Origin of the sequence: Azotobacter beijerinckii, assembly GCF_900110885.1 — a bacterium.
GTDB lineage: Bacteria > Pseudomonadota > Gammaproteobacteria > Pseudomonadales > Pseudomonadaceae > Azotobacter > Azotobacter beijerinckii.
The window spans coordinates 1-43,230 of sequence record NZ_FOFJ01000030.1 but is presented as its reverse complement, the minus strand read 5'-3'; the positions used below and the strand labels follow the sequence as shown (position 1 = coordinate 43,230).

Here is a 43,230-nt window from a genome sequence, read left to right as displayed (position 1 = left end):
GTCTGCGGCAGCAGGCGGTTGTCGGTGTGCGCCAGGATCGGCAGGTTCGGCGTCTGCTCGCCGTACCTCAGCTCGGTGCTGGAAAAGCGGGCCTTCAGCGTCAGCCCCAGGCGGCCATACTCGCTGGCCGCCTTGCCGTCGTCGTGCACCGGCAGCAACCCGGTATTGGTGCGGTCGCTGTTGCTGTCGAGCTTGACGCCCATCAGGCCGAGCACATCGAGGCCGAAGCCGACGGGCCCCGGGGTATAACCGGACTTGAAGTTGAGAATGAAACCCTGGGCCCACTCTTCCGCCTTGGACTGTTGGTTTCGTCCCTGGATATCGGAGAAGTCGCGCATGAAGTAATAGTTGCGCAGTTGCAGGGTGGCCGTGGAATCTTCAATGAGTCCACCTCCGACAGCCAGTGCCGACGGCAAACCGCCCGCCATCGCAACCGATATAGCGAGTTGCAGTTTTCGCTTCATGATGTCTCTCTTGTTGTTATTGTGAGAGGCGCCCTGGAGTTTCAGACGCACTCACATACAGGCATTGGCGATATATTATTCGAATCAAGCAATGACGACTTCAGTTCGGCCGGATTAGTCGTGTTGCTTTATTTGTTTTCCGTTTCCGGGATAACTTCCCCGGGCGGCAGAAAGAGGAAACCGAGGACAGACTCGGCAGCCGACTACCTCCCCTTCCTCCATCCGCCGCCGCGGACGGCTACCCTCCCGTTACGCCAAGACCTCGCCGGCCGTGGCACCGCTCACCTGCTGGTGCACACAGAACAGGGTCATGGCAATGGCCGCGACCAGCCCCGGGACGGCGAAGACGACGAAGCTCACCTGCAGCGGCAGGCTCATGCCGACCAACGCCCCGCCAAGCAGCGGGCCGACGATGGCGCCGTTGCGACCGATCCCCGACGCCCAGCCCAGGCCGATGGAGCGGATGGCCAGGCCGTAGAACTGCGCGGTGCAGGCGTAGAGCAGGATCTGCGAGCCGATGGTGGTGGCGCCGGCGAGGGCGATCAGGCCGTAGAGCACCGGGGTCGGACTCTTGAAGCCGAGCAGGCCGATCGACAGGGCGGCGATAGCGAAGAACACCACCAGCACCCTGGGCAGGTTCAGCCGGTCGCCCAGCCAGCCGCCGCCAATCGCCCCGAAGATCGCCCCGAAGTTCAGCACCAGCAGGAACGACAGGCTGGAACCCAAGCCGTAGCCGGCGCTGGCCATCATCTTCGGCAGCCAGGAACTCAGCGCATAGACCATCAGCAGGCAGCAGAAGAACGCCACCCAGAGCGACAAGGTGCGCAGCGCGCGGCCCTCGCGAAACAGTTGCAGCACCGGGGCACCGGTCGCCTTGATGGCCGGCATCTGCAGCTCGATTTCGTCGTCCGGCTGCACTTGGAAGGCCGGCTCGACGCGCTTGAGAATCCGCACGGCCTCGGCGGTGCGTCCCTGGCGAATCATGAAGCCCACCGATTCGGGCAGGAAGAACATGATCAACGGCAGCAGCAGCGGAATGCCGGCGACGAAGAAAACCGCCTCCCAGCCGAAACGCGGGATCAGCAGCATGCCCAGGCCGGCGGAGAGCATGCCGCCCACCGAATAGCCGCTGAACATGATCGCCACCAGGGTGCTGCGGATCTTCTTCGGCGCGTATTCGTTCATCAGCGCCACCACGTTGGGCATCACCCCGCCGATCCCCAGCCCGGCGAGGAAGCGGCAGATGCCGAACTCGGTGGGATTGCGGGTGAAGCCGTTGAGCACGGTGAAACCGCTGAACAGGATGATGCAGAGAGTGATGGCCTTCTTGCGACCGATCCTGTCGGACAGCGGACCGAAGAACAGCGCGCCGAACATCATCCCGAACAGCGCATAGCTACCCATCGCGCCGGCCTGCAGCGGGGTCAGCCCCCACTGCTGCATGAGCACCGGCAACACCACGCCGTAGATCACCAGGTCGTAGCCGTCGAAGATGATGATCAGGGCGCACCAGAACAGCACCCGCCAGTGGAAGCGGTTGAAACGCGCCTCGTCGATGAGGCGATTGACATCGATGTTTCGCATGGCTTGGATCTCTGTTGTTGTTGTAATCGGAGAACCACGAGAGCGCTTCGCCTGCCGCGGGCAGCGGCGAAGCGCCGGCTTCACCCCAGATCGCCCCCCCCCACCGGCAGGGTCGTGCCGGTGATGTAGGAGGCCTCGTCGGAGGCCAGGAAGAGGATCGCCCCGACCTGTTCGTCGATGGTCCCGTAGCGTTTCATCAGGCTGCTGTCGACGGTCTGCTCGACGATCTGCTGGTACCAGGCCTTATCCTGCTCGCTCGGCTCGGCGGCGTTGCGCGGGATGCGCCGCGGCGGCGCCTCGGTGCCGCCGGGAGCGGTGGCGTTGACGCGGACACCGCGCTCGGCGGTCTCGAAGGCGAGGCAGGCGGTGAGCGCGTTGACACCGCCCTTGGCCGCGCCGTAGGGCGCGCGGTTGACCCCGCGGGTGGCGATCGAGGAGACGTTGACGATGGCCCCGCGGCCCTGTTCGAGCATCGCCGGCAGGGCGGCGCGGCAGCACCACAGGGTGGGGAACAGCGAGCGGCGCACCTCGGCCTCGATCTGTGCTTCGTCGTAATGCTCGAAGGGCTGGGCCCAGATGGTGCCGCCGACGTTGTTGATCAGGATGTCGAGCCGGCCGAAGCGCTCGAGCGCGGCGGTCATCACGCCCTGGCAGTCGGCGAAGCGTTCCAGGTCGGCGGTCAGGGTCAGCACCCGGCTGGCACCCAGCTCCTGCAGCTCGTGAACCAGTTCGGAGCGGTCCACGGCGACCAGCCGGGCGCCCTCGGCGACCAGCCGCTCGGCGACGCGCCGGCCGATGCCCTGGGCCGCGCCGGTGACCACCGCGACCCTGTCTTGAAAGCGTTTTTCATGCATGGCGTTTTGTCCTTGTAGCCGCCCGTGCGGGCAGAGGCCGGCGGCGCCGTTCAGACGCTGGCGGCGAACTTCTCGTAATGGAAATTGGCCGGCTGGATGCCCTGCTCGCGGAGGAACGTGTTGACCGCCTCGACCATCGGCGGCGGGCCGCACAGGTAGATGTCCACCTCGCCCTCGTTCAGATGCCCGGGTGCGATGTGCTGGGTGACATAGCCCTTGTGCGGATAGCTACTCTCCGGGCTGGCGACGCAGGCCGTGAAGCTGAAGTTGGGGAGGCGCGCGGCGAACTCCTCCAGCTTGTCCATTTCCACCAGGTCGGCATCGTGGGTGACGCCGTAGATCAGGTGGACCGGATGGTCGCTGCCGCTCGCGGCGATCTTTTCCAGCATCGCGGTGAAGGGCGCGAGGCCGGTGCCGCCGGCCAGCATCAGCAGCGGCCGACGGATCTCGCGCAGGTAGAAACTGCCCAGCGGGCCGGTCAGGGTCATGGCATCGCCGGCCTTGGCCTGCTGGCTGAGATAACCGCTCATCAGGCCGCCCGGCACGTTGCGGATCAGGAAGCTGACCTCGCCGTCGTGCGGCAGCGAGCTGAACGAGTAGGCGCGGGTCTGGTCGGTGCCCGGCACCTTGAGATTGACGTACTGGCCCGGCAGGAAGGACAGCTTGGTCAGGGACGCGCCCTTGATCGACAGGCCGATCACGCTGGGAGACAGCGCGCGCACGTCGCTGATGACCGCTTCGTAACTCGCCTGCTCGGTCTTGCAGACCTCGGAGGAGGCCGGAATGCGCAGCACGCAGTCGCTTTCCAGGCGCATCTGGCAGGTCAGCACCAGCCCCTGGGCCTTCTCCTCCTCGTTCAGCGCGTCCTCGATGTAGTTGTCGCCCAGGTCGTAGCGACCGGCCTCGGCGAAGCACTTGCAGGCGCCACAGGCTCCGTCGCGGCAGTCCAGCGGAATATTGATGCCCTGGCGGTAAGCGGCATCGGCGACGGTTTCGCCGTCGTCCACCTCGATGAAGCGGGTGACCCCGTCCTCGAAATTCAGCGCAACTTTGTATGACATATGGCACCCCGCTCAAATACGGTGATTGGAGCAACCGCCGGGCGGCGGGCGGGGACCCGAGGGTCCCGCGCGACGCCGGCGGAGCGCGGTCTTCGAGCCCTGTTCAGATGTGGTAGATGTCGAGGACGTGGCGCACGTAGTCGTTCTTCAGCACGACCTTCTTCTCCTTGATCAGCGGGTTCTCGCCGCGGATATCCAGGGTGTAGAAGCTGGTGCCGTAGAACGGGTCGACGGTCTTGTAGCGGAAGCTCAGGGTGTGCCAGTTGAAGCGCAGGCGGCACAGCTCGTCGGTCTTCTCGAGGATTTCCAGGTTGCTGATGTTGTGCGAGGTGCGGGTATCCGGAATGGTCGCACTGGAGCGCTCGGTGCGGATGCGGAACACCCGGTCCTCCAGACCGCGGCGGCTGCCGTACCAGATCAGCGAGATCTGGCTCTGCGGATCTTCGGTCAGCTGGTCGCGGTCGTCCCAGGACGGCATCCAGAAGGTGCAGTCGGGGGCGTACTGCTCCAGCCAGCTGTCCCAGTCCTTCTCGTCCAGGTAGCGGGCTTCGCGGTAGAGGAAGTCACGTACGGCTTCGTAGGATGCGTTCATGATCAGTTGCCCTCCACGTGAATCAGCTTGTCCTGTTCTTGCTGCAGTGCCGCGGTCATGCGCTCCTGCCAGTAGCGGTGCTGCATGATGTAAAGCCCTTCGTCCTCGGTGCGCACGCCGCTCATCTTCGGCGCCAGGCCGATTTCCCGGGCGGCCTCGTCGGCCCCGTCGATCCAGTGGGTGGCACCGCGGGACATGTCGTTCCAGACCGCGGCGCGGCCCTGGAAACCCTGCTGGCAGGCGCGGAACTCCTCGAGGTCGTCCGGGGTGGCCATGCCGGTCACGTTGAAGAAGTCTTCGTACTGGCGGATGCGGTGGGCGCGGGCCTCGGCGTTCTCGCCCTTGGGCGCGATGCAGTAGATGGTCACCTCGGTCTTGTCGACCGAGATCGGCCGGAGCACGCGCAGTTGCGAACCGAACTGGTCCATCAGGTAGAGGTTGGGGTACAGGCAGAGGTTGCGCGAATGGCCGATCATCCAGTCGGCGCGGGCCTGGCCGAACTCCTGGGCCAGCTCGTCGCGGCGCTGGTACAGCGGTCGGTCTTCCGGGTTGTCCCAGCGGGTCCAGAGCAGGATGTGGCCGTTCTCGAAGGCGTAGAAGCCGCCGCCCTTCTTGCCCCAGCCGCCGGCGCTCATGGCGCGGATGTCGTCGCCGGCCTCCTTGAGCTTGCGCTGGTTCTGGGTCGCGGCGTAGTTCCAGTGGGTGGCGGTCACGTGGTAGCCGTCGGCGCCGTTCTCGGCCTGCAGCTTCCAGTTGCCCTCGAACACGTAGGTGGAGGCGCCGCGCAGCACTTCCAGGCCTTCCGCCGACTGGTCGACCACCATGTCGATGATCTTCGCCGACTCGCCGAGGAACTCGGTCAGCGGCTGGACGTCGGCGCTCAGGCTGCCGAACAGGAAGCCCCGGTAGGATTCGAAGCGGGCGATCTTCTGCAGGTCGTGCGAGCCGTTGCAGTTGAAGCTGTCCGGGTAGCCCGCATCGGCCGGGTCCTTCACTTTCAACAGCTTGCCGGAGTTGCTGAAGGTCCAGCCGTGGAACGGACAGGTGTAGGTGGCCTTGTTGCCGCTCTTGAAGCGGCACAGCGCCGCGCCGCGGTGGCTGCAGGCGTTGATGAAGGCGTTCAGCTCACCGTCCTTGGTGCGGGCGATGATGATCGGCTGGCGGCCGATATAGGTGGTGTAGTAGTCGTTCTTTTCGGGGATCTGGCTTTCGTGGGCCAGATAGATCCAGTTCCCTTCGAAGATGTGCTTCATCTCCAGCTCGAAGAGCTCCGGGTCGATGAACATATCCCGCTTGCAGCGGTAGAGGCCCTTTTCGCGATCCTCTTCCAGCAAGCCATTGATCTTGTCGATTCCAAGAGTCATTGCCGTCGGCTCCGTTGTTTTTGTAGAGCCCCATCGTAAGAACCGGCAAGGATCGGCAATATCCGTTTCCTGCATGACCTTTATCCACTCCCTGCAAGGGGATGTTCCACGCCGGGCAGAAACGAGCGCGCCGCCGTGGCGCGAAGGCCAGGGCGGCGCGGGTGGATCAGGCGACAGGGCGGGAGAGGATCAGAGGCGACGCTTCAGGGTGTCGGAAGGCAGCTCGCCGAAGGCGTTGCGGTAGGACTCGGAAAAGCGTCCGAGGTGCAGGAAGCCGTAGTCGAGCGCCACTTCGGTGATGTTGCGCACCGGCACCGACGGGTCGCGCAGGCTGGCGTTGATGCGTTCGAGCTTCTTCTGCCGCACGTAGTGCTTGGGCGTGGTCCTGGCGTGCTTCTCGAACAGCGCGTACAGGGAGCGCGGACTGACGTTCGCCAGACCGGCCAGTTGCTCGAGGGTGATGTCCTGCTTGAGGTTTTCCTCGATGAAGTGCGCGATCCGGTCGAAGATGCCCGATGCGCCCCCCGGCAACTCGCGGCGGACGTTGCTCTGCAGGCAGAGCAGCTTGTTGGCGATGATCCGCCCGTAGTGCTCCTGGAGCCGGGGCGGCGCGCCGCCGGACTCCGCCTCCTCGCAGACCAGGCCGAGCAGATTGAGCAGGCCGCCGATTTCCTCCAGGCCATGGCGGTTGGCGGTGAAGCGGATGCCCTCGTCGGGCCGGTGCCAGTGGTTCTCGGCGCAGGCCGCCTCGAGCAGGGACTCGGGCATCTTGACGATGAACTTCTCGCAGTCCTGCGAATAGGTCAGATCCACCGGATCGTCCGGATTGATCAGCAGCAGCTCGCCGGGCGCGAAATGATGTTCCTGCCCGCGCGCGCCGCGCCACAGGCAATGGCCCTTGAGGAGGATCTGCAGGTGGTAGATGGTTTCCAGCGCCTCGGAGGTGACGCGCACGGTGCCGCCGTAGCTGATCCGGCACAGATCGAGATCGCCGAACTTGCGATGGCTGAGGTCGGCGGAGGGATGGCTGGTCTGCGACAGGCGGATGGAATGGGAGCCGACATGCTGGTTGACATAGCCGGAAACGGCGTAGGGGTCGGCACCCTTGAAGACCACGCTTTTTTCTTTCAGCAAAGAAAATTCCATCACTCAAGGCCTCTCGGTATTGTTTTTCTTATAAAACCCAAGCGGTGCTTTGCCGCTTTGGAGTCGCTCTTCACAACGTGCTCCCCGTTCCTGGCGGGGGATTCTACCGATTGTTCTCCTGATGCCGGCACGCCACCTAAGTTGAAGATAAACAGCCGCGGCGATGCCGTCCAATCGAATACAATCACCGGACGATAGCCAAACGGCATCGGTAGCCATCTCCCCTCGAGCGCCATGGTGATTCCTTGGAAATCCGGCAGTTGAAGTATTTCGTCGCGGTGGCCGAAGAGCTGAACTTCAATCGCGCCGCCGAACGGCTCTACATCACCCAGCCCGCCCTGAGCCGGCAGATCCAGCAGCTCGAGGACGCCATTCCCGCCGTGCTGCTGGAGCGCAACTCCAAGCGCGTCGCGCTGACCGACGCCGGCCGGGCCTTCTACCACCAGGCGCTGAACATCCTCGCCCAGCTGCAGCACGCGGCCGACGAGTCGCGCCTGCTCGCCGAGGGGCGCAAGGGCAGCCTGGTGATCGGGATCTTCGGCTCGTCGATCCTCGACTTCATTCCCCGGGTGCTGCAGGCGTTCGGCCACACGCACCCCGCCGTGGAAATCTCCCTGCATCCGATGGACAAGGACGCGCAGATCCAGGCGCTGCGCGAGCGCCGGCTGAACATCGGCTTCAACCGGCTGGTGCCCGGCGAGCCGGACATCGAGCAGGAGCTGGTGCGCAAGGAGGCGCTGATGCTGGCGCTGCCGACCACGCATCCGATGGCGGTGCGGGACAGCATCGAGCTGGGCGAGGTGCTGCAGGAACCCTTCATCCTCTACCCGCGCGGCGTGCGGCACGGCCTGACCACCCATGTGCGCCGGCTGTTCGCCGACTACGACGCCGTTCCCCAGGTGGTCCAGGAAGTCACCGACGTGACCACCAGCATCGCCCTGGTAGCCGGCGGCCTGGGGCTCTGTGTGGTGCCCCAGGCCACCGTCAACCTGCGCCTGCCGGGCGTGGAATACCGCGCCCTGCGCTGCCGCGGCAAGGCCGAGATCGAGCTGGCCTGCCTGTACCGCAAGGGCGACAGTTCACCCATCCTGCAGGCCTTCCTCGATACGGTCCGCCAGCTCGGCAGCCAGGAAGCGACGCCCGCGGCGGGCAGCCCGCAGGCGTCGTGAGGAGCGCGGCAGCCTGAGCGGGAAGGCGCTCAGGCCGTCGGCTCCTGCTCCGGACGGCCCGGCACCGCCGTCCGCTCTTCCGGCTGCGCCGCGCGCGCCCCCGCCTCCCGATGCAACCAGCGATACAGCGCCGGCAGCACCAGCAGGGTCAGCAGGGTCGAGGAAACGATCCCGCCGATGACCACCGTCGCCAGCGGGCGCTGGACCTCGGAACCGGCGCCGACGTTGAAGGCCATCGGCAGGAAGCCCAGCGAGGCCACCAGGGCGGTCATCAGCACCGGGCGCAGGCGACCGAGGGCACCCTCGACGATCGCCGCCTCGAGTCCGGCGCCGTGCTCGCGCAGCTTGCGCACGAAGGCGATCATCACCAGTCCGTTGAGCACCGCCACCCCGGACAGGGCGATGAAGCCGACCCCGGCGGAGATCGACAGCGGGATGCCGCGCAGCGCCAGGGCGATCACCCCGCCGGTCAGCGCCAGCGGCACGCCGCTGAACACGATCAGCGCGTCGCGAACCGAGCCGAAGGCCCAGAACAGCAGGGTGAAGATCAGCGCCAGGGTGACCGGCACCACGATCGCCAGGCGCTGGCTGGCCGAGATCAGTTGCTCGAAGGTGCCGCCGTAGTCGATCCAGTAGCCGGCCGGCACCGCGACCCCGGCAGCCACCCGCTGGCGCAGCTCGGCGACGAAGCCGCCGAGGTCGCGGCCGCGCACGTTGGCGGTCACCACCACGCGGCGCTTGCCGTTCTCCCGGTTGATCTGGTTGGGGCCCTGCTGGATCTCGATGCTCGCCACCTCGCGCAGCGGCACCGTCTGCGGCGCGCCGGCCAGCCAGGCCGCGGCGCGGCTCGACTCGTCGGCATTGGCGACTCCGCCGAGGGGAATCGGCAGATCCGCCAGGGCCGCCGGGTCCCGGCGCAGGCGCTCGGGCAGGCGCACCACGATGTCGAAGCGCCGGTCGCCCTCGAACAGCTGGCCGGCGACCTCGCCGCCGACCGCCGTGGCCAGGGCGTCCTGCACCGCGCCGGGGTTGAGGCCATAGCGCGCCAGCGCCTGGCGGTTCGGCACGACGCTCAGGAGCGGCAGCCCGGTGGCCTGTTCCAGCTTGACGTCGGCCGCGCCCGGCACCGCCCCGGCAACGCGTTCGATCTGCTTGCCGACCGCCACCAGGCGCTCCAGGTCGTCGCCGTAGAGCTTGATCGCCACGTCGGCGCGTACCCCCGAGATCAGCTCGTTCATGCGCATCTGGATCGGCTGGGTGAACTCGTAGTTGTTGCCCGGCAGGCGCTTGACCGCCGCCTCGATCTCGGCGACCAGTTGCGCCTTGGGCTTGTGCGGGTCGGGCCACTGCGCGCGCGGCTTGAGGATCAGGAAGGTGTCGGCCACCGAGGGCGGCATCGGGTCGGTGGCCACCTCGGCGGTGCCGAGCTTGCCGAACACCCGCTCGACCTCGGGGAACTGCTTGATCCGCGCCTCCAGGGTCGCCTGCATACTGATCGCCTGGTCGAGGCTGGTGCCGGGAATGCGTAGCGCGTGCAGGGCGATGTCGCCCTCGTCGAGGCTCGGGACGAACTCGCTGCCCAGCCGGGTGGCGAGCAGCGCACAGGCCGCGACCAGGCCCAGCGCCGCACCGATCACCCAGCCGCGCCGGCGCACCGACCAGGCCAGCACCGGCGCATAGCCGCGCCGGCTCCAGCGCATCAGCCGCGTGTCCTTCTCCTCCACGCGGCCGCGCAGGAACAGCGCGATCGCTGCCGGCACGAAGGTCAGCGAGAGCAGCATGGCGCCGCTCAGGGCCAGCACCACGGTGATCGCCATCGGCTGGAACATCCGCCCCTCGACCCCGGTGAGAGCGAAGATCGGCAGGTAGACGGCGGCGATGATGCCCAGCCCGAACAGGCTCGGGCGGATCACCTCGGCGGTAGCCGAGGCCGCGGCGTCCAGCCGCTCGCCCTCGTCCATCGGCCGGCCCAGCACGTGCTGCAGGTTGCCGAAGCGGAGCAGGCAGTTCTCGATGATGATCACCGCGCCGTCGACGATCAGCCCGAAGTCCAGCGCGCCCAAGCTCATCAGGTTGCCCGACACCCCGCCGCGCAGCATGCCGGTGACGGTGAGCAGCATCGACAGCGGAATCACCGCGGCGGTGATCAGCGCCGCGCGGAAGTTGCCGAGCAGCAGGAACAGCACCGCGATCACCAGCAGCGCGCCTTCGGCGAGGTTCCGCGCCACCGTCTCGATGGTCCGCTCGACCAGCACGGTGCGGTCGTAGACCGGGTGGGCGACGACGCCGGGCGGCAGGCTGCGGTTCGCCTCGGCGAGCCGGGCCGCCGAAGCCTGGGCGACCTCGCGGCTGTTCGAGCCGATCAACATGAACACCGTACCCAGCACCACCTCACGGCCGTTCTGGGTGGCCGCGCCGTTGCGCAGCTCCGGCCCCTCGCCCACCTCGGCCACGTCGCGCACGCGGATCGGCACGCCTTCGCGGCGGTCCAGCACGATCTCGCGGATCGCCTCGAGGTCGGCGACCTGCCCAGGGGCGCGGACCAGGAACTGCTGGCCGTTGCGCTCGATGTAGCCGGCGCCGACGTTGCGGTTGTTCGCCGCCACCGCGCCGACCACGTCGTGCAGGGTGAAGCCCAGGGCGACCAGCCGGGCCGGGTCGGGGGTGATGTGGATCTGCCGGGCGAAACCGCCGATGGTGTTGACCTCGGTGACCCCGGGGGTGTTGCGCAGCTGCGGACGCACCACCCAGTCCTGCAGGGTGCGCAGGTCGGTGGCATTCCACGGGCTGCCGTCGGCCTTGCGCGCCTGCGGGCCGGCCTCCACGGTGTACATGAAGATCTCGCCCATCCCGGTGGCGATCGGCCCCATGTCGGGATCGAGGCCCGGCGGCAATTGCGAGCGCACCTGCTGCAGCCGCTCGCCGACCTGCTGGCGGGCAAAGTACAGGTCGGTGCCGTCCGCGAACACCACGGTGACCTGCGACAGGCCGTAGCGCGAGATCGAGCGCGTGTAGTCCAGGCCGGGCAGGCCGGCCAGCGCGGTCTCGATCGGGAAGGTCACCCGCTGCTCGGCCTCGAGCGGCGAGTAGCCGGCAGCCTCGGTGTTGATCTGCACCTGGACGTTGGTGATGTCCGGGGTGACATCGATCGGCAGCTTGGTGAAGCTCCAGGCGCCCACGGCCGCCAGGGCCAGGGTGAAGACCAGCATCAGCCAGCGGCGAGCGATGGCGAAACGAATAAGGTTCTCGAGCATCGTGGCGTCCTCAATGATCGTGGGAAGCGCCGGACTTTTCGATGTCCGCCTTCACCAGATAGCTCTGCTCGACCACCACCTGGTCGCCCGGCTCGATCCCCGCCAGCACCTGCACCCGTTCGGCATCGCGCTTGCCCAGCTCGACCGGGCGTACCTCGTAGGTGTCGCCGACGCGGACGAACACCACCTCCCAGTCGCGGAAGCTCTGCAGCGCGGCCAGCGGCACGACCAGCGCGGCCGGCTGGCGGTCGACGACGATCCGCGCCTTGACCGCCGAGCCGGGACGCCACAGGCCGTCGGCGTTGGCCAGGGTGGCGCGAGCCACGGTGCTCTGGCTGGCCGTCGCGGTGCCGGGCAGCACGCGCTCCAGCACCGTCCTGGCGCTGGCGCCGTCGCTCAGGCGGGTCACCTCGACGGCGGCGCCGGGACGGATGTATTGAACGTCCGCGCCGAACACATGCAGATCGACCCACAGCGTCGACAGGTCGGCGACCTCGAACAGCGCCGCGCCCTCGCCGGCCTGGGCGCCGAGACTGGCGTTGCGCGCCAGCACCACGCCGGCGATCGGCGAGGTCAGCGAATAGTCGGTCAGGCTCAGGTTGCTCTCCACCGTGGCGAGGGTCTGTCCGGCGCGCACCCGGTCGCCGACGTTGGCGGCGAGGCGGCGGATCGGTCCGGGAAAGCGCGCGGTGACCCGCGCGACCTTGCCGTCCACCGGGGTCAGCAGGCCCTGCACCTCGTGGGCGTCGGCGATCTCGCCGGAACCGGCCGGGGCCACGCGGATACCGGCCTCCTCGGCGACGGCCCGCTCGATCTCGGTGCGCCCCTCGTAGCTCGGATAGGCCCAGCGCAGCGCCTTGCCCTCGATGCTGGCAAGCACCTCGACGTCGAAGGAGTGCGGCTCGCCGACCACGCTGGAGGCCATCAGGCTGCCATCGGTCTGGGCGTCGAGCCGGTGGTTCTCGGTACGCTCGCCGAGGCGTTGCAGATGCACCTCGACGCTGCCGGCCGAGGGCGGCAGCGGCTGGCCGTCGCGGTACAGCCAGGCCTGGTACTTGGGCGGCGTGCCCTTCTCGGCGATGGCCAGCTCGACGCCCAGCGCGCCCTCTTCGAGCAGGCGGCCGCCGTGTTCGCCCTTGGGCGGCTCGTCGTGCTCGTCGTGCTCTTCATGTTCGCCATGCCCGCCGTGTTCGCCGGCCGCTTCGGAGTGGGCGGACTCGGCCGCCGGACGGTCGTCGCAGGCGGCCAGCGCCAGAGTCAGAGCCAGCAGCAGGCCGGCCGGAAGAGATGTTTTCACGGGGTGTTTCCTTTATCGGTGGACGGACCGGCGACGAACGCCTGGCCGGTGAGTCGCTGGATTTCGATGAGGGTGCGCTGGGCATCGAGGGCGGCCTCGAGCTGCTGGCGGCGGGCCGCGGTCCGCTCGGACTGCAACTGGGCCCATTCCAGGTAGCTGACGGCACCCGCGCGGTAGGCGCGCTCGGCGGCACCCTCGGCGCGGGACAGCAGGGGGATCACCTCGTCCCGCAGACGGCGGACCTCAAGCTGCGCGGCGCGATAGCGGCCGTGGGCCTCGACCAGGGTGGAGTGGAGCGCTATCTCCCGGGCCTCGCGCTCGATCTCCAGCGCCCCCAACTCGGCCTCGGCGGCGCGGATCTCGGGTGCGGCACGGTGCTCCGCGCCCAGCGGCATCGACAGGGTGCCGACCATGCCGAAGTCGTTGCCCGCCTCGATGCGGCGGGCGCCGACCTGCCAGCTCAGATCGGCCGTCGCCTGGCTGCGGGCCAGTTGCAGGCGCGCCTCGCGGACGCGCCGCTGGCTGACGAACTGGACCAATTCCGGCGTGCCCTCCAGCAGCGCGGTCAGCGCGGCGAAGTCGGCGATCTCCGGCAGCCTCACGGGATCGGCGGCGACCGCCTCGAAGCGCGGATCGCGCTCGCTCCATAGCGCCGCCAGGTACTGGCGCGCCGCGTCGAAGCGCTGCTGCGCGCGGGCCTGCTCCAGCTCGGCGCGAGCCAGGGCCGCCTCGGCGGTGAAGACCACCGACTCCGGCGAGGCGCCGGCCTGCAGGCGCTGGCGCGCCGCGGCCACGGTACGCCGGCGCTGGGCGATGTCCTGCTCGGCGATCTCGCCCTGGCGGCGGGCCGCGACCATCGCCAGGTAGCGCCGGGCGACCTCGGCCAGCAGGTCCAGGCGACGCGCCTCACGCTCGGGCGCCAGGGCGTCGATGTGGCTGCGGGCCAGGGTCTTGCGCGCATCCAGCTTGCCGCCGCGCTCCAGCACCGAGGCCAGGGTCAAGGTGAGTTCGATGCCCTGCAGGCCGCTCGCCGAGCCGGTGCCGAAGGCATTCTCCACCGTGGCGCCGGCAACCAGCGCCGGACGCAGGGCGGCGCGGTCCCGCTCCGCGGCGAGCACTTCGCCACGGCTGTCGAACAGACGCAGCTCGGGATGGGTGGCGGCGACGCGGGCGAAGGCGTCGTCCAGGGAAAGGCGGTCGGCGGCAAGCGTGGGCCACGCCACGACGACTGCCGCGACCCACACGGCGCACGCCGCGAGTCGTGAACACATGAAGAAGCTCCGATCAAATCGAGTAAGGGAAGGCCGGCCAAGGGCCTGGCGAATGCTTACGCGAAGATCGGCGGTCGGTAGGGCACACGCGGGGGCGACACGGGGAGGCGTTGACTCTCGTCCGGCGGCTGGGCGTCGCACGTCGGGACAACCGCCAGACACGGGAAATCGGCCAGGGCGACCAACACGGAATGGCCGGCGCAATGGACGGAATGGAGCAGCGCATGGAGACCTCCGCCGCCCTCCTCGTCCGACTCGGCCAGTGCAATCAGATCGCCATCATGGCCGGACGCGTGCCCGAGACGGGCATGGCCACCGAGCGGCGCATGGGAGAGGTCGTGGAGTTCGCCGAGCGAATCCAGCACCGGCTTCATCGACATGGCCAGCAGCAGCGCCAGTGCGACAAGGCACGGGACAAGCGCGGGGCGATGGCGAGAAAAACCGGACATGGCGGCAAGGACCTGGGCAATCGGCGGTCGAGGGAGCGGAGACAATAAGCGCGGGCCACCCTACACGCGCCGGCAATGCGACGCAACCGCAGCGCGCGCCCGTCCGACGGCACGGGCGGACAAGCCTTTCCCCGACATGTTATGGTCGGCGCTTGATCGCAGCCTTTCGAGATGTACCGATGCTCAGCACCCCGGCCTTCGGCCAGATCCTCCGCCAGCTGATCGCCGGCAGCGCACTGGTCCTGCTGACCGCCTGTGTCGACACCCCCGCCGCCGACTCCGCCCCGGCCGTCGCCGCGCCGACCCCGAGCGCGCCCAGCGTGGCGACCGCGACGACGGGCAGCATGCCGCCCGCACTCCTGACCCCGACCGCGCCGCCCGCCGCCATCAGCTTCGAGGACTGGCGCGAGAACTTCCGCCGCGAGGCGCTGGCCGGCGGCATCCAACCGCAGGTCTTCGACCAGGCGTTCGCCGGCGTCGCCCCCGATCCCGCGGTGATCAACGCGGACCGCAGCCAGCCGGAGTTCACCCGGCCGGTCTGGGAATACCTGGAAGGCGCCCTGGCCGAACAGCGGGTGCGCAACGGCCAGGCCCTGTTGGGCCGGAATGCCGAACTGCTGGGGCGGATCGAGGCGCACTATGGCGTCGACCGCCAGGCATTGGTGGCGGTATGGGGGCTGGAAAGCAACTTCGGGCAGGTCATGGGCAGCAAGTCGGTGATCCGCTCGCTGGCCACCCTGGCCTTCGAGGGGCGTCGCCCGCAGTTCGCCCGCGACCAGCTGCTGGCGGCCCTGTCGATCCTGCAGAGCGGCGACGTGCGACCGGAGCGGATGATCGGCTCCTGGGCCGGCGCCATGGGCCAGACCCAGTTCATCCCGACCACCTACCACAGCCATGCGGTGGACTTCGACGGCGACGGACGCCGCGACATCTGGGACTCGACCGCCGACGCCCTGGCCTCCACCGCCCACTACCTGCAGGCTTCCGGCTGGCGCCGGGGCCAGCCCTGGGGGTTCGAAGTGCGGCTACCGGAGGGCTTCGACTACGCCCAGGCCGACATGGCCACGCGCAAGTCGCTGAGCGAATGGCGCCAGCTCGGCGTGACCCTGCCCGCCGCCAGCGCCGGCCAGGAGGGCGAGCAGGCCAGCCTGCTGCTGCCCGCCGGCCATCGCGGCCCGGCCTTCCTGGTGCTGGAGAACTTCCGCAGCGTCCTCAAGTACAACAACTCCACCTCCTACGCGCTGGCCATCGGCCTGCTCGCCGAGCGCTTCGAGGACGGCGGGCGGATCCTCGCCGCCTGGCCGCGCGGCGATACCCCGCTGAGCCGCAGCGAACGCATCGAGCTGCAGAACCTCCTGGCCGGTAACGGCTTCGACCCCGGCAGCGCCGACGGCATCATCGGCGCCAATACCCGCCAAGCGGTGCGCGGCTTCCAGCAGACCCTCGGCTGGCCGGCGGACGGCTATCCGACCCAGGACCTGCTCCAGCGCCTGCGCGCAACGCGTTAGCCGGTCGGCCGACTCAGGTTCGGCCGACTCGCCCGGCTCATCCCCAAGCTCTCCGGGGGATGAGCGCGCGACCACCTCGACCCGCGCTGGCCAGCCTCATTCGACCCTCTTCTCCCTGGCCGAACGGTTGACCAGGGAAAAGCCGAGCGCGAACAGCAGGATGCTCGCCACGATCACCGCAAAGACCCCCGACGAGAAATTCTCCGCCCCCGGCACCCCCATCTGCAGCGGCATGGCCGACAGCACGCCCGCCGCCAGACCGCGCGGCATGGCCACCGCAACCACGCCTTTGTCGCGACGGCTGAAATCGGCGCCCCATAGGGACAGCCAGGTGGCGGGGACGCGGAACACCAGCAGCACCAGTGCCCCGGCGATGCCCAGGACGACCAGCTTGAGGTTGAGCGGGAACATCAGGCCGATCAGGAAGAAGAAGAAGGACTTGACCAGGAAGATGACCTGGCCATGGAAGGCCATGGCGTTCTCGTCGACCTGCAGGCGCTCCGCCTGGCGGATCTGCACGTACCGCTCCAGGCGCCGAACCACCAGCCCGCTGTTGCCGATCAGCAGGGAGGCCGCCAGGATGCCCAGGGCGCCGTTGCCGCCGGCCAGGCCGATCAGGGCATAGATCAGCAACAGGGACGCCAGCAGCACCGGAAAGGCACTGGTCTTGCCATGGATCACATAGGCGATGGGGAGGAACAGGAGCCCGCCCAGCAGCCCCAGCCCCAAGCCGATGCCCACCGCCCGGAGCAGGGCCAGGATCGAGCCCCCCACCGACACGTCGCCGCTCAGCACCAGCTCGACGCACACCAGCGCCAGCACCACGCTGAGCGCGTCGGTGATGCTCGACTCGACGCTCAGCAGGTCGGCCACCCTGGCCTCGACCTTGCCGGCGGCCATGGTGGGAATGATCACCACCGAGCTGCTGCCGCCGAGGACGGCGCCCAGCATCAGCCAGATCATCCAGCCGTGCTGGCGGATGTAGCCGAGTTCGGCACAGCTCCACAGGAAGGCCGCCATGGCCAACATGGAGAAGAAAAAGCCGCTCAGCGCCAGCTCCAGGGCGCGCGGGGCGCTGTCGGCGACCTCGCTGATCTTCAAGTGCAGGCCGCCGCTGGAGAGGATGGTGACCAGCGCGAAAGCCCCGAAAAAGGGCAGGATAGGCCGCAGCATGTCGGCAGAAACCAAGTCGAGCACGGGGCCGGCCAGGATGCCCGCGGAGACCAGCCAAATGATGTCCGGTATGCCGGTGCGGGAAAAAACCACTTCGCCCAGCGTGCCGAGAATCAGCAGGCCGGTGATCAACAGGATCATCTGCGTGACGGGATCCATCGCCGCTCCTCGAGAGGCACTGTCGTGCCGGCCCCGGCACGCACTCGCTCCTGAGTATCGAGCGGCCTCCGGGTCTTTTCAAATCGGCGACAGCATCCCGGGAAAGGTCTTCCGCCAACGTCGACCGTGCAAGAAAAAGGGCGCCCCGCGGCGCCCTTTCTCATGGAGCGAAGAGGACTCAGTCGCCCTTCGCGCCATGGGCCTGCTGGTCGGCGTGGTAGGAGGAGCGCACCAGCGGACCGGAGGTGACGTTCTTGAAGCCCATCTTCTGCCCTTCCTCGGCGAACCAGGCGAAGGTGTCGGGATGGACGAAACGCTGCACCGCCAGGTGATTGCGCGAAGGCTGCAGGTACTGGCCGAGGGTGAGCATGTCGATCTCGTGCTCGCGCATGCGCTGCATCACCTCGATCACCTCCTCGTCGGTCTCGCCGAGGCCGAGCATCAGCCCGGACTTGGTCGGCACGCTGGGGACGCGTTGCTTGAACGCCTGCAGGAGGTCCAGCGACCACTCGAAGTCCGCCCCCGGCCGCACGGCCTTGTAGAGACGCGGCACGGTTTCCAGATTGTGGTTGAACACGTCCGGCGGCTCGGTGGCGGTGATCTCAAGGGCGATCTCCATGCGCCCGCGATAGTCCGGCACCAAGGTTTCCAGCTGGGTGCCGGGGCTCAGCCGGCGGATCTCGCGCAGGCAGTCGGCGAAGTGCTGGGCGCCGCCGTCGCGCAGGTCGTCGCGGTCCACCGAGGTGATCACCACGTACTTCAGGCGCAGGTCGGCGACGGCCACGGCGAGGTTGTTCGGCTCGTCGGGGTCGAGCGGGTTCGGCCGGCCGTGGCCGACGTCGCAGAACGGGCAGCGACGGGTGCAGATGTCGCCCATGATCATGAAGGTCGCGGTACCGCCGGAGAAGCACTCGCCGAGGTTCGGGCAGGAGGCTTCCTCGCAGACGCTGTGCAGCTTGTGCTTGCGCAGCAGCTGCTTGATCCGCTCGACCTCGGGGGAAGCCGGCATGCGCACGCGGATCCAGTCCGGCTTGTGGGGCAGCTCCTCGGTCGGAATGACCTTCACCGGAATGCGCGCGACCTTTTCCGCACCGCGCAGCTTGACGCCGGTTTCGACCTTGCTGGCCGGGCCCTTGCCCGTGGTTTCCGTCGTACTCATATGCTTTCGATCCCGCCCTTGAGGGTCTTTGTTTCAGCGTAACCGAGCTGGGCAGCGAGCCGCGCACGCAGGCGTTTGCTCACCTCGGCGAATTCGACCGGCCCGCGGGCCTGATCCTTGAGTTGTGTCATGGCCAGGCCGGCATAGCCGCAGGGATTGATGCGCTGAAAGGGCCCCAGATCCATGTCCACGTTCAACGCCAGGCCATGGAAGGAACAGCCGTTGCGGATGCGCAGGCCGAGGGAGGCGATCTTCATCCCGCCGACGTAGACCCCCGGCGCGTCCGGCTTGGCGTAGGCCTCGACCCCGTAGCCGGCGAGCAGCTCGATCAGGCTGCGCTCCATGCGGCTGACCAGCTCGCGCACGCCGATGCCCAGTCGGCGTACATCAAGCAAGAGATAGGCCACCAACTGGCCGGGGCCGTGGTAGGTCACCTGGCCGCCGCGGTCCACCTGCACCACCGGGATGTCGCCGGGGAACAGCAGATGCTCGGCCTTGCCGGCCTGGCCCTGGGTGAACACCGGGGCATGCTCGAGCAGCCAGAACTCGTCGCCGGTTTCCGGGCCGCGCCCATTGGTGAAGCGCTGCATAGCCTGCCAGGTCGGCAGGTAGTCGACCAGACCCGGCTCGCGAATGCCGATCGTGCCCGACATCAGAGCACCATGTGCACGCACCCGGTGGCGCGCAGGTCGAGGTGGATGGCCTGGAGCTGCTCGACGCCGGTGGCGGTGATCAGCACCTGCACGGCGAGATAGCGCCCGTTGCGGCTGTCGCGCACGGTCAGGGTCGAGCTGTCCAGCCCAGGTGCGTGGCGCTGGATCACCTCGACGACCAGGTCGGCGAAACCCTCGCCGGCATCGCCGATCACCTTGATCGGATAGCGCTCGCAGGGAAATTCGATTTTCGGAGCTTGTACGTCGGTATCGGTCATGGCGGTGGCGGGCCGCTCGGCCCGCGGGGACGGCCACCCACCGGAAACGGCGGGCGGCGGTCGGCAGAGGATCAGTTGAACAAGTCGTAGAAGAACAGTCGGATGCTATCCCATAGACGACGGAACAGGCCACCCTCCTCGACGGTTTCCAGGGCGACCAAGTCGGCGCTGCGCAGCACCTGCTCGCCCAGCTTGACCTCGACCTTGCCGACCACGGCGCCCTGCTCGATCGGCGCGATCAGCTGCGGCTCGAGGCTGCTGCTGGTGGTCAGCTGCTTGATCTGGCCGCGTGGCATGGTGAAGGTCAGGTCTTCGGCCAGGCCGACCTTGACCTCGCGGCTGGAACCTTTCCACACCGGTGCGCGGGCCAGCTCGGTGTTCTTCTGGAAGAAGGTCTGGGTCTCGAAGAAGCGGAAGCCGTAGGTCAGGAGTTTCTGGGTCTCGGCGGCGCGGGCCTGTTCGCTTTTGGTGCCGAACACCGCGGCGATCAGCCGCTGGCCGTCGCGCACCGCGGAAGCCACCAGGCAGTAGCCGGCCTCGTCGGTGTGGCCGGTCTTCAGGCCGTCGACGGTCTTGTCGCGCCACAGCAGCAGGTTGCGGTTGGGCTGCTTGATGTTGTTCCAGAAGAATTCCTTCTGCGCGTAGATCGCATAGTGGGCCGGGTCGTCGTAGATGATCGCACGGGCCAGCTTAGCCATGTCATGGGGCGAGGAGTAGTGGTCCGGATGCGGCAGACCGGTGGCGTTCATGAAGTGGCTGTTGGTCAGGCCGAGACGCTTGGCGGTGTTGTTCATCATGTCGGCGAAGGCGTCCTCGCTGCCGGCGATATGCTCGGCCAGGGCCACGCTGGAGTCGTTGCCGGACTGGATGATGATGCCGTGCAGCAGGTCGCCGACGGTCACCTGGGTGCCGACCTGGATGAACATCCGCGAGCCGCCGGTGCGCCAGGCGTGCTCGCTGACGGTGACCAGGTCGCTTTCCTTGATCTGCCCGCGCTTGATCTCCAGGGTGGCGATATAGGCGGTCATCAGCTTGGTCAGGCTGGCCGGCGGCAGGCGCTGGTCGCCATTACTCTCGATCAGCACCTGGCCGCTGGCGGCGTCCATCAGCAGGTAGGCGGAAGCGGCCAGCTGCGGCGGCGCCGGGAGAGCCTGGGGCTCGGCGGCACGTGCCGGTGCCGGCGTCGGTGTCGGCGTGGCTTGAGGCTCCGCGGCCCAGGCGCTCGGCACGCAGATCAGGAGGGCCAGGAAAAGGCGTTGCACACGTTGGGTGGTTTTCATCGTTTCTCGCGTCGTTGGCTAATCGGACACACCCTTGCGGGCTGTGGGGATGGGTCCCGGTCTCACTCGGGTTTGACCAGGGTCGGCTGGCCAAGTCTGGCCAGGCGCACGCTGTCCTGCAGTTGCCGGACCTCGTCCTGGCTGCCGATCGGCCCCAGGCGCACGCGGTGGAAGGTCTGCCGGTCGCGCACCACCGAGCTGACAAACGCCGGGGTGGCGCTGATCCGGCTCAGCTTGTCCTTGAGCAGCTCCGCCGCGTCCGGATTGGCGAAGGCGCCGACCTGCAGGTACAGGCCCTCGGCCTGGCTGGCAACGGCATTGTTGGCGGAGGCGACCTCCACGGGCAACACGGCCGCCGCATGCTGGCTGGGCGGCGGCGAGTATTCCTCGATCGGCTGTGCGGCCGGCCGGGTCGCCGGCTGCGCCTGGACCACCGGCGGTCGAGCCGACACCAGCGGCGGCTTGCGGCCCTGCTGGGCCCACCACTCCTCGGGATCGATGCCTTCCACGCTGACCCGCGCGGTACCGATTTCGGCATAGCCGAGCTTCTTCGCCGCGGCGAAGGACAGGTCGATGACCCGGTCGGAATAGAAGGGACCGCGGTCGTTGACCCGCAGGATCACGCTCTTGCGGTTGTCCAGGTTGGTCACCCGGACGTAGCAGGGCAGCGGCAGGGTCTTGTGCGCCGCGCTCATCCCGTAAAGGTCGTAGTGCTCGCCGTTGGCGGTGGCCTGGCCATGGAACTTGGTGCCGTACCAGGAGGCGGTGCCGGTCGCCTTGTAGCGGCGGCCGTCGTTCATCGGGTAGTAGGTCTTGCCCAGCACCGTGTAGGGGTTGGCCTTGACCGGACCCTCGTGGGGCGTGGGCACCGCGTCGGGAATCTGCGAGACATCGATGTCCCACCAGGGGGCGCCGTCCTTGAGCGGTCGCGGGTAGTGGACCGCGGCGGAGCCCGACGACGCGCCGCGCTCCGGCGGCGTGCTGGAGCAGCTGACCAGCAGCGCCAGGCCGCCGAACAGGGCCAGACGGATCGGCAGGGCGTGCCGCGTCATCGGCGCCCGCCCCGCGCCTGGAGCAGCAGATCGGAGAGCTGGTAGACCGCCATGGCATACATCGCGCTGCGGTTGTAGCGGGTGATGGTGTAGAAGTTCGGCAGTCCCATCCAGTATTCCGCACCCTCGGCGCCATCCAGCCGGAAGGCGGTGACCGGCAGGCCGTCGTCGAGGCGCTCGCGGGTCGCCCAGCCGAGGCTGCGCAGCTCGCCGACGCTTTTCACCGGGTCCAGTCCCTCGGTCAGGCCCTGTTCGGCCTCGGCGCCATCGATCTCGGCACGGCTGGCCACCGGCCCGCCGGCGACCCAACCATGGCGCTTGAAGTAGCTGGCGACGCTGCCGATGGCGTCGGTCGGATTCCTCCAAATGTCGATGTGGCCGTCGTTGTCGAAGTCCACCGCATAGGCGCGGAAGCTGCTCGGCATGAACTGCGGCAGGCCCATGGCGCCGGCGTAGGAGCCGGTCAGGGCGAGCGGGTCGACCTGTTCCTCGCGGGTCATCAGGAGGAACTCGCGCAGCTCCTTGCGAAAGAAGGGCGCGCGCGGCGGGTAGTCGAAGCCCAGGGTGGACAGCGCGTCGATCACCCGGTAGTTGCCGGTGTTGCGCCCGTAGAAGGTTTCCACGCCGATGATCGCGACGATCACCTGGGCCGGCACGCCGTACTCCTGCTCGGCGCGGGCCAGGGCCGCCTCGTGCTGGCGCCAGAAGTCCACGCCGCGGGCCACCCGGGCCTCGGTGATGAAGATCGGCCGGTATTCCTTCCACGGCTTGGCCCGCTCCGCCGGCCGCGAGATGGCGTCGAGGATCGGTTGCTTGCGCTCCACCTCGCGGAACAGGCCGAGCAGCTGCTCGCTGGCGAAGCCGTAGTCGCGGGACATCTCCGCGACGAACTCGTCGACCTGCGGCGAATCCGTGTAGTCGCCGGCCAGCGCCGCGCCGCCGCGCAGCGCGCAGGACAGCCCCAAGGTACCCGCCAGGCCGGCCCAAGACAGGGTTCTGGCCGCCCGGCCACGCCGTATGTGCATTGATCCGTCACTCTTCAAACCTGCGCGATCCACTTGCGATGGGTGTGGATCGACATCAAAACCCCGAACCCTGACAGCAGGGTCACCAGCGAAGTTCCGCCGTAGCTAATGAACGGCAGGGGTACCCCCACCACCGGCAACAGGCCGCTCACCATGCCGATGTTGACGAATACGTAGACGAAGAAGGTCATGGTCAGGCCGCCGGCCCACAGCTTGCCGAACAGGGTCTGCGCCTGCACGGTGATCACCATTCCGCGGGCGATCAGCAGCAGGTAGACCAGCAGCAGCAGGCAGACGCCGACCAGCCCGAACTCCTCGGCCAGCACCGCAATGATAAAGTCCGTATGGCTTTCCGGCAAAAAATCCAGGTGCGACTGGGTGCCGAGCAGCCAGCCCTTGCCGAACACCCCGCCCGAACCGATCGCCGCCTTCGACTGGATGATGTTCCAGCCGGTCCCCAACGGATCGCTTTCCGGATCGAGAAAGGTGTGGATGCGCTGCTTCTGGTAGTCGTGCAGGACGAAGTACCACATGCCCACCGCGACCGGCACCACGGCCGCCACCGCGCTGCCGATCCACAGCCAGGGCAGCCCGGCGACGAACAGCACGAAGGCTCCGGAGGCGAGGATCAACATCGCGGTGCCCAGATCCGGCTGGCGCAGGATCAGCACGAAGGGCACGCCGACCAGCGCCAGGCTGACGGCGGTGTGCTTGAGCCCCGGCGGCAGGTTGTTGCGGGCAAGATACCAGGCGATGGTCGCCGGCATGATGATCTTCAGGAACTCCGAGGGCTGGAAGCGGATCACCCCGGGGATGTTGATCCAGCGGGTGGCGCCCATCGCATTGTGGCCCATGACCTCCACCACCCCCAGCAGAATCACGCCCAGGACGTAGGCCAGCGGCACCCAGCGCGCGATGAAGCGCGCCTCCACCTGGGCGATGAGCAGCATGGCGAGCATGCCGAAACCGAACGAGCTGGCCTGCTTGATCACCAGCTCGAGGTTCCTGCCGCTCGCCGAATAAAGGACGAACAGGCTGCCGGCGGCGAGCAGCAACAGCAGCAGCAGCAGCGGGCCGTCGATGTGCAGGCGCTGCAGCAGGGTAGCACGGCGGCGCAGCACGTCCTCGTCGGACAGGGTGCGGTCGAAGTTATTGAAATTATTGTGCATTGGTGGGCTCCTGAGGCGGCGCCGCGAACTGCGCCTTCAGCCGGCCCTTCTCGTCGAGCAGCCAGGCGTCCATCACCTGCTTGGCCACCGGCGCGGCGATGCCGGAGCCGGACTCGCCGTTCTCCACCATCACCGCCACGGCGATCCGCGGATTCTCGGCGGGGGCGAAAGCGACGAACAGGGCGTGGTCGCGATGGCGCTCCTGCAGCTTGTTGCGGTCGTATTTCTCGCCCTGGCGGATCGCTACCACCTGCGCCGTGCCGCTCTTGCCGGCGATGCGGTAGCGCGCCGTGGCGCCGACCTTGTGCGCGGTGCCGCGCGCACCGTGCACGACCTGCTGCATGTCGGAGCTGATCAGGTCCCAGTTGTGCGGATCCTTGAGCTGGATGTCCGGCGGCGCCGGGCGCGCCTCGAGCAGGCCGCTCGCCATCAGTTGCTCCGGCGACAGGCCGTCGGCCTTCATCAGCAGCCGCGGACGGTGCCACTTGCCCTTGTTCGCCAGGAGGGCGGTGGCCTGGGCCAACTGCAGCGGGGTGGCCAGCATGTAGCCCTGACCGATGCCGGTGATCAGGGTCTCCCCCGGATACCAGGCCTGGCGGCGCTTGATGCGTTTCCACTCGCGCGAGGGCATCAGCCCCTCGGCCTCCTCGAACATGTCCAGGGACACCCGTTGGCCGATGCCGAAATGGCTCAGGTAGCGGTGCAGACGGTCGATGCCGAGGCGGTGCGCCAAGGAGTAGAAATAGGTGTCGTTGGAACGGGAGATCGCCGCTTCCATGTTCACCCAGCCGTCGCCGCCGCGGTTCCAGTTGCGGTACTTGTGATCGACGTTGGGCAACTGGAAGAAGCCCGGGTCGAAGATCCGCGTGCTGCGCTCCACCACCCCGCTGTCGAGGCCGGCCAGGGCGACCACCGGCTTGATCGTCGAGCCCGGTGGGTAGATGCCGCGCAGCACGCGGTTGTACAGCGGGCGGTCGATGGAGTCGCGCAGGGCAGCATAATCCTTGCCGCTGATCCCGGTGACGAACAGGTTGGGGTTGTAGCTCGGCTGGCTGATCATCGCCAGTACCTCGCCGCTGGTCGGGTCGATGGCGATCACCGCCCCGCGGCGGTCGCCGAGGGCTGCCTCGGCGGCCTTCTGCAGACTCAGGTCGAGACTCAGGGTGAGATCCTTGCCGGGCACCGGATCGGTATGCTTGAGCACCCGCAGCACCCGCCCGCGGGCGTTGGTCTCGACCTCCTCGTAGCCCACCTGGCCGTGCAGCAGATCCTCGTAGAACAGCTCCACGCCGGTCTTGCCGATATGGTGGGTGCCGCTGTAGGCGACCGGATCGAGCCTCTTCAGCTCGCGCTCGTTGATCCGCCCGACATAGCCGACCGAATGGGCGAAGTGCTCGCTCTGGGGATAGTGGCGGACCAGTTGGGCGGCCACCTCGACGCCGGGCAGCAGGAACTGGTTGACCGCGATGCAGGCGATCTGCTCCTCGGACAGCTCGAAGAGCACCGGCACCGGCTCGAACGGCCGGCGCCCCTGGCGCACGCGCCTCTCGAACAGGGTGCGCTCCTCAGGACCGAGTTCGAGCACCCTGACGATGGTGTCCAGCACCTTCTGCCAATCGCCGGCCCGCTCGCGGGTCACCGTCAGGCTGAAGCTCGGCCGGTTGTCGGCGAGGATCACCCCGTTGCGGTCGAAGATCAGCCCGCGGTTCGGCGGGATCGGCTGCACATGGATGCGGTTGTTTTCCGCCAGGGTCGAATGCTGCTCGTACTGGATCACCTGCAGGTAGTACAGGCGCGCCACCAGCACCAGCGACAGCAGCGCGATGGCCACGGCGCCGACGACAGCCCGCGCGCGGACCTGGCGCGCGTCCTTCTCGTGGTCTTTGAGGCGAATCGGCTCCGGCATTGGCGCAAACCGCGGTCACTTGTGATACGGATGCCCGGACAACAAGGTCCAGGCACGATAGATCTGCTCGCCGATGAGGATGCGGACCAACGGATGCGGCAGGGTCAGCGGCGACAACGACCAGCGCTGCTCGCTGCGCGCGCAGACCTCCGGCGCCAAGCCCTCCGGGCCGCCGACCATGAGGTTGACGGTGCGCGCGTCGAGACGCCAGCGCTCCAGCTCGGTGGCCAGCTGCTCGGTGCTCCAGGACTTGCCGGTCACCTCCAGGGTGACGATGCGCTCGCCCGCCAGCACCTTGCCCAGCATGGCCTCGCCCTCCTGGCGGATCAGGCGGGCCAGGTCGGCATTCTTGCCCCGGGTGTGCAGGGGGATTTCCACCAGCTCGAGGGCCAGCTCGGGCGGCAGGCGCTTGGCATACTCGTGCCAGCCCTCCTCCACCCAGCGCGGCATCCGCGAGCCCACGGCGATCAGGCGCAGACGCACGGCGGCTTCATTCCTCGCCGTGCTGGGCGCGGCTCTGCTCCGCGCCCTGCCAGAGACGCTCGAGGTCGTAGAACTGGCGGGTGGCGACCTGCATCACGTGGACCACCACATCGCCCAAGTCGAGCAGGGCCCACTCGCCGCCCTCCAGGCCCTCGCTGCCCAGCGGGCGCACGCCCTGCTCCTTGACCTTCTCCAGGACGTTGTCGACGAGGGATTTCACATGGCGGCTGGAGGTGCCGCTGGCGATCACCATGAAGTCGGTGACGCTGGTCTTGCCGCGCACATCGATGACGGTGATGTCCTTGGCCTTGAGATCTTCCAGGGCGTCGACCGCCAGCTGGACCAGTTGTTCGTTTTGCATGGACGACTCGTGTGTGATGTTCAGTTCGACGCCGGGTACAACCCGTGCGCATGGATATAGGCCAGCACCGCATCGGGCACCAGGAAGCGCACCGAGCGGCCGCTGGCCAGGCGTTCGCGGATCTGGGTGGCGGACACCTCCAGCGGCGTCTGCCAGACGAAGGCGATGTGCCCGCCCGGCCCGGCAAGGGCCTGGGGATCGCCGCCGCTGCGCGCCGCCAGCAGGTTGCGCAGGGCTTCCGGCGGCTCGCTGGCGGCATCCGGGCGCTGCAGGACCAGAATGTGGCAGTGGTCGAGCAGATCCTGCCAGCGGTGCCAGCTCGGCAGGCCGCAGAAGGCGTCCCAGCCGAGCAGGAGGAACAGTTGGTCGTCCGCGGCCAGTTCGCCGCGCAGGGACTCCAGGGTGTCGATGGTGTAGGACGGCCGCTCGCGCCGCAGTTCGCGATCATCCACGGTCAGCGGCGGCACGCCGTCGACCGCGCAGCGGACCATCGCCAGGCGATCGGCCGCCGACACCTGCGGCGACTGCCGGTGGGGCGGGCGCGCGCAGGGGATCAGCCGCAGCTCATCGAGGCCGAACTGCTCGGCCACTTCGAGGGCGCCGCGCAGATGGCCGATATGGATGGGGTCGAAGGTACCGCCGAGAATTCCGATCTTTTTCGCCATCAGCCGCGCACATGGCCGTCGCCGAACACGACGTACTTCTCGCTGGTCAGTCCTTCCAGACCGACCGGGCCGCGGGCGTGCAGCTTGTCGGTGGAGATGCCGATCTCCGCGCCCAGGCCGTACTCGAAACCGTCGGCGAAGCGCGTCGAGGCGTTGACCATCACCGAGCTGGAATCCACCTCGGCGAGGAAGCGCCGCGCATCGGTGAAGCTCTCGGTGACGATGGCATCGGTGTGGTGCGAGCCATAGCGGTTGATGTGGGCAATGGCCTCGTCCAGAGAGTCCACCACCCGCACCGAGAGGATCGGTGCGTTGTACTCGGTGGACCAGTCGGCCTCGCTCGCCGCCAGAGTGCCTGGGCCGAGCAGCTCGCGGCTGCGCGGGCAGGCGCGCAGCTCGACGCCCTTGGCCCGGTAGATCTCGCCGAGCGGCGGCAGCGCGCGGGCAGCGATGGCGGCATGCACCAGCAGGGTTTCCATGGTGTTGCAGGGCGCGAAGCGCTGGGTCTTGGCGTTGTCGGCGACGCGCACGGCCTTGTCGAGGTCGGCGGCATGGTCGATGTAGACGTGGCAGATGCCGTCCAGGTGCTTGATCACCGGCACCTTCGCCTCGCGGCTGATGCGCTCGATCAGGCTCTTGCCGCCGCGCGGGACGATCACGTCGACGAACTCCGGCATGGCGATCAGCGCACCCACCGCGGCGCGGTCGGTGGTTTCCACCACCTGCACGGCGGCCGCCGGCAGGCCGGCCTCGGCCAGGCCGAGCTGGATGCAGCGGGCGATCGCCTGGTTGGAGTGGATCGCCTCGGAACCGCCGCGCAGGATGGTGGCGTTGCCGGACTTCAGGCACAGGCTGGCGGCGTCGATGGTCACGTTGGGACGCGACTCGTAGACGATGCCGATCACCCCCAGCGGCACGCGCATCTTGCCGACCTGGATGCCCGAGGGCATGTAGCGCATGTCGCGGATCTCGCCGATCGGGTCGGGCAGCCGGGCGACCTGGCGCAGTCCCTCGATCATCTCGTCGATGCGCGCCGGGGTCAGCGCCAGACGGTCGAGCATCGCCTCGTCCAGGCCGCCGGCGCGGCCGGCGGCCAGATCCTGCGCGTTGGCCGCGGCGAGCGCCTCGCGGGCAGCGTCGAGAGCGGCGGCGGCAGCTTCCAGGGCGCGGTTCTTCTGCGCGGTGCTGGTGCGCGCGAGGACCCGCGAGGCTTCGCGGGCTGCGCGGCCCAGGCGGGTCATGTAATCGAGCACGGACTCGGTCATGGTCTCGGGTCTGGCAGTCGGGGAAAGCGGCTGATTATAGCGATACCGCCGCCCTGCGCCCAGCGTGCTCGGGCAGATGGTTGCGGAGCGGGCTCCCCCGGCCGCTGCCGGCTGCTATCATGCGCCGTCGGGCGGCATGCCCCACCCTTCACCGGCTCACGACAAGGAGCGCCGCCCGATGAGCGCATGGCTCGACAGCCTGACCGGCTGGCTGACCGCCCACCCCGAAGGGCTGGGACTGGCCATTTTCCTGACCGCCTGCATCGAGTGCCTGGCGGTGCTCGGCGTCATCCTTCCCGGCGGCGTGCTGATGTTCGCGCTCGCCGCCATGGCCGGCAGCGGCGTCCTCTCCCTCGGCCAAACCCTGCTGCTGGGCTATGTCGGCGGCCTGCTCGGCGATGCGCTGTCCTACACCCTGGGCCGGCATTTCCATCAGGGCATCCGGCGCCTGCCGGTGTTGCGCCACCACCCGGAATGGCTGATCGGCGCCGAGGTGTACTTCCAGCGCTACGGTATCGCCAGCCTGTTGGTCGGCCGCTACATCGGTCCGCTGCGGCCGATGCTGCCGATGATCGCCGGGATGCTCGACATGCCGCTGCTGCGCTTCATCCTGGTCTGCCTGCTGTCCGCCGCCGGCTGGGCGACGGCCTATCTGCTGCCCGGCTGGGCCACCGGCGCCGCCCTGCGCCTGCCGCTGCCGAAAGGCTTCTGGAGCGAGGCCGGCGTAGTGCTGGCGGTGCTCGCGGTGGTCCTCGGGCTGATCGCCCAGGCCAGCCTGCGCCGCCAACGCTGGACCACCGCGCTGGCCGCCGGGCTCTGCCTGGCCTCGCTCGGCGCCCTGCTGCTGGGCTGGAGCCGGCTGCACGAACTCGACCTGGGCCTGCTGGCGCTGTTCCAGACACAGCGCCACGCCAGCCTGGACTGGCTGATGGTGCTGATCACCAGCCTGGGCGACACCCGAAACCTGCTGTGTGCCGGCGCGCTGCTCGGCCTGCTGCTGCTCGCCGCTCGACAACGCCGGGCGGCACTGTTCGCCGTCCTGACCCTGTTCGGCACGGCGCTGAGCAACAGCACCCTGAAGGCACTGTTCGCGCGCAGCCGCCCGGAGGTCCTGCTCGAGCCGCTGCGGAGCTACAGCCTGCCGAGCGGGCACAGCTCGTCGGCCTTCGCCTTCTTCCTGGTGCTGGGGGTTCTCGCCGGATGCGGCCAGCCGCCGCGGATGCGCCTGACCTGGCTGCTGCTGGCCGGCCTGCCGGCACTGACCATCGCCCTGTCGCGGGTCTACCTGGGGGTTCACTGGTCTACCGACATCATCGCCGGCGCCCTGCTCGCCGGCGGCCTCTGCGCCGCCAGCCTGACCCTGGTGCAGCATCGCCAGCCCCTGGAGCCCCTGAATCCGCGGACCTGGTGGCTGATCCTGCCGCTGTGCCTGGCGCTGCTCGCCGCCATCGCCAGTTGGACGCTGCCGGACGCCCTGGTGCTGTACCGCTACCGGTGAGCCGGACGGATCAGCCCGGCGCACCGCCCTGCAGGCGCTCCAGCAGGGCCCGGATGTATTCCAGGCGGCGCGCCGGCTCGCCCATCGCCAAAAGCTTGAGCTTCTCCTCCGGATCGAGCGGCAGCAGGTAACTCAGTTGGTTGGCCAGCGCCTGCTGATCCGCCACCGTGCCGCCCATCCCCAGCGCCCCGACCAGCGGATGTTCCGCCAGCGACGTCAACAGGGCGGCCAGGTCGGCGTGTTCGGCGGCCAGCGGTGCCGCCTGGACCTCATGCAGCCAGTCCACCTCGGCGACCGTCAGTTGGTCGCGCCGCACCTCGGTGCGCCCGACCCGGAAGCGCCGCGCGCCTTCCACGCGGATCTCCAACACTCCGTCGGGGCGCTGCTGCCAGTCGCAGATCAGCGCCTCACAGCCGAGCGCGGCGAAGCGGCTGGCCGCCTCGCCAACCTCCTCGCCCTCGAGGATGCACACCACGCCGAAGCCCGTGCCGCGGCGCAGACAACGGCTGAGCATGTCCAGATAGCGTGCCTCGAAGATCGACAGATCCAGCCGACAACCGGGAAACAGCACGGTATTCAGGGGAAACAACGGAAAGTCCATCGCGCCTCCTCAAACGACCATCGCCACGCTCAAGGGCAGCAGGACCGCGGTGAACACCCCCATCAGACTCATCCCCAGGGCGGCGAAGGCGCCGCACTCCTCGCCCTCCTGCAGCGCCCGCGAGGTCCCCACCGCATGGGAGGTCAGGCCCAGGGCCATGCCCAGTGCAGCCGGATGGCGAACCCCGCAGCGCCGCAGCAGCGCGGGGCCGAACACCGCGCCGAGGATGCCGGTGACGAGCACGAACACCGCGGCCAGACCGGCCATCCCGCCGATCTGCTCGGACACCAGCATGGCGATCGGCGAAGTGACCGACTTCGGCGCCAGGGTCATCAGCATCAGTCGCTCGGTGCCGAACAGCCAGGCCAGCCCCACCCCCAGCAGGGTGGTGAAAACGCCGCCGACCAGCAGGGTCGTCACCACCGGCCAGAACAGCAGGCGAATCCGCTTCAGGTTGAGAAACAGCGGCACGGCCAGCGCCACCGTGGCCGGGCCGAGGAACACGGTGAGAATCTGCGCGCCCTCGCGGTAGGCGGCGTAATCCACCCCGCAGAACAGCAGCACGCCGATCACCAGCAGCATCGACACCAGCACCGGCTGCAGGAATACCCAACGGGTCCTCTCGTAGGCGGCCACCGCCAGCTGGTAGGCGCCCAGGGTGATGCCGAAGGCGAATAACGGATGCTGCACCAGCGCCTGCCAGGCGCCCTGCCAGTCGAGACTCATGCCCCCTTTCCCCCATTCGCCTGGCGCTCGATCAGCCGCTGCATCAGCCAGCCGGCGAAGGCCAGCGACACCAGCAAGGACAGCAACAGCGCACCGGCGATGGACCAGAAGTTGGCGGCGATCAGATCGGCATAAGCCATCACCCCCACCGCCGGCGGCACCAGCATCAGCGGCAGATAGCGCAGCAGGCTGCCGGCCGCCTCCTGTACCGGCGCGCTCACTTCGCCGCGCCAGACCAGATAGACGAACAGCAGCAGCAGGCCGATGATCGGCCCCGGCAGCATGGGCAGGCAGAGCGCCTGGATGGTCGTGCCGAGCAATTGGAACAACACCAGCCAGGTGAGGCCTCGCAACAACATATGAACCTCCGAGGTCGAACCGCCGCCCGAAAAATCCCGACGCCACCGGGCGGCCTCGAGACAGGCGGACGGGAAAGGGCCCATTATAGGCAGGCAGGGCGGCTCGCCATAAAGCGCAAAAGTCTGCCCGCTCCCTCCGGCGGGAGGCCGCCGGGCAGTGACCAGGGCTTTAGGCCACACTACAACCCATAACGACAAGCGAAACGGCAGTGTTGGCCGATGCACGGAGCGCATGTCCGCCAGCCGCCCGATCATCCACCTTGCGCGAGGACTTCCCCATGTACCTGACGCCTCAGCACATCCTGCTCGCCGGCGCCACCGGCCTGGCTGGGGGGCACCTGCTCGACCGCCTGCTCACCGAACCGACCATCGCCCGGGTGCTGGCGCCCGCCCGCCAGGCGCTGGCCGAACACCCGCGCCTGGAAAATCCCCAGGGCCGCCTGGCGGAGCTGCTGCCGCGCCTGACCGGGCCGGTCGACACCGCCTTCTGCTGCCTCGGCAGCACCGCCGAGCAGGCCGGCACCCAGGAAGCCTTCCGCGCCATCGACCACGACCTGGTGATAGCCTTCGGCCTGCGCGCCCGCGAGCTGGGCGCCCGCCATCTGCTGGTGGTCAGCGCCCAGTGCGCCGACCCGCAGTCGCCGCGCGTCTACTGCCGGGTCAAGGGGGAGATGGAGGAAGGCCTCAAGGCTCAGAACTGGCCGCAGCTGACCCTCGTCCGGCCGACCCAGCTGCTCGGCCCGCGCAGCGAACTGCGCCTGCTCGACCAGTTGACCGACCCGCTGCTGCGCCTGACCCCGGGCCACTACCGCGCCATCGACCCCTGCGCCCTGGCCCGTGCCCTGTGGCGCCTGGCCCTGGAGGAGGACAACGGGGTGCGCGTCGTCGAGTCGGAGGAGTTGCACCGGCTGGGACGGTAAATCGACGCCTCCACGCCGCCATGGCGAAACGGCTGCCTGCTTGGCTCGGACGTTCCATGGCGCGATGGCCCTGGGCCCGAAACCGCTTTCCCCCTGCAGGGCTCTGTGCAAGGCACGATGCAATGAGCGTTCTATATACGAACGCTCATTATTTTCGTCCATAGATCGACCCGCTCCGGCTTCATATCATCCCCAGCCCGCCGAGCCTTCCAGGCTCTGCCGGCGACACGTCATTAAAAACAATTGGGGATCAGAGGTCCTAGCATGCGAAACCCTCGTTTTATACTCGTCACCCTGCTGGTGGCGCTGCCGACGCTGGCCAATGCGCAGCCGGCGATACCGGAGCAGCCCGAAGTCCTGCGGGTCGACAAATACACCGACGATGGCAGCGAGGGCACCCTGCGCTGGGCGATCGAGCGCAATAACGAGAAGCCCGGCCACTATCGCATCGAGATCCAGGCCGTGGGCGAGGCGCCCTACGTGATCAAGCCCGCCTCGCCGCTGCCGCCGCTCCTGGGGCCGGTCGTGCTGGAAGGCAGCCTCTGGCAGCGGACCGGCGAGTACATCGCCATCGACGGCTCCGACTACGTCAAGGGAGATGGCGCCCTGGCCTGTCCGGGCGCCAATCCGGGCGAATTCGGCACCAACGTGCGCACCACCACGCAGCCCGGCCTGATCCTGCGGGATACCCATTCGGTGTACATCAGCGGCCTGGAGGTGCGCAACTTCTGCATCGGCATCCTGATCAACCGGGCCAGCAACAACCTGATCCGCGACAACCGCATCGTCGCCAACAAGGGCGGCGCCGGCATCATGCTCACCGGCGACGACGGCCAGGGCAACCCCACCTCGACCACCACCAATAACAACAAGGTGCTGCGCAACCAGCTGATCGACAACGGCGACGGCCTGGAGCTGACCCGCGGAGCCGCCTTCAACCTGATCGCCGACAACCTGTTCCTCTCCACGCCGCTCAACCCCGAACCCTCCCAGGGCATCGAGATCCTCTGGGGCAACGACAACACGGTGGTGCGCAACCGCTTCGAGAACTATTCCGACGGCCTGCAGATCAACTGGGGCAAGCGCAATTATCTCGGTGCCAATGAGTTCACCGGCAACTCCATCGGTCTCAACCTGAGCGGCGAAAGCAATATCGCCGACGGCAACCTGATCCACGGCAACCGTATCGGTATTGCCCTGCGGCCCGAGGCCGCGCTCACCGCCACCCGCCTGAGCGCCAACCGCATCTGGAACAACAGCCGGGATATCCGCCGCTGCGAGGCCGGCGGCTCCTGCGTGGAGGGGCAGCGAACCGGTGCCATCGTCTTCGGCGTACCGGCGCTGGAGCATGCCGATTTCGTTGGCTCGCGCGGCAAAGGCGACAACCCCAATCCGGGCAAGCGCCACAAAATCTGCGCTCCGGGGGCAGTCGTCGACGACTGCCAGTCGATGCCCAACCGCAACCAGCAACCGCCGCTGCTGACCGGTATCGAGACCCAGGAAGGCCGGCGCCAACTCGCAGGAGAGCTGCGCGGCGAGCCGAACGGCAACTACCGCCTGGAAGTATTCGGCAACCGCGCGGCCAGTGGCAGCGAAGCCGAGGAATACCTGGGCGAACTGTACGTGCCGACCGATGCCCAGGGCCTGGCCCGCTTCACCTTCCCGGTCACCGATCCCTCGCTGCAATCCTTCACCGCGACGGCCACCACCCCGGACGGGGCCACTTCCGAGCTGAGTAGCGCCCTGATCGTCAGCCAGGCCTCGAGGGCCGGAACCGTACCTACGGCAACGGTCCAGCAGGCCGAATCGGCTTCCGCCCTCGAGCCGGTACGCCGCATCGTCCTCAAGAATGTCGTCATCGGCGAGGGGTCCCCCAAAACCATCGTGCCGACCACGGCCAAGACGGCGGCCACGCTGCTCGCGCAGGCCGAGCGTATCGGCAGCAACAAGGACGTGGATATTGCCGAGTTCCGCATCGACTATCTGGATATCGCACTCGACGGCGAAGCGCTTGCCAACCTTGGCCCGCAAGTGGCCAAGGCGCTCAATGGCAAGCCCATGATCCTCACTTTCCGCACCAAGGCCGAGGGCGGCGCCACCGCCATTACTGACGAGGCGTATGGAAAGCTGTACTCGACCCTGCTCAAGGCGGGCTTCGCCGACATGCTCGACCTGGAAATGTTCCGTGACGAGCGGGTGGTCCGGCAGATCGTCGCCGAAGCCCACCAGGCCGGCGTCGCCGTGGTGATGTCCAACCACGACTTCGAGAAAACGCCGGCGACCGAGGAAATCATTGCCCGCCTGCGTCGCCAGCAGGATTTGGGGGCGGACGTCCTCAAAATCGCGGTCATGCCCCATGACGCCGATGACGTGTTGAGGCTGCTGGACGCCACGTGGCAGATGCGTAGCCGCTATACCGACCGTCCCTTGCTGACGATGTCGATGGGCGGAGCCGGTGCGGTGTCCCGCCTGTCCGGCGAGGTGTTCGGTCAAGCCATGACGTTCGGCATGATCGGCCAGGCTTCCGCCCCCGGTCAGATCGATGTTACGGAGCTGCGCTCGGTGCTCGGTACCCTTCATGAGTCGGTAAAGGCTCGCTGATCCCGTGAGTGCTCGAAAAAGCCGGCACAGTGTATGCTCGGCACTCCGGAAACGCTGAAAGCCGCTCGAATCGAAGAGGGCGTCTTTCAGTTCAAATGACGGTGTCAAACAAAGGGGCCTGTCTGACGAAAGGCCCCTTTTTTCGTTTGCACGATGCCCAGACGTCCAGCGCCGCAAGCGTTATCGACAAGGGCGTCCAGAGGTGAGCCGATGAACAAGCGAAACAGACTGGAAAGCTTCAGCGCCCGCGAGGACGACCTGGAGGATTTCGCTGCGGAGATCCGCCAGCCCCGTCAGGTCGAACCGCGAGAACGAGCGAGCAGCCGCCTGGTCCTGCAGATCGCCCTCGGCGTCTGGCTCGGCGGCCTGGCGCTGGGGCTGACCTGGTACGGCCTGTCGCTGGTATTGCCGGAGATGGCCAACCTGCAGGTGTTCCTGCGCTGAGGACGGCTTTCCGGGCACCGACCGTCACTGGCCGGGAGGGCGCAGGCGGTACTGCTCGGGGATCTGCTCCAGGCTGCCGACGGTGACGCCGAGATTCTTCCAGCGGCCATCCTTGAGCCCGTAGATGCAGCCATGCACGGATAGCGGCTGGCCGCGATGCCAGGCGTTCTGCACGATGGACGTATGGCAGACGTTGGCCACCTGCTGGATCACGTTCAGCTCGCAGAGCCGATCCACCCTGGCCTCCTCGTCGGCCAGGCCGGCCAGGTGGCTGCGGTGCTCGTAACAGAGGTCGCGGATCGAACGGAGCCAGCCGTCGATCAGGCCCAACTGGGCATCCTGCATCGAGGCTCGCACGCCGCCGCAGCCATAGTGGCCGCTGACCAGGACGTGCCTGACCTTGAGCACATCGACCGCGTACTGGATGACCGACAGGCAGTTGAGGTCGGTATGCAGCACCACGTTGGCGACGTTGCGATGGACGAACAGTTCGCCCGGCAGCAGGCCGACGATCTCGTTGGCCGGCACCCGCGCGTCGGAACAGCCGATCCACAGGTATTTCGGCACCTGCTGCCGGGCGAGCGTCTCGAAGAAGTGCGGATCCCTCTCCTTGATGGACTCCGCCCAGCGCACATTGTTTTCGAACAGCCGATCAAGGTCGCCCATTGTCGTTTCGCTCCCTGCCATGCCTGGACCGGCCATCCCCGGCCGGCCGCACCCGATTGTCGCCAATGCCCCGGCGAGGCCCCCTGCCGGATCAATCCAGCAGGGTACAGACCATCACCAGGGCGTCCTCACGCCCGCCGGCAGCCGGGTAGTAGTCGCGGCGCCGGCCGACCTCATTGAAACCATAGCGCTCGTAGAGCCGGTAGGCGCTGCCATTGCCGGCGCGCACCTCGAGGAAGCACTCCGCGGCCCGGCGCGCCCGCGCCCGCACCATCAGGTGCTCGAGCAGCCGCTGGCCGAGCCCGCGCCCCTGGCTTTGCGGCTTGACGGTGATGTTCAGGAGATGAGCCTCGTCGAGAATCACCTGGATCACGCCGTGACCGACCTGCTGGCCGCCCTCGAACATCAGCCAGCATTCGTAGGACTTCAGGGCGTCCTGAAACGTGCCGCGGGTCCAGGGATGGCTGAAGGCCGCATATTCGACCTTCAGCACCGCCTCCAGATCCGCCTCGGTCATCGGGCGGAAGCTAATCGCATCATTCATTCACGGATATCCAGCGCATACGTACCCGGCGCATGGTGCGCCATAGCTCGGCCTTGCAGGCCGGTTCCTCCATCAGCGTTTCCAGTCCGGGCAACGCCCAGAGCGGCGGCAGGCCTTCGATCCGCAGTTCGCGGTGGTAGGCCTCGGCCTCGACCGCGCCGGCGAAGCGCAGCGCCGGCAGGCCGACCAACCACAGGCAGGCGCACGCCTCCTCCTCCAGCCGCGCCGCGACAAAGGTCTGCACGTACTCCCGCGCCGCCTGCGGCCCCTGGTCCAGATTGCCGCTCCTGAGCAGTGGCCAGCGCACCGGCTCGCCGAGCGGGCGCGGGCTGTCGGGCAGGCCGGCGGCGCGCAGCAGGTCCTTGAGCAACAGATAGACCGGGTCGCGGCTCTGGAAGGAGTCGCCGGTGGGCAGCTCGACCAGCAGTGCGCAGCAGCCGGCGCGCAGCAACTGCAGGGCGAAGCGCGGCGGCGGTAACGGCACGGCCTTGGGCGTGGCGGGTTCGACTGCGCCCTCGCTGGCAGCCACGGCAGGCACCTCGATCCTCGCGGCGGGGCGCGGCACCTCGATCTTCGGCCGCTCCACCGGCCGCTGACGCGGCGGAACCTCGGGCACGACCTTGAGTTCTGCATCCGGGCGAAGGACCGGCACAGCCGGCGCTGCCGGTGGCTCGAGCGGTTCGAGCAGCTCCGGCCGCGACGGGGCGGCGAACGGCAACGCCACCCGCGGCAACCAGCTGACCACCTGCATGGCGCCGAGATAGGCGCGGCGACGGGCCTCGTCGATCAAACGTCGGCCGCCTGCGGATGGGCCTTGGGCACACCGGCACGCATCAGGTTCAGCGCATTGATGTAGGCCTTGGCCGAGGCCACCAGGATGTCGATGTCAGCGCCATTGCCGTTGACGATGCGCCCACTCTTTTCCAGGCGCACCGTGACTTCGCCCTGGGAGTCGGTGCCCTCGGTGATGGCGTTGACCGAATAGAGCTGCAGGCTGGCCTGGGAAGCGGCGACCGACTCGATAGCCTTGAAGATCGCGTCCACCGGACCCGCGCCCTCGGCCGTCGCCTCCTGTTCGTGGCCGGCGACGGTGAGCATCAGGCGTGCCCGCGGCACCGTGCCGCTCTTCGAGACGACTTCCAGGGAGTGCAAGCGGTAGTGCTCCGGGGCTTCCTCGTCCTGGGTCTCGGAAACCAGCGCCTGCAGGTCCTCGTCGAAGATCTCGTGCTTCTTGTCGGCCAGCGCCTTGAAACGGGCGAAGGCCGCGTTCAGTTCGGTGTCGTCGGCGAGCTGGATGCCCAGCTCCTCCAGGCGGGTGCGGAAGGCGTTGCGCCCGGAGTGCTTGCCCAGCACCATCCGGTTGGTATGCCAGCCGACCGACTGCGCCGACATGATCTCGTAGGTCTCGCGATGCTTGAGCACGCCGTCCTGGTGGATGCCCGACTCGTGGGCGAAGGCGTTGGCGCCGACGATGGCCTTGTTCGGCTGCACCGGGAAGCCGGTGATCCCCGAGACCAGCCGCGAAGCGGCGAGGATGTGCGGGGTATCGATGTTGGTGTAGACGCCGAGCAGATCGTGGCGGGTCTTGATCGCCATGACGATCTCTTCCAGCGCGGCGTTGCCGGCACGCTCGCCGAGGCCGTTGATGGTGCACTCCACCTGGCGCGCCCCGGCCGCCACCGCGGCCAGCGAGTTGGCCACGGCCAGGCCGAGGTCGTTGTGGCAGTGCACCGAGAACACCGCCCGGTCGGCGTTGGGGATGCGCGCGAGCAGTTGGCCGATCGTTTCGCCGTACTGGTGCGGAATGGCGTAGCCGACGGTATCCGGGATGTTGATGGTGCGCGCGCCGGCATCGATGGCCGCCTCGATGATCCGGCAGAGGAAGTCGATTTCCGAACGGCCGGCGTCCTCGCAGGAGAACTCCACGTCGGCACACAGACTGCGGGCCTTCTTCACCGCCCGCACGGCCTGCTCGACCACCTGGTCGGGCTGCATGCGCAGCTTGTACTGCATGTGAATCGGACTGGTGGCGATGAAGGTGTGGATACGCCCCGAGTTGGCATTCCTCAGCGCCTCGGCGGCGCGCTCGATGTCCGCATCGACGGCGCGCGCCAGGCTGCACACGGTGCTGTCTTTGATGCTTTCGGCGATCGCCTTGACCGCCTCGAAGTCGCCCGGACTGGCAATGGCGAAGCCGGCCTCGATCACGTCCACCTTGAGCCGCTCCAGCGCCTTGGCGATGCGCAGCTTCTCGTCCTTGGTCATGGACGCGCCGGGGCTCTGCTCGCCGTCGCGCAGGGTGGTGTCGAAGATGATGACGCGGTCTTTGCTGCTCATTCGCGGGCTCCTTACGGCCCCGCCGCGCAGTCGGCGGGGCTCGGGCTTGTTCGACGCTTGCAGGAGGGCAAGCCGATAACCGAATTGTGGCCGGAAACGCGGCAGGCGGAAAGCCGCAGGCCGGCCCTTCGTCCTCCCGCGGCGCGACGCGCCCCAGCCTCCGGCTTTACTTCTGCTCCTTCTCCAGAACGATCTTCGGCGCCCACTGCAGCCACTCGTCATTCGCTTCACCGAACAGCGGGAAGGTCTGCCCCGGAGTAGCCGGCCGGCCCATCTGCTCGCCCTCCGGAGTGGCGAAGGCGATGCCGCCCTCGAGCAGGGTTTCCAGCGACTCGGTACGCAGCTGCGCGCCCTTGAGCAGGCCGAAGTCGAAGCCGAAACCGCTGCTGTTCCAGAAGCGGCTGCCGCTGCGTACCAGCGGCGCGTAGCGCGGCTCGATGAGGATGCTGACCAGTACCCGGTCGGCGTTTGGGCCCAGTTCGAATCCGGTGACCTTGCCCACCGTCACCTCCCGGTAGGTGACCGGCACGCCGGCCTTGAGCGAGCCACGCCGCGGCGTGCTGAGCACCAGGTTGAGTCCGGCCTCCTTGGTGGAGGCGGTCGGCGCCTGGGGTGCGGCGACGAAACGGGTCTGCCGGGGAGAGCTGCCCGGATCCGGACGCACCTCGAGGTAGGGACCGCTAACCAGGGTGTCCAGGTTGGCCGTGCGCATCAGCCCCAGTTCGGGCCTGACCACCCAGAACAGGCTGCCGGCGCGGGCGATGCGCTCGCCGGCCTGGGTGATCCGGGCGGCGAGCAGCACCGCTTGCAGGTCCTCGCTCAACTCGACCCGCTCCACCTTGCCGACTTCCAGCCCCTTGTAGCGGATCGGCGTACCGGCCTTCAGCCCGTCGCCACTGTCCACGCGGATCTGCAGCTCCAGCCCCGTCTGCAGGGCGCTCTCGCGGTCGGCATGCAGCGCATAGCGCGGAATCCGCCGGCTGCTGGCGGGCGCCTCGGGATCCGGCGTTTCGAAGGCGATGCCGCCGGCCAGCAGGCTCTGCAGAGACTCGCTCTTCACCTCGATCCCGGACAGGCCGCCGCTCAGGGTGATGCCGCTGGCGTTCCAGAAGCGCGTCGAGCCGTTCACCAGGCTGGCGTATTCCGGCTCGATGTGCACGCCCAGCAGTACGCGGCGGCGGTTGCGGGACAGCCGGAAGCTTTGCACCGAGCCGACCTTCATCTGCCGGTAGAGCACCGGGCTGCCGACATCCAGCGAGCCCAGGGTGTCGCTGCTCAGCACCAGATGCAGACCGGGTGCACCGAGATCCATCGGCGGCGCCTTGGGCCGGGCGACGAATTCGCGCTGGGACGCGGCGCCCTTCTCGCCCGGGCGCATGCCGATGTAGTTGCCCTTCACCAGCGCCTCGAGGCCGGTGACGCCGCCCAGGGAAATCGAGGGCTTGACCAGCCAGAAGTTGGTTCCCTCGACCAGGAAGTCCTCGGCCAGGGGGTCCATGACCAGCTCGGCCCTGGCGCTGGAAAGGCCGGGCTCGATCTTCAGCGTCTTCAGGATGCCGACCTGGATTCCCTTGTACATCACCGGAGTACGCCCGGCCTGCAGCCCCTCGAAATCGCTCAGCTCGACCACCACCTTGATACCGGTCTGGGCGGCGTCGAAGCTGTCATAGAGGCGAAACGGCAAGCGCGGATCGGTGGGCGGGCTGTCCTGGCGATTCTCCGGCGTGGCAAAGGCAATGCCCCCGGCCACGATGCTGGCCAGGGACTCGGTGCGGAACTTGACGCCGCCGAGCCCGGCATCGATCGTGATGCCGCTGGCGTTCCAGAAACGTGTGTGCTTGCGCACCAGATGGGCATAGGCCGGCTCGACGAAGATCTTGATCTCCACCGTACTCAGGTCCTGGGCCAACTGGTAGCTTTTCACCCGACCGACCTGGATCTGCTTGTAGAACACCGGGCTGTCGCGGTTCAGCGAGCCCAGCCGCTCGGCCTTCAGGGTGACATGCAAGCCCGGCGTGCTATCCGGCAGCGGCGGCTCTTCGGACAAGGCGGTGAACTTCTTGCTCGGCTCGCCATCCCCAGGACTGACGGCGATGTAGTTGCCCGACACCAGGGTTTCCAGACCGGTAATGCCGGCCAAGGTGACCCGCGGTGTGACCAGCCAGAAGCGCGTATTGCTGCGCAGATAGGACTCGACCTCCTTGTTCATTTCCAGGGTGGCGATCACCCCCTTGTTCGAACCTTCGTCATCCAGGGTGAGTTCCACGACCTTGCCGACCGGCATCCCCTTGTAGATCACCTCGGTCTTGTTGACCTGGATGCCCTCGCCACTGGTGAAGCGTACCTGGACCTCGATGCCGGCCTGGCTGTAGGTACGCCAGGCCAGCCAGGCACCGATCAGCAGGGCGATCAGCGGCAACACCCAGATCGCCGACCAGGTGGAAGCCGGACGGGTTCTGGCCTCGGGCAGGTCATTCATGGTCATCGTCGGACTCCGTATTGTCCCAAATCAGGCGTGGATCGAAGGTAACGGCCGCCAGCATGGTCAGAATCACCACGGTGGCGAAGGCCACGGCCCCCAAGTTCGGCTCGACCCTGGCGAGGGTGCCGAAATTGACCACGGCCACCAGGATGGCGATGACGAAGATGTCCAGCATCGACCAGCGGCCGATCCATTCGATGAAACGGAACATGATGATCCGCTGGCGGGCGGAGAGTGGCTGATGACGCTGCACGGAAATCAGCAGCAGGGCGAGGCCGACCAGCTTGAAGGTCGGCACCAGAATGCTTGCCACGAACACCACCAGCGCGACGGGCAGGGACCCCATGTGCACCAGGGTAATCACGCCGGACATGATGGTGTCAGGCTCCCCCTTGCCCAGGGAGCTGACAGTCATGATGGGCAGCAGATTGGCTGGGATGTACAAGATGGCGGCGGTAAGCAGCAATGCCCAAGTCCGCCCCAGGCTGTCCGGGTGGCGAGCATGCACGCGCGCCCCACAGCGCACGCATCGTTGTCCGTCGTGGCCCTTCTCCTGCCGGTTCAATTGATGGCATTCCGGGCAAATAAGGATTCCCGCATCAATGGCTCGCATGGCCCCTCCCCCGGGACAAGGCTTCCCAGATCTGGTGCGGCGACATGATGACCTCGAGCCAGAGCTGTACCAGAAGCAGGCCAATGAAGCAGGCCAGCCCTACTCCCAGCGCCAGATCGGCCAGGGAAACCAGCTTGACGATCGAAACCAGGATCCCCATCAAATAGACCTCCAGCATGCCCCACTCCCGCAGATGGTGGTAGGCACGGTATAGCAATAGGCCATAAGCGCGGCCGATATCCCAGCGGATGCTCAACAGGACAACCAGCTGGCAGAGCAGCTTGAGCAGCGGAATACCCATACTGCAGAGGAAGACGACCACCGCAATACCCTGTAGATCGCTGTAATAAAGAGCGGCAACCGCGCTCCAGACCGTATCCTGGGTCGTCTGACCCAGGAGGCGAAGATGCAGGATCGGCAGGAAATTGGCCGGCACGTAGAGCAACAGGGCAGCGATGACCAATGCCAGACTGCGCCCCAGCATATGAGGCCGATCGCTGAACAGCTCGAAACCACAGCGGGGACATTCGGCACGTTCGCCTGCGGAGAGCTTGGGCTTGAGCATCAGCAGGTCGCATTCATGACAGGCGACCAGCTCATCCAGAGGGAGCTCCGTTAAATCAAGGGACCGATTCAAATTATGCATGGCAGGTGCCCAAATGAAGCGGCTGCCTATTCTAAACGAGCATGGCTGCTAGAGTATTTTTGAAAATACCCATTTGATGCTGGGTGTTCAGCCTTGCGAAGAATAGAGCCGATGAAGGCCTGAGTTCCGCCCGGCCAAGCAAAAACCCCCGA

40 protein-coding genes are annotated in these 43,230 nt (G+C 67.7%); 6 read left to right on the top strand and 34 right to left on the bottom strand.

Translation table 11 applies throughout. The annotated features are described in order from the left end of the window. From BMY22_RS14970 to BMY22_RS14940, 7 genes are all read right to left on the bottom strand, one after another. On the bottom strand, nucleotides 1–464 hold a 464-nt coding region (locus BMY22_RS14970; RefSeq protein ID WP_143068504.1), incomplete at its 3' end, for an OprD family outer membrane porin. A gap of 249 nt (nucleotides 465–713) precedes the next feature. After that, nucleotides 714–2,048, bottom strand: coding sequence for an MFS transporter (locus BMY22_RS14965; protein WP_090623419.1), 1,335 nt, complete (start codon nucleotides 2,046–2,048; stop codon nucleotides 714–716). An 80-nt stretch (nucleotides 2,049–2,128) separates the two neighbouring features. Further along, complete coding sequence (locus tag BMY22_RS14960) at nucleotides 2,129–2,902, bottom strand: 1,6-dihydroxycyclohexa-2,4-diene-1-carboxylate dehydrogenase (RefSeq protein ID WP_090623416.1); 774 nt, start codon at nucleotides 2,900–2,902, stop codon at nucleotides 2,129–2,131. A gap of 50 nt (nucleotides 2,903–2,952) precedes the next feature. Then, nucleotides 2,953–3,963, bottom strand: coding sequence for a benzoate 1,2-dioxygenase electron transfer component BenC (benC, locus tag BMY22_RS14955; protein WP_090623415.1), 1,011 nt, complete (start codon nucleotides 3,961–3,963; stop codon nucleotides 2,953–2,955). Nucleotides 3,964–4,066: 103 nt separating this feature from the next. Then, on the bottom strand, nucleotides 4,067–4,555 hold the full coding sequence (gene benB, locus BMY22_RS14950) for a benzoate 1,2-dioxygenase small subunit (RefSeq protein WP_090623412.1): 489 nt from the start codon (nucleotides 4,553–4,555) through the stop codon (nucleotides 4,067–4,069). 2 nt (nucleotides 4,556–4,557) lie between these two features. Beyond that, on the bottom strand, nucleotides 4,558–5,919 hold the full coding sequence (benA, locus tag BMY22_RS14945) for a benzoate 1,2-dioxygenase large subunit (protein ID WP_090623411.1): 1,362 nt from the start codon (nucleotides 5,917–5,919) through the stop codon (nucleotides 4,558–4,560). 189 nt (nucleotides 5,920–6,108) lie between these two features. Then, nucleotides 6,109–7,065, bottom strand: coding sequence for an AraC family transcriptional regulator (locus BMY22_RS14940; RefSeq protein WP_090623408.1), 957 nt, complete (start codon nucleotides 7,063–7,065; stop codon nucleotides 6,109–6,111). Nucleotides 7,066–7,310: 245 nt separating this feature from the next. Between BMY22_RS14940 and BMY22_RS14935 the strand changes: the two genes are divergently transcribed. Next, nucleotides 7,311–8,234: a LysR family transcriptional regulator gene (locus tag BMY22_RS14935; protein ID WP_090623406.1), complete on the top strand. Its 924-nt coding sequence runs from the start codon at nucleotides 7,311–7,313 to the stop codon at nucleotides 8,232–8,234. Between the two features lie 29 nt (nucleotides 8,235–8,263). Here BMY22_RS14935 and BMY22_RS14930 read toward each other — a convergent pair whose 3' ends face one another. The 4 genes from BMY22_RS14930 to BMY22_RS14915 form a co-directional block, all read right to left on the bottom strand. Further along, a complete protein-coding gene (locus BMY22_RS14930) occupies nucleotides 8,264–11,488 on the bottom strand; it encodes an efflux RND transporter permease subunit (protein ID WP_143068503.1) in 3,225 nt (1,074 codons plus the stop codon). A gap of 10 nt (nucleotides 11,489–11,498) precedes the next feature. Further along, nucleotides 11,499–12,785: an efflux RND transporter periplasmic adaptor subunit gene (locus BMY22_RS14925; RefSeq protein WP_090623401.1), complete on the bottom strand. Its 1,287-nt coding sequence runs from the start codon at nucleotides 12,783–12,785 to the stop codon at nucleotides 11,499–11,501. Further along, nucleotides 12,782–14,008, bottom strand: a complete 1,227-nt coding sequence (locus BMY22_RS14920; protein ID WP_244158879.1) for a TolC family protein — start codon at nucleotides 14,006–14,008, stop codon at nucleotides 12,782–12,784. The genes BMY22_RS14925 and BMY22_RS14920 overlap by 4 nt, the downstream gene beginning before the upstream one ends. A gap of 104 nt (nucleotides 14,009–14,112) precedes the next feature. Continuing rightward, complete coding sequence (locus BMY22_RS14915; protein WP_090623394.1) at nucleotides 14,113–14,505, bottom strand: hypothetical protein; 393 nt, start codon at nucleotides 14,503–14,505, stop codon at nucleotides 14,113–14,115. A gap of 179 nt (nucleotides 14,506–14,684) precedes the next feature. Between BMY22_RS14915 and BMY22_RS14910 the strand changes: the two genes are divergently transcribed. Next, nucleotides 14,685–16,013, top strand: coding sequence for a lytic murein transglycosylase (locus tag BMY22_RS14910; RefSeq protein ID WP_090623392.1), 1,329 nt, complete (start codon nucleotides 14,685–14,687; stop codon nucleotides 16,011–16,013). Between the two features lie 96 nt (nucleotides 16,014–16,109). Here BMY22_RS14910 and BMY22_RS14905 read toward each other — a convergent pair whose 3' ends face one another. The 13 genes from BMY22_RS14905 to BMY22_RS14845 form a co-directional block, all read right to left on the bottom strand. Beyond that, nucleotides 16,110–17,345: a cation:proton antiporter domain-containing protein gene (locus BMY22_RS14905; RefSeq protein ID WP_090623390.1), complete on the bottom strand. Its 1,236-nt coding sequence runs from the start codon at nucleotides 17,343–17,345 to the stop codon at nucleotides 16,110–16,112. A 178-nt stretch (nucleotides 17,346–17,523) separates the two neighbouring features. Next, nucleotides 17,524–18,504, bottom strand: a complete 981-nt coding sequence (gene lipA, locus BMY22_RS14900) for a lipoyl synthase (protein WP_090623388.1) — start codon at nucleotides 18,502–18,504, stop codon at nucleotides 17,524–17,526. Further along, nucleotides 18,501–19,157 carry a lipoyl(octanoyl) transferase LipB gene (gene lipB / locus BMY22_RS14895; RefSeq protein ID WP_090623385.1) on the bottom strand — a complete coding sequence of 219 codons (657 nt, stop codon included), beginning with the start codon at nucleotides 19,155–19,157 and terminating at the stop codon, nucleotides 18,501–18,503. Before lipB ends, lipA begins: the two co-directional genes overlap by 4 nt. Next, nucleotides 19,157–19,435, bottom strand: a complete 279-nt coding sequence (locus BMY22_RS14890) for a DUF493 domain-containing protein (RefSeq protein ID WP_090623382.1) — start codon at nucleotides 19,433–19,435, stop codon at nucleotides 19,157–19,159. Before BMY22_RS14890 ends, lipB begins: the two co-directional genes overlap by 1 nt. 71 nt (nucleotides 19,436–19,506) lie before the next feature. After that, nucleotides 19,507–20,715 (bottom strand): D-alanyl-D-alanine carboxypeptidase family protein, encoded by a 1,209-nt coding sequence (locus BMY22_RS14885; RefSeq protein ID WP_090623380.1) that lies wholly within the window; start codon nucleotides 20,713–20,715, stop codon nucleotides 19,507–19,509. A 62-nt stretch (nucleotides 20,716–20,777) separates the two neighbouring features. Then, nucleotides 20,778–21,767 carry a septal ring lytic transglycosylase RlpA family protein gene (locus tag BMY22_RS14880; protein ID WP_090623378.1) on the bottom strand — a complete coding sequence of 330 codons (990 nt, stop codon included), beginning with the start codon at nucleotides 21,765–21,767 and terminating at the stop codon, nucleotides 20,778–20,780. After that, nucleotides 21,764–22,792 (bottom strand): lytic murein transglycosylase B, encoded by a 1,029-nt coding sequence (mltB, locus tag BMY22_RS14875; protein WP_090623376.1) that lies wholly within the window; start codon nucleotides 22,790–22,792, stop codon nucleotides 21,764–21,766. Before mltB ends, BMY22_RS14880 begins: the two co-directional genes overlap by 4 nt. A gap of 14 nt (nucleotides 22,793–22,806) precedes the next feature. After that, nucleotides 22,807–23,961, bottom strand: coding sequence for a rod shape-determining protein RodA (gene rodA, locus BMY22_RS14870; RefSeq protein WP_090623373.1), 1,155 nt, complete (start codon nucleotides 23,959–23,961; stop codon nucleotides 22,807–22,809). Next, on the bottom strand, nucleotides 23,951–25,867 hold the full coding sequence (gene mrdA / locus BMY22_RS14865; protein ID WP_090623372.1) for a penicillin-binding protein 2: 1,917 nt from the start codon (nucleotides 25,865–25,867) through the stop codon (nucleotides 23,951–23,953). The genes rodA and mrdA overlap by 11 nt, the downstream gene beginning before the upstream one ends. A gap of 15 nt (nucleotides 25,868–25,882) precedes the next feature. Continuing rightward, complete coding sequence (rlmH, locus tag BMY22_RS14860; protein WP_090623369.1) at nucleotides 25,883–26,350, bottom strand: 23S rRNA (pseudouridine(1915)-N(3))-methyltransferase RlmH; 468 nt, start codon at nucleotides 26,348–26,350, stop codon at nucleotides 25,883–25,885. A gap of 7 nt (nucleotides 26,351–26,357) precedes the next feature. After that, a complete protein-coding gene (gene rsfS, locus BMY22_RS14855) occupies nucleotides 26,358–26,711 on the bottom strand; it encodes a ribosome silencing factor (protein WP_090623368.1) in 354 nt (117 codons plus the stop codon). A gap of 20 nt (nucleotides 26,712–26,731) precedes the next feature. Then, the gene (nadD, locus tag BMY22_RS14850) at nucleotides 26,732–27,376 is read right to left on the bottom strand and encodes a nicotinate-nucleotide adenylyltransferase (protein ID WP_090623365.1); all 645 of its coding nucleotides are present in this window, start codon (nucleotides 27,374–27,376) and stop codon (nucleotides 26,732–26,734) included. Continuing rightward, nucleotides 27,376–28,641 (bottom strand): glutamate-5-semialdehyde dehydrogenase, encoded by a 1,266-nt coding sequence (locus BMY22_RS14845; RefSeq protein ID WP_090623362.1) that lies wholly within the window; start codon nucleotides 28,639–28,641, stop codon nucleotides 27,376–27,378. The genes nadD and BMY22_RS14845 overlap by 1 nt, the downstream gene beginning before the upstream one ends. 178 nt (nucleotides 28,642–28,819) lie before the next feature. Here BMY22_RS14845 and BMY22_RS14840 point away from each other — a divergent pair, with 178 nt between their 5' ends. Beyond that, complete coding sequence (locus BMY22_RS14840; RefSeq protein ID WP_090623359.1) at nucleotides 28,820–30,139, top strand: bifunctional DedA family/phosphatase PAP2 family protein; 1,320 nt, start codon at nucleotides 28,820–28,822, stop codon at nucleotides 30,137–30,139. Nucleotides 30,140–30,149: 10 nt separating this feature from the next. Here the strand turns inward: BMY22_RS14840 and BMY22_RS14835 are convergent, their stop codons facing one another. From BMY22_RS14835 to BMY22_RS14825, 3 genes are read right to left on the bottom strand one after another with little or no spacing between them, the layout of a single operon-like run. Continuing rightward, nucleotides 30,150–30,740, bottom strand: a complete 591-nt coding sequence (locus BMY22_RS14835) for an LON peptidase substrate-binding domain-containing protein (RefSeq protein WP_090623358.1) — start codon at nucleotides 30,738–30,740, stop codon at nucleotides 30,150–30,152. Between the two features lie 9 nt (nucleotides 30,741–30,749). Then, on the bottom strand, nucleotides 30,750–31,466 hold the full coding sequence (locus tag BMY22_RS14830) for an LrgB family protein (protein WP_090623355.1): 717 nt from the start codon (nucleotides 31,464–31,466) through the stop codon (nucleotides 30,750–30,752). Then, nucleotides 31,463–31,825 carry a CidA/LrgA family protein gene (locus BMY22_RS14825; protein WP_090623354.1) on the bottom strand — a complete coding sequence of 121 codons (363 nt, stop codon included), beginning with the start codon at nucleotides 31,823–31,825 and terminating at the stop codon, nucleotides 31,463–31,465. The genes BMY22_RS14830 and BMY22_RS14825 overlap by 4 nt, the downstream gene beginning before the upstream one ends. Before the next feature lie 278 nt (nucleotides 31,826–32,103). Between BMY22_RS14825 and BMY22_RS14820 the strand changes: the two genes are divergently transcribed. The 3 genes from BMY22_RS14820 (at nucleotide 32,104) to BMY22_RS14805 (ending at nucleotide 35,790) form a co-directional block, all read left to right on the top strand. Beyond that, nucleotides 32,104–32,745: a Rossmann-fold NAD(P)-binding domain-containing protein gene (locus BMY22_RS14820; RefSeq protein WP_090623351.1), complete on the top strand. Its 642-nt coding sequence runs from the start codon at nucleotides 32,104–32,106 to the stop codon at nucleotides 32,743–32,745. 264 nt (nucleotides 32,746–33,009) lie between these two features. Further along, nucleotides 33,010–35,346: a type I 3-dehydroquinate dehydratase gene (gene aroD / locus BMY22_RS24665; protein ID WP_208599295.1), complete on the top strand. Its 2,337-nt coding sequence runs from the start codon at nucleotides 33,010–33,012 to the stop codon at nucleotides 35,344–35,346. Nucleotides 35,347–35,556: 210 nt separating this feature from the next. Further along, nucleotides 35,557–35,790 (top strand): hypothetical protein, encoded by a 234-nt coding sequence (locus BMY22_RS14805; protein ID WP_090623350.1) that lies wholly within the window; start codon nucleotides 35,557–35,559, stop codon nucleotides 35,788–35,790. A gap of 24 nt (nucleotides 35,791–35,814) precedes the next feature. On the opposite strand, the gene can is transcribed toward BMY22_RS14805, so the two are convergent. The 7 genes from can to BMY22_RS14770 form a co-directional block, all read right to left on the bottom strand. Beyond that, on the bottom strand, nucleotides 35,815–36,456 hold the full coding sequence (can, locus tag BMY22_RS14800; protein ID WP_090623348.1) for a carbonate dehydratase: 642 nt from the start codon (nucleotides 36,454–36,456) through the stop codon (nucleotides 35,815–35,817). A gap of 91 nt (nucleotides 36,457–36,547) precedes the next feature. Then, complete coding sequence (rimI, locus tag BMY22_RS14795; protein WP_090623346.1) at nucleotides 36,548–37,000, bottom strand: ribosomal protein S18-alanine N-acetyltransferase; 453 nt, start codon at nucleotides 36,998–37,000, stop codon at nucleotides 36,548–36,550. Beyond that, a complete protein-coding gene (locus BMY22_RS14790; protein ID WP_090623344.1) occupies nucleotides 36,993–37,790 on the bottom strand; it encodes an energy transducer TonB in 798 nt (265 codons plus the stop codon). Before BMY22_RS14790 ends, rimI begins: the two co-directional genes overlap by 8 nt. Further along, nucleotides 37,787–39,337, bottom strand: coding sequence for a 2-isopropylmalate synthase (locus BMY22_RS14785; protein WP_090623343.1), 1,551 nt, complete (start codon nucleotides 39,335–39,337; stop codon nucleotides 37,787–37,789). Before BMY22_RS14785 ends, BMY22_RS14790 begins: the two co-directional genes overlap by 4 nt. Nucleotides 39,338–39,503: 166 nt before the next feature. After that, nucleotides 39,504–41,816, bottom strand: coding sequence for a PqiB family protein (locus BMY22_RS14780; protein ID WP_090623420.1), 2,313 nt, complete (start codon nucleotides 41,814–41,816; stop codon nucleotides 39,504–39,506). Continuing rightward, nucleotides 41,809–42,432, bottom strand: a complete 624-nt coding sequence (locus BMY22_RS14775; RefSeq protein ID WP_090623342.1) for a paraquat-inducible protein A — start codon at nucleotides 42,430–42,432, stop codon at nucleotides 41,809–41,811. Before BMY22_RS14775 ends, BMY22_RS14780 begins: the two co-directional genes overlap by 8 nt. Further along, nucleotides 42,419–43,078, bottom strand: coding sequence for a paraquat-inducible protein A (locus BMY22_RS14770; RefSeq protein WP_090623339.1), 660 nt, complete (start codon nucleotides 43,076–43,078; stop codon nucleotides 42,419–42,421). Before BMY22_RS14770 ends, BMY22_RS14775 begins: the two co-directional genes overlap by 14 nt. Between the last annotated feature and the right edge of the window lie 152 nt (nucleotides 43,079–43,230).

Excerpts from the sequence above, each read along its gene's own strand:
- BMY22_RS14820 (WP_090623351.1), top strand. The coding sequence starts at position 32,104 with ATGTACCTGACGCCTCAGCACATCCTGCTCGCCGGCGCCACCGGCCTG.
- BMY22_RS14880 (WP_090623378.1), bottom strand. The coding sequence starts at position 21,767 with ATGACGCGGCACGCCCTGCCGATCCGTCTGGCCCTGTTCGGCGGCCTG.
- BMY22_RS14845 (WP_090623362.1), bottom strand. The coding sequence starts at position 28,641 with ATGACCGAGTCCGTGCTCGATTACATGACCCGCCTGGGCCGCGCAGCC.
- rsfS (WP_090623368.1), bottom strand. The coding sequence starts at position 26,711 with ATGCAAAACGAACAACTGGTCCAGCTGGCGGTCGACGCCCTGGAAGAT.
- lipB (WP_090623385.1), bottom strand. The coding sequence starts at position 19,157 with ATGTCGGGCACGATCGGCATTCGCGAGCCGGGTCTGGTCGACTACCTG.
- BMY22_RS14770 (WP_090623339.1), bottom strand. The coding sequence starts at position 43,078 with ATGCATAATTTGAATCGGTCCCTTGATTTAACGGAGCTCCCTCTGGAT.
- BMY22_RS14910 (WP_090623392.1), top strand. The coding sequence starts at position 14,685 with ATGCTCAGCACCCCGGCCTTCGGCCAGATCCTCCGCCAGCTGATCGCC.
- nadD (WP_090623365.1), bottom strand. The coding sequence starts at position 27,376 with ATGGCGAAAAAGATCGGAATTCTCGGCGGTACCTTCGACCCCATCCAT.
- BMY22_RS14830 (WP_090623355.1), bottom strand. The coding sequence starts at position 31,466 with ATGAGTCTCGACTGGCAGGGCGCCTGGCAGGCGCTGGTGCAGCATCCG.
- BMY22_RS14785 (WP_090623343.1), bottom strand. The coding sequence starts at position 39,337 with ATGAGCAGCAAAGACCGCGTCATCATCTTCGACACCACCCTGCGCGAC.
- BMY22_RS14890 (WP_090623382.1), bottom strand. The coding sequence starts at position 19,435 with ATGACCGATACCGACGTACAAGCTCCGAAAATCGAATTTCCCTGCGAG.
- benC (WP_090623415.1), bottom strand. The coding sequence starts at position 3,963 with ATGTCATACAAAGTTGCGCTGAATTTCGAGGACGGGGTCACCCGCTTC.
- BMY22_RS14825 (WP_090623354.1), bottom strand. The coding sequence starts at position 31,825 with ATGTTGTTGCGAGGCCTCACCTGGCTGGTGTTGTTCCAATTGCTCGGC.
- mltB (WP_090623376.1), bottom strand. The coding sequence starts at position 22,792 with ATGCACATACGGCGTGGCCGGGCGGCCAGAACCCTGTCTTGGGCCGGC.
- BMY22_RS14840 (WP_090623359.1), top strand. The coding sequence starts at position 28,820 with ATGAGCGCATGGCTCGACAGCCTGACCGGCTGGCTGACCGCCCACCCC.
- benA (WP_090623411.1), bottom strand. The coding sequence starts at position 5,919 with ATGACTCTTGGAATCGACAAGATCAATGGCTTGCTGGAAGAGGATCGC.
- BMY22_RS14775 (WP_090623342.1), bottom strand. The coding sequence starts at position 42,432 with ATGCGAGCCATTGATGCGGGAATCCTTATTTGCCCGGAATGCCATCAA.
- rodA (WP_090623373.1), bottom strand. The coding sequence starts at position 23,961 with ATGCACAATAATTTCAATAACTTCGACCGCACCCTGTCCGACGAGGAC.
- benB (WP_090623412.1), bottom strand. The coding sequence starts at position 4,555 with ATGAACGCATCCTACGAAGCCGTACGTGACTTCCTCTACCGCGAAGCC.
- BMY22_RS14805 (WP_090623350.1), top strand. The coding sequence starts at position 35,557 with ATGAACAAGCGAAACAGACTGGAAAGCTTCAGCGCCCGCGAGGACGAC.
- BMY22_RS14940 (WP_090623408.1), bottom strand. The coding sequence starts at position 7,065 with ATGGAATTTTCTTTGCTGAAAGAAAAAAGCGTGGTCTTCAAGGGTGCC.
- can (WP_090623348.1), bottom strand. The coding sequence starts at position 36,456 with ATGGGCGACCTTGATCGGCTGTTCGAAAACAATGTGCGCTGGGCGGAG.
- rimI (WP_090623346.1), bottom strand. The coding sequence starts at position 37,000 with ATGAATGATGCGATTAGCTTCCGCCCGATGACCGAGGCGGATCTGGAG.
- BMY22_RS14960 (WP_090623416.1), bottom strand. The coding sequence starts at position 2,902 with ATGCATGAAAAACGCTTTCAAGACAGGGTCGCGGTGGTCACCGGCGCG.
- BMY22_RS14965 (WP_090623419.1), bottom strand. The coding sequence starts at position 2,048 with ATGCGAAACATCGATGTCAATCGCCTCATCGACGAGGCGCGTTTCAAC.
- aroD (WP_208599295.1), top strand. The coding sequence starts at position 33,010 with ATGCGAAACCCTCGTTTTATACTCGTCACCCTGCTGGTGGCGCTGCCG.
- BMY22_RS14915 (WP_090623394.1), bottom strand. The coding sequence starts at position 14,505 with ATGTCCGGTTTTTCTCGCCATCGCCCCGCGCTTGTCCCGTGCCTTGTC.
- BMY22_RS14780 (WP_090623420.1), bottom strand. The coding sequence starts at position 41,816 with ATGAATGACCTGCCCGAGGCCAGAACCCGTCCGGCTTCCACCTGGTCG.
- BMY22_RS14930 (WP_143068503.1), bottom strand. The coding sequence starts at position 11,488 with ATGCTCGAGAACCTTATTCGTTTCGCCATCGCTCGCCGCTGGCTGATG.
- BMY22_RS14885 (WP_090623380.1), bottom strand. The coding sequence starts at position 20,715 with ATGAAAACCACCCAACGTGTGCAACGCCTTTTCCTGGCCCTCCTGATC.
- BMY22_RS14835 (WP_090623358.1), bottom strand. The coding sequence starts at position 30,740 with ATGGACTTTCCGTTGTTTCCCCTGAATACCGTGCTGTTTCCCGGTTGT.
- BMY22_RS14905 (WP_090623390.1), bottom strand. The coding sequence starts at position 17,345 with ATGGATCCCGTCACGCAGATGATCCTGTTGATCACCGGCCTGCTGATT.
- mrdA (WP_090623372.1), bottom strand. The coding sequence starts at position 25,867 with ATGCCGGAGCCGATTCGCCTCAAAGACCACGAGAAGGACGCGCGCCAG.
- lipA (WP_090623388.1), bottom strand. The coding sequence starts at position 18,504 with ATGAGTACGACGGAAACCACGGGCAAGGGCCCGGCCAGCAAGGTCGAA.